The following is a 56,260-nucleotide window of genomic DNA, read 5'->3' on the forward strand; positions in this document are numbered from 1 at the left end:
AGGTGCAGCCACGGCCGGCGCAGCGTCACGGTCACCTGCATCGGGGTGCCGGCGTGCCGGACCACGTTGCCGACCAGCTCACTGAGCACCACCGAGGCCGGTTCGACCGCCGCCGGCAGGTCCCACCGCGCGCAGGCGTCGACCACCAGCTCCCGGGCGCGCCGGCAGGCCGCCGCGACCGGTTCGAGCCGGACCCGCATCCGAGCTACGGCCGAGGCGTCGGCCACCCGGGTCGCCTCGTCGCAGTCGTGGCGTACCGGCACCACCCGAGCGGCGGTGGAGGCGGCCAGCGACGTGGCCGGATCCGGATGCGGCGCGCAGATCACCATCGGCACCACCGGCCAGCCCTCGGCCCGGCGCGCTGCCGCGGTGAACACCGCCACGGCCAGCTGGTCGTGCACGGTCAGCCCGGTCAGGTCGACCACGAGCGCGTCGGGCTGGGTGGACAGGCAGCGCTCCAGCACGGCGTACACCTGGCGGGTGGTGGTCAGGTCGAGGCCGCCGGCGACGCGGACGACGGTGACCGGGGTCCCGTCATCCACATCGCAGGTGATCCGGCTCGTCATCTCCGCCCACTTCCACCGGTGTCGAGAGCTGCCAACTACCCGGCGTCCGGCCGGCCGAAACAGCCGCGCTGCCGGCCGGTCAGGCCGCGGCGACCCGGCGGCGCGGCAGCCGGTGTCGCAGTTCGGCCAGCGGAGGGCGTTCCTCGACGGTCACGTCACTGACCACGATCTCCCGGTCGAGGTTCGGCAGCGCCTCGGAGCCACCCCGGCGGAACTGGGTCAGCAGGGCGCTGGGCAGCACATCGGGGCTGGCCCAGCCCCGGCGCTGCAACCGCGACCAGACGGTGAGCATGATCTGGGCGGACATCCGGCCCAGCGCCGCGGTGTCCTGGTGCCGGTGCTTGCGCTCGCCCAGGTCGACCTGGGCCAGCGCGTCCAGGCCGACGAGTTCGAGCAGATCGATAAGCATGGCGGTCTCGACGCCGTAGCCGGAGACGAACGGCACCTGCGCCAGCACCTCACGGCGACCCGCGTACTCACCGGCGAGTGGCTGGACGAAACCGGCCAGTTCCGGCCAGAACAGGTTGAGCATGGGACGGGCCATCAGCTCCGTCACCCGGCCCCCACCGTCGGCCTCCACCCCGGTCGTGCCGATCAGCGGCCGATGGTAGAAGCCCTTCACGAAGTCGACCGACGGGTCGGTGAGCAGTGGGCCGAGCAGCCCGGTGACGAAGTGCGGGCGGAACTCCCGCAGGTCGGCGTCGACGAAGGCCACCACGTCGCCCTCGGCGGCGGCCAGGCCGGCCCACAGCGCGTCGCCCTTGCCGGTCAGCTGCGGCAGCCCGTGGGTCATCGCGTCCTGGCTGACCACCTCCGCGCCCGCGGCCCGGGCCACCTGCGCGGTCCGGTCGGTCGAACGGGAGTCCACCACGATCAACTCGTCCACCAGTGGGACCCGGTCCACCAGGTGCTCGCGGATGGTCGACACGATCGCCCCGACGGTGGCCTCCTCGTTGTGGGCCGGCAACACCACGCTGACCCGGCTGTCCCCCTTTGCCCGCAGCAGCCGTCGGGTCGGCCAGTCGGCGGCGGAGCTGGTCCGATAGGTGGCCCAGGCCTCGACCACCGGCGAGACCACAGATTCGGTGTTCCGCACAGGCACCCCCATCGCGCCGAAGACCGGGAGTGGGATTTCCCGGCACTCGGCTAGCTAACCGGATCGATCCCACCAGCTTGATCACGGCCCTGCGCCGGGCACGTTCCCGGTTGATGAACGTTTGATTGCGGTGCTGCCACCGCGAAGCTTCGGCCCTGTTCATCGAACCATCACGGCGGCCTCGGCAGCCGATCACGGCACCGGTCCGCGGTGCGGCGGAACGGCCCGGCGGACAGCGCGGAACGGAAGGCACGCCGGGGAGGGCGCGAAAGGGGCCGTCGGTCGCGTACCGTTGCCGCTCATGGGTGTGTCGCAACGGTTGAAGACCAGGTTCCGCCGGTTCCTCCAGCGCCCGGGAACCACGGTAGATCTGGCCCCGCTGGAGAAGCTGCTGCCGGCCATCGAGGCCCGCGAGGAGAAGGTTCAGGCCTTCGACGACGCGGAGCTGACCGAGGCGGCAGCCGTGGCATCGACCTACGAGGAGATCTGTGCGCTCGGCCGTGAGGCTGCCCGCCGCGGGCTCGACCAGCGGCCGTACGACGTGCAGCTGCTCGGCGCGATGTCGCTGCTGTCCGGCAAGGTCGCCGAGATGGCCACCGGTGAGGGCAAGACACTGACCGCGGCGATCGCCGCGTACGGGCACGTCCGGCTCGGCAACGGCCCGGTGCACGTGCTGACCGTCAACGACTACCTGGCCCGCCGCGACGCGCAGTGGATGGAGCCGGTGTACACCCTCCTCGGGCTCACCGTCGGCTGGGTCAACGAGGCGTCGACCCCGGCGGAGCGGCGGGCCGCGTACGCCTGCGACGTGACCTACGTGGCGGTCAGCGAGGCCGGTTTCGACTTCCTGCGCGACCAGCTCGTCACCGACGTGGCCGACCGGGTCCAGCCGGCGCTGCGCACCGCGATCGTCGACGAGGCGGACTCGATCCTGATCGACGAGGCCCGGGTGCCGATGGTCCTCGCCGGCTCGGTCGCCAGCGAGCAGGACCCGGTGCACGCCGCCGCCGCGCTGGTGCGCGGCCTGCGCAAGGGCAAGCACTACACGGTGGCCGAGGACGGCCGCAGCGTGGCCTTCACCTCCGCCGGCCTGGCCGCCGTCGAGGCCAAGCTCGGCATCGACCTGTACGACGAGGAGAACGTCGAGCAGCTCTCCGCGGTGAACGTGGCGTTGCACGCGCACGCCCTGCTGCACCGCGACGTCGACTACATCGTCCGCGACGGCACCGTCGAGCTGATCGACGAGATGCGCGGCCGGGTGGCCCAGCGCCGCCGCTGGCCCGACGGGCTGCAGGCGGCGGTCGAGGCCAAGGAAGGTCTGGACGCCACCGCCGAAGGTGAGGTGCTGGGCACCATCGCTGTGCAGGCGTACATCGGTCTCTACCCGACCGTGTGCGGGATGACCGCCACCGCCGTGCTGGTCGGCGACCAGCTGCGGGAGTTCTTCGGGCTGGAGGTCGCGGTGATCCCGCCGAACACCCCGTGTGTGCGGGTGGACGAGCCGGACCGCATCTACGCCACCCGGGCGGAGAAGGACGAGGCGCTTGTCGACGAGATCCAGCGCTGCCACGCCGCCGGGCGGCCGGTCCTGGTCGGCACCCTGGACGTCAAGGAATCCGAGCAGCTGGCCGCCGGGCTCAACGCCGTCGGCGTGCCCTGCGTGGTGCTCAACGCCAAGAACGACGACGAGGAGGCGGCGATCATCGCCGAGGCCGGCGCGTACGGCGCGGTGACCGTCTCCACCCAGATGGCCGGCCGGGGCGTGGACATCCGGCTCGGCGGCAGCGAGCAGATCGACCGGGAGCGGGTCGCCGAACTCGGCGGCCTCTACGTGATCGGCAGCGGCCGGCACGACAGCCGCCGGGTCGACGACCAGCTGCGCGGGCGGGCCGGCCGACAGGGCGACCCGGGCGGGTCGGTCTTCTTCGTCAGCCTGGAGGACGACCTGGTCGCCCGGCACGCCGGTGACACCGTCCCGCCGTCGCCCCGGATGAACGCCGACGGTCTGGTCACCGACCCGCAGGTCGACTACGCGGTGGAGCACGCCCAGCGGGTCGCCGAGGGCGTCAACCACGAGATCCACCGCAACACCTGGCGCTACAGCGTGGTGATCGAACAGCAGCGCAAGGCGCTCGCCGAACGCCGGGAACGGCTGCTGACCAGCGACGTCGCGGCGCTGATGCTGCTGGACAAGATGCCGGAGAAGGCCGGCGAGATGGACGAGGACCTGCTCGCCCGGGTGGCCCGGTCGATCGCCCTCTACCACCTCGACCGCCTCTGGGCCGACCACCTGGCCGAGCTGTCGGAGGTCCGCGAGGGCGTACACCTGCGCGCCCTGGGCCGACTCGACCCGCTCGACGAGTTCCACCGGGCGGCGGTGCCCGCGTTCACCGACCTGGTCCCGGAGATCGAGGCGCGCACGCTGGCCACCTTCGCCGAGACCGAGTTCGACGAGGACTGGGAGCCGGACGCGGCGGAGCTGGTGCGGCCGAGCGCCACCTGGACGTACCTGGTGCACGACAACCCGTTCGGCTCCGAGCTGGACCGGCTGATCGCCTCGGTCGGTCGGCGGCTCAGCGGGGGCGGCGGGCGCTGACGCGTACCCACTGATCCGGTCGCGGCCCCTCCCAGCGGTACCCGTACCCTGGGAGGGGCCCCGCTTTGCACCGTTTCGACCGTTGTTGCAGCGGGTAGTAGGGCGGGTCGTCACGTCAGGGCTGCCGTCGGAGCTGCCCTCGTGTCCGGTCGTAGCGAGGAGGAGACCGTGAGGACGCTGGCCAGGCGTACGGGGGCTCGGGCTCGGTGAACCTGGAAACGAGTCCACCGCTGGCGGAGACCCTCGGCGTGTTGGAGACGGCGGCCCTGTTGCGCGAACTGACCGCCGGGTTGATCGCCCTGGACGACTTCGACGAGGCACTGTCCGCCCTGGTCCGGATCACCAGGGACGCCATCGCCGGGGTCAACTGGTGCGGGTTCACCGCCCTGCGGGCCGGTGAGCCGGCCGGAGTGGCCGCCTCCGACGCGCCGATGAGCGGGCTGGACGACCTGCGCTACGGCGCGGACACCCCGGCGATGGACGCGATCCGGCTGCGGGAGATGGTCCGCGCGGAGAACCTCGCCACCGAACGTCGCTGGCCGGACTGGACGGCCCGGGCCGGCGAGCTCGGCGTACTCGGGGTGATCTCCGCACCGGTCGACGTCGACGAGCAGGTGATCGGGGCGATCAACCTCTACGCCGGCCGACCCGACGCGCTGACCACCGGCCACCAACTCACCGCCATGCTCCTGGCCGAACACGCCGGCCTGCTGCTCGCCGCCGTACGGGACCGCCAGCGCCGCAGCGCGCAGGCCGACGCCCAGGACGTCGCGTTGCTCGGTGACGGCGTGATCGGCCAGGCCATCGGCGTGATCATGACGCAGCGCGGCTGCCCGCCGGAGGACGCCCTCGAGGTGCTGCGCAGCGCGGCATCGTCGTTGTCGATCCCGCTGCGTCAGGTGGCCGAGCGGCTGGTCAGCACCGTCTCCCGACCACGGGACAACTGAGCACCGCTCTCGTTTCGCCGCGGTGGCACCCGGGTAGCACCCTGGACTGGTGAGCTGATTCCAATCCAGGGGGACCGATGCAGAGCCGACTGCGGGTGCAGGGGCACCCCATTCAACCGATGCTTGTGACGTTCCCGTACGGGCTCTTCGTCTGTGCGACCATCTTCGACTTCGCCCAGGTGGTCGGCGGCCCCGCGCTGTTCGGCGAGGTCGGCTACTGGACGGTGGTGGCCGCCCTGGTGGCGGCGGGGCTGACCACGATGGCCGGGATGGTCGACCTGTGGGACGTGCCGCCGGACCGGACCCGTCGCACCGCGATCAGCTTCAACCTCGTCAACGCCGGGATGGCCGGGCTGTTCCTGCTCTCCTGCCTGGTACGGGCGGACGCGCCGAACCGGGGCGCCACCGCCGTACTGCTGGTCGTCGAGCTGCTCGCGCTGGCCGTCGGCGGTCTCGGTGTGGCGCTGGGCGCGCGCCTGATGCGCCACTACGAGCCCGGACGGGCTGAACCGACCAGCTTCGACGCCCTCCGCGGCACCGGCACCCCGCGCAGCGCTGTCGCGCCGCGTGGTGCGGCCGTCCTGGGTGGCGTAGACGCCCGGACCGTCGAGATCGTCCGCCCTCGTCCGTAGCGGGCTCGGCCCGGGTCCTCAGGGGAAATCGCGTTGCCACGGTCGAGGCAGGTCGGACACGCTGAGTCCGTGTCAGGGGAAGCGAGCTTCGACGAGTTGGTCGCCGACGGTGCCGCCGCGCCGGTCGAGGGCTGGGCCTTCGACCGGCTCGCCGGGCGGGCCACCGAGGAGCGTCCACCCTGGGGGTACGCCCGCCTGATGGCGGCGCGGATGGCGACCGTCGACGCGGCGCTGGACATCGACACCGGCGGGGGAGAGGTGCTCGCCGAGGTGCCGCACCCGCCCCGGCTGCTGGTGGCGACCGAGGCGTGGCCGCCCAACGTGCCGGTGGCCCGGGCCAGGCTCCGCCCGATCGGGGCGACCGTGGTCGCGGTGAGCCCCGACGCCCCGCTGCCGTTGCGCAGCGCCACCTTCGACCTGGTGGTCAGCCGGCATCCGGTGCACACCGACTGGCCCGAGGTGGCGCGCGTACTGCGGCCCGGTGGCACGTTCCTGTCGCAGCAGATCGGGCCGGGCACCGTCCGTGAACTCAGTGAGGCGATCCTCGGGCCGCTGCCGCCACCGGCCCACCGGCACCCGGAGCAGGCGGTCGCCGCCGCCGAAGCGGCCGGGCTGACCGTCGTCGACCTGCGTACGGCCACCCTGCGCACCGTGTTCCACGACGTCGGCGCCGTGGTCTGGTTCCTGCGCAAGGTGGTCTGGACGGTGCCCGGCTTCACGGTTGCGGCGCACCGGCCGGCGCTGGCTCGCCTGCACGAGCGCATCCGCACCGAAGGCCCGTTCGTCGCCCACGCCCAGCGCTTCCTCATCGAGGCCCGCCGTTAGCCCGGCCCCGATCTGCGGGGTTCGATCCACGCTCGGAGTCGCCCGGTACCGATGGGCGGGGTCGATCTGGGCTCGGTGTCAGCCGGCGCTGACGGGCGGGTCGACAGGCCTTGGTGTCGGCCCGGCACCAGGGCCGGTCGCACTGGCGCGGGCGTCGGTCAGGCGGGACGCAGCAGGGTGAGCATCTCCGACAGGTCGAAGAACTGGGCGGTCTCCACCGCGGACGGGTTGCCGTGGTCGGGGTCCGCGCCGGCGGTGAGCAGGGCGCGTACCGTGTCACCGCTGCTGCGGAACACCGCCGCCGCCAAGGCGGTCTGGCCCCGGTCGTTGGTCCTGGTGTGGTCGGCGCCCCGATCGAGCAGCGCGGCCACCGTCGCCGGGTGGGCGTGGTACGCCGCCAGGATCAGGAGCGTGTCGCCCTTCTCGTTGGTCAGGTTGACCGGCAGCCCCGCATCGACGTACCCGGCCAGTTCGGTGGTCGCACCGTCGCGCGCCAGGTCGAACATCCGGTGCGCGAACTCCAGGGTCTCGGCGTCGAGTTCCTCACTCACCGGCTCAGGCTAGTCGGCGTCGCCACGCCGCTCATCCCGACCGGTCCGACAGCCCTGCCCCGGCACTCCTACCTGGGGCGTCGAGTCGATCGCCCTCGCCCCGGTGCTCGGGCCCTGGCCGCCCGTCACGCCACGAGGTGTCGAATGGGCGTCCAGGGTCGCCCGTAGGCGCAAGATCGCGCTCGAGATCGGATTGAGTGGCTCGGTCGCGCCACCGAGCCACTCGATCCGGGATCGAGCGCGATCATGAGGAAGATGTCCCAGAATGTGAGATTACCTACTAACCCTATAGGGTTTACCGCCTAGTCTAGGTGGAGACCACAGCCGTTGAACCTCGTGAGGAAGCCATGCCTGCTCTGCCTGTCTCCGAGCGGTCGGACCTGCTCGCCGTCGCCCGGCGCTGGGCCGGCGACCCCGGGAGTTGGCCGGTGCCGCTGCGCTTCGACCCGGCCAGCCGGTGGTACGCCCGGCTCGCCGCGGACGACGACCACGAGGTGTGGGCGTTGAGTTGGCTGCCCGGTCAGGGCACCGATCTGCACGACCACGGGGGCTCGTCCGGTGCCTTTCTGGTCTGCTCGGGGGTGCTCACCGAGGAGACGGTCAGCGGCGGGCGGCTGCGTCCGCATCTGCTCGACGCCGGCTCCGGCCGCCGCTTCGGCCCCCGGCACGTGCACGTGGTGACCAACCGGCACGCCGAACCGGCGGTCAGCGTGCACGTCTACCGTCCGGCCCTGCGTCGGATGACCCGCTACCACCTCGACGGGGGTCGGCTGAGGGCCGCCGAGGTGGCCGAGGCCGGCGTGGCATGGTGAACCCCCCTGGCACCAGCCGACACACCTGGAAGGAACGATGATGCCGCAGACCGACCCCGCCGCCCACTGTCAGGTACCGCCGCCGGGCTCCCGGGGGATCGACGAGATCCTCTCCGCCGCCCGGGCCCGGTTGGACCGCCTCGACCCGGAGCAGGCACATCTGGCGTACCGGGCGGGGGCGCTGCTGGTCGACATCCGGCCGGCCGCGCAACGGGCCGCGCACGGGACGGTGCCCGGCGCCCTCGCCGTCGAGCGCAACGTGCTCGAGTGGCGCTTCGATCCGCGTTGCCCGGCCCGGTTGCCGCAGGCGGTCGGTTACGACCTGCCCGTGGTGGTGCTCTGTCAGGAGGGCTACACCTCGTCCCTGGCCGCCGCGTCGTTGCAGGATCTCGGCCTGTTCCGGGCCACCGACGTGATCGGTGGCTTCGCCGCCTGGCGGATCGCCGGCCTGCCGGTGCTAGGCCCCACCCCACCGATCCGCCCGTCCACTCCCGCGCCCCCGGCGACCGCCGGTCGGGTGTCCCACTGATCAGCCACGCCCACCCGGCGTGGCGAAGTCCCCCAGGAGGCCGCCGTGTCCGTCGTCGCCATCAGCCCGCGCCAACACCCGTCCGGCCGTACCAGCCGCAGCCGCCTCGTCCGTCGGCGCGCCAACCCGACCCTGACCATCACCGTCGACCTTGCCGCCGCAGCGACGAGCCCGCGACTGAATCGGCTGCTGGAACTGCTCGGCGAACTGGCCGCCTCGGGCGAGGGAAGGCTGTCGCGCGACGCCGCCGATCACCCGCCGATCACGGCTGATCCGAGCGTCATCCGCATCCTCACCGGACCCCGCAGCGTCCAGCAGGGCGATCGGGTGGTCCCGCTGACCCGGATCGAGTACGACCTGCTGTTGTTCATGGCCGAGCGGCCCCGGCGGGTCTTCACCCGGCTCCAGTTGCTCAACCAGGTCTGGGGTTACGACCACGCGGTGGCGCGCACCGTCGACGTGCACGTCCGTCGGTTGCGCGCCAAGCTCGGTGTCGACACGCCGTTGCTGACCACCGTCCACGGTGTCGGCTACCGCCTGGCCGACGAGGCCCGGGTGAGCGTCGAACGCTGATTTCCGCCGCGGTGGGCTGTGCCACGCCGTCCCGCACGAAAGGTGAACTCCGGTGTCGACCCCCCGTATCGGGTCAAGTTGGCGACTCTGCTGTAATCATCTGGCCTCGTACGCAGAGCGAGCATCCGGCTCCGAAGTGTCGGTCAATTGTCACATTCACACAACGCAGCCGCCCCTTGACCCGCACACCGGCGCCGGGAAGCATCGATAGAGCGGCGTCCCGGGGCCGTGGGGAAAACCCGGACCAGCCTAGGAGGACCATGTCGGTCAGCCCCGCTTCGTCGCGCGCCGGATGGCATACGTCCCAACCAGCGGTCCCCGGTCGGCCACCGGGCGGCCAACGCCGTCCGACCAGCACAGCCGCCCCGGTCATCACCGTCACCCTGTCGATTCCGCTGGCCTGTGAGGAGTCTCTGACACCGGCCGCGCGTCAGCTGCTGGAAGCGGCCCGGGAGCTGCTGGAGCACGGCGAGGGCACGATCATCAGCGGTGGCCCGGTGGTGCCCGAGCGGCGCACCGAGGTCGTGCCGGCGGGGCGGACGCCGGCACGGCCGCTCGCGCCGACCATCCCCAGCCTGCACATTCTGGCCTCCTCACGGTCGGTGCTGCGCGACGGCGAGCCACTGCCGCTGACCCGGCTCGAATTCGACCTGCTGCTGCATCTGGTGGTGCATCCGCGCCGGGTGTTCACCCGGCTCCAGCTGCTCAACGCGGTCTGGGGTTACGAACACGCGGGGGTGCGTACGGTCGACGTGCACGTGCGTCGGCTGCGCGGCAAGGTCGGGGTGGACGTACCCCTGGTCACCACGGTCTACGGCGTCGGCTACCGGCTGGCCGACGAGGCCCGGGTCACCCTCGACCAGACCGGCTGAGCGCTCGCGTCGGGCGGTCGGCGGCGGTGACGGTCGGGCGCCGGGCACGATGGTCGGATGCGTGTGCGTCCCATCTCACCGCAGCGACTGGTCACCGAGCTGGCGCAGCGACTCGCCGACACCGGGTCGGCCGGGCGGCTGCGGGTCGCTGTGGACGGTCCCGCCGCCGCCCACCCCGACGAGTTGGCCGCCGCCCTGGTCGACCCGCTGCGGGCGTACGGCCGACCGGCCCGGCACATCCGCTCCGACGACTTCCTGCGCCCGGCGTCCGTACGCCTGGAACGTGGCCGGACCAACCCGGACGCCTACTACGAAGGCTGGGTCGACGAGGCCGGACTGCGTCGGGAGGTGCTCGACCCGGCGGGGCCGGCGGGTGACGGGCGGATCCTGCCCTCGCTCTGGGACGCTCGGACCGACCGGGCCAGCCGGGCGGCGTACGTCGAGGTGCCGCCCGGCGGGGTGGTCCTGATCAGTGGCGCCTTCCTGCTCGGCGGAGGACTGCCCTTCGACGTCACCGTGCATCTGGAGATGTCCGCCGCCGCGCTGAGTCGGCGTACCGCTGCCGAACTGGCCTGGACCCTGCCCGCGTACGCCCGGTACGCCGAGGAGGTCGCACCGGCCACCTTCGCCGATCTGGTGGTCCGGGTGGACGACCCGCGTCACCCGGCGATCGTGGAATCCGCCGACGACCCGGTTTGATCCCCGGGGTGCGGGGGTAATCGCGGGGCTCACAGCGCCCGGGTGATCACCCGCCTGGGCGGTATGACCGGGTGGGGTGGTCCCACCCGTGATGACGATGATGCCCAGGAAGGCAGGCAGCCATGCTCGTCCACGACACGGTCGGCACGGGCCGATCCCAGGCGGAGATCGACCAGATTCGACTCTCCCTTCAGGCCCGCTACGCCGAACTGTCCGAGGAGTACGAGCAGGCCGTGCAGCAGAGCCAGGTGCTCCGGCTGGTCGAGGTCGGCGACACCGCGGGCGACGACCAGGCCGACAGCGGCACCAAGACCGCCGAGCGGGACACCGCGCAGTCGCTGCTGCGCACCATCCTGGACCGGCGGGCGCAGTTCGAGCATGCGCTGACCCGGCTCGACGAGGGCACCTACGGCTTCTGCGAGGGCTGCTCGGCTCCCATTCCGGTGGAACGGCTGGAGATCTTCCCGTCGGCGACCACCTGTGTGGCGTGCAAGCAGACCCGGGAGCGTCGGGCCGCTTGAGCCACAGCTTGCCGGTCGGTCCGGGACGCGGTGCACTTCACCCATGGGCGAGATCAGAGTGGGTACCGCCTCCTGGACCGACCGTACGCTGCTCGACTCGGGGTGGTACCCGCAGACGGCGGACACGCCGGAGAAGCGGCTGGCCTACTACGCCCGGCAGTTCCCGCTTGTCGAGGTCGACGCCACCTACTACTCGCCGCCGGCCGAACGTACCGCCCGGCTCTGGGCCGAACGCACCCCGCCCGGCTTCACCTTCAACATCAAGGCGTTCAGCCTGCTCACCGGCCACCCGACCAAGGTCAGCGCGATCTACAAGGATCTGCGGCCGGCCACCGACAAACGCAACCTCTACCCGGACGACCTGCCGCCGCAGGCGTACGAGGAGGTCTGGACCCGCTTCCTCAGCGCCCTGGACCCGCTGGTCGAGACGGGCAAGCTCGGCGCGCTGCTGTTCCAGTTCCCGCCCTGGTTCACCATTCGCCGGAACAACAAGCAGTACCTGCTGGAGGTGACCCGGCGCTGTGCGCCGCTGCGTCCGGTCTTCGAGTTCCGGCACGCCTCCTGGTTCGACGGGGACAACGCCACCGAGACCCTCGACTTCCTGCGCGAGCACCAGTTGGCGTACGTCGGCGTGGACATGCCGCAGGGGCACCGCTCGTCCGTACCGCCGGTGCTGGCGGCCACCTCGGATCTCGCGGTGGTCCGCTTCCACGGCCACAGCGACAAGTGGACCAGTCGGGACATCCACGAGAAGTTCGGCTACCGCTACTCCAAGCGTGAACTGGCCGACTGGGCGCCCAGACTGCGCGAACTGGCCGACCAGACGCAGCAGACCCACGTCCTGATGAACAACTGTTACCGGGACTACGCCCAGGTCAACGCCCAGCAACTCCAGGCGCTGCTGACCGAGTCCGACTGAACCGTCCGCGCCGGCGCTGTCATCTCGTCCGCACAGGGTGAGGATGGGTCACCTTCGACCGGCGGAAGGTGGTGGTAGCGGAGATCGTCCGCGTGAGACGACCGGAGGTGAATGGCGATGACGGTGGTACCGCATCGACGGCGCGACGCCGTCCTGCGCGTCGTCGGGGACCGCGACCAGGCTCGGCGGGCACCACGCTTCGGGCGGGCCAGCCCGATCCGGCCACGGCCCGGTCCGGTGGGTCCGCCGCGACGTCACGACGATCGACGCTGGGAGACCGACCTACGGGGGTGGACAGATGGCTGAGCAGTTCCAGTCGGCAATTGAGTCCTCGGTGGACAAGACCAACCTGATCCTCAAGGACATCGAGCAGGCGTACGGCTGGCCGAAGGCACAGCGCAACCAGTCGTACGCGGCGCTGCGCACCGTGCTGCACCTGCTGCGCGACCGGATGCCGGTGCAGGAGAGCGTGGAGTTCTCCGCACAACTGCCGATGCTGGTGCGGGGCATCTACTTCGACGGCTGGCAGCCGGAGAACGTACCGATCAAGCTCAACCGGGACGACTTCCTCTACGAGGTCCGGCAGGGCTTCCCCTACGACGCGGAGGGCGGCCCGCAGCGGGTGGTCCAGGTGGTGCTGGAAACCCTGCGTCGGCACATCACCCAGGGCGAATGGGACGACGTGCGGGCCACGATGCCCGACGACCTCGTCCAGATCATGCCCTGACCGTCGCGGGTTCGCGGCGCGCCGTCCGGCTCATCCGGACGGCGCGCCCGGGCGTCCGCAGCTACCCGACCGATCGGTCGGGTAGCTGCGGCCCCGCCAGTCTCGGCACTGCCAGCCCCGAGGTGGGGCCGGCCCTACCAGAGGTCGAAGTGGAACACCTCGAACGAGGTGCCGTAGCGCACGCCCAGCCGGGTGCCGACCGGGCGGGCACCGCCCTCCAGGAACTCCTGCGCGTCGAAGCTGCCGTCACCCAGCCCGGTCAGGTACGCCTCGTGCGCCAGCAACGACGCCACGCCCTTGTCGAACGTCTCGGTGGTGTCGACCCCGTGCTTCGATCGGGGCGAGGAAGCCGCCCAGACCTGGCGTACGCCGTTCCACGGCTCGACGCCGTCGATCAGTTGCTCCGGGAAGATCCACCGGTTGCCGGCGTCGCGGACCGCGTCCAGGGTGGCCCGCCCGACCGCGATGTGGTCGGCCTGGTTGAGGGTGAGCCCGCCGTCCCAGGTCTCCCGGAAGTTGTTGGTGATCACGATGTCCGGACGGTGTCGACGGACGACCGCGGCCAACTCCCGGCGCAGGGCCACGCCGTACTCCAGAATCCCGTCGGGCAGGCCCAGGAAGTCGACCGTGTCCACGCCGACCAGCGCGGCGGAGTCGCGTTGCTCCTGCTCGCGTACCTGTCGGGCGCGTGCCGGTGGCATCCCGTCGATGCCCGCCTCGCCGCTGGTGACCAGACAGTAGACCACCTGTTTGCCCTGTCCGGTCCAGCGCGCGACGGCGGCTGCGGCACCGAATTCGAGGTCGTCGGGATGAGCCACGATCGCCAGGGCGCGCTGCCAGTCCTCGGTCACCGGCTCCAGCGGTTCCAGTGCTTCGGTCATCGCCACCTCCGTTTTGATCGGCTCGGTCCCATCTTGTCACCGGGTCAGGCCCGCAGCAGCCCAGCGGCCTGGTGGCGGGAGCCCACCGGGGTGGCATCGCCCGGTAGTGCCGAGCGCGGCGAAGCGGGCGTGTCGCGGGGCACCGGCGTCTACGGTGGGTTGCACTGGTTTAGAGAAGATCGCGCGCGGGGTACCACGCGCGGCACGGCACACCCCACCGATGGCGGGGTCGGGTTCATCCGAGGGAGCACGATGCCACTCAACGACGACGACATCCAGAGCACCAGCGGCGGCGGCCTGGAAGGCCCGGCCGACGGCGGCGCGACCCCCGGCCAGCACGACGGCGGCGCCGATGGCAGCGCCGAGGGTCCGGCCGATGGTGGTGCGACGCCGGGTCAGCACGACGGTGGTGCGGACGGCAGCGCCGAGGGTCCGGCCGATGGTGGTGCGACGCCGGGTCAGCACGACGGTGGCGCCGACGGTGCCGCCCGGTAGCCGAGCACGATGACGCAACTCGATCCGCCGGGCGGCATGGTCCGCCCGGCGGTGGCGTACCCGTCCGCGCTGGCGCGCTGTGTCAGCGTCGAGCCGGAGAAGTTCGCCGCCGCCCACTGGGGACAGACACCGCTGCTGTCCCGCGCCGCCGAGCTGCCCAATCCGGCCGGCTTCACCGACCTGCTCAGCCCGGACGACGCCGACGAACTGCTCAGCCGGCGTGGTCTGCGTACCCCGTTTTTGCGGGTTGCCAAGGACGGCCAGGTGCTGCCGGCGGCGCGCTACACCGGCGGCGGCGGGGCCGGCGCAGAGATCGGCGACCAGGTCCTCGACGAGAAGATCCTTCAGCTGTACGCCGGCGGCGCCACCCTGGTGCTTCAGGGTCTGCACCGCAACTGGCCACCACTTGTCGACTTCACCCGCGAGTTGAGCCTCGCGGTGGGGCAGCCGTTGCAGGTCAACGCTTACCTCACTCCGCCCGGCAGCCAGGGCTTCGCCACCCACTACGACACCCACGACGTGTTCGTGCTCCAGGTGGACGGGCGCAAACACTGGCGGATCCACCCGCCGGTGCTGCCCGACCCGCTGGAACGCCAACCGTGGGGCGGGCGGGCCGACGAGGTCACCGCCACCGCCCTGGGACCGGCCGCCCTGGACGTGGTGCTCGAACCGGGTGACGCGCTCTACCTGCCGCGCGGCTGGCTGCACAGCGCCCAAGCCCAGGAGTCCAGCTCGCTGCACCTCACCGTCGGCATCCGGGCACTGACCCGGTACGCCCTGGTCGAGGAGTTGCTCGCGCTGGCCCCCGAGGACCGCCGGCTGCGGGCCACCCTGCCCTTCGGCATCGACCTGGCCGACCCCGAGGCGATCGAGCCGGAACTCACCGAGACCGTCGAGGCGCTGCGCGACTGGTTGTCGCACGCCGACCCGGCTGCGGTGGCGGGCCGGCTGCGGCAGCGGGCCTGGTCGGCGTCGCGTCCCGCCCCGATCCGTCCCCTGGCGCAGGCCGCCGCGCTGGCCACGTTGACCGTCGACAGTCACGTCACCGTCCGGCCGGGCCTGCGCTGGCAGCTCACCGCCACCGGTGACCAGGCCACCCTGCGCCTGTTCGACCGCACCATCACCCTGCCCGCGTACTGCGAACCCGCCGTACGCGCCCTGCTCACCGGCGAGATCACCCGCGTGGGTGACCTCCCCGCCCTGGACGCCGACGCCGACCGCCTCACCCTCGCCCGCCGCCTCCTCCAGGAAGCCGCCCTGATCCCTGGCTAGGGTTCGGTGAGGGTGATCCGCCAATCGTTGCTGCGCATCAGGATGCCGCTGCCCGGCGGGTACTCGAAATCGCAGGGACCGAGGAGGGTGAAGCCGAGCCGGCGGCAGAGTGCGTTGGAGGCGGTGTTCTCGACCGACGGGAACGCGTGCAGGCTGTCGGGCGCGTCGTGGTGGCGGGCGGCCTCGCGCAGCATGCTGATCAGGGCGGTCCCGGCTGCGGAGGCGGCACCTCGGCCCTGCCAGGGCGGTAGGACGTTCCACCCGGTCTCGTAGATCTGCTCACCCTGCCAGTCACGCTTGTGGTACCCGATACTGCCGACCATCTCGTCGCCCAGCAGCACGACGAACATCTCACCGCGGCCAGTTGCCGGCATGGCAAGGTACCGCCGGTGCCGGGCAAGCATCTGCTCCTCCGACTCAGCCCCGCCGACATGCCGCCGCATGTCCGCGGTGTTGATCCGCCGCAACAGCCCGAGCGCAGCCCCCGACCAAGGCACAAGCCGAACCTCCACACCCCACCCTCCCACCCACCCTCCCCTCCCCTCCCCTCCCTCCCCTCCCCGGCACATCACACGCGATCTTGCAGTTTCGGTCGCCGACTTGCCCATGTCTGCCCCTATTGCGGCGACACAAAGTGCAAGATCGACGGGCGCTGCGGCGGGGCGGGGGTGGGGGTGGGGTGGGGGTGGGGGTGGGGTTAGAGGGTGAGGAGGAGGAGGGTGGTGGTCAGGCCGGCGGCTATGACCAGGAGGACGGGGCGGGGGGTGAGGGTGGCGTGGCGGCGGTCGGCGATCAGGCGGGCCGGAATCAGGCCCAGCACCGGGCCGAGGAGCGTGATCACCAGGGCCAGCACGGGTAGGCCGACGGCGAGTTCACCGTCGGTGCGGTCGCCGAGGGCGCGGGCGCCGGCCCCCAGGGCGTACGCCAGCACGGCGCCGCCCAGCCCGCACAGCAGCATCAGCGGGTTGACGTTGCCCGGCAGCTCGCCCCGCTGACGGGTACGGCGCAGCAGGTCGCGTGCCCCCTCCAGCAGCGGCAACGGGTCGCCGGTGGCGTCGGGTGTCGGTGCCGGGGGTGCGCCCGCCCGTCGTCCGCCACCGCCGAGCCGGGCGTTGAGTTCCTGCCACAGCACGGCGACCTCGGCGTCGACCCGCTCCTGCGTCTCCCGCGCTGCGGCCAACTCCCGCTCGGCCCGGTTGACCTCCTCGGCCGACTCGGCCACCGCCCGGTCGGCCGCCGCGCACTGCTGCTCGTACCAGGCGTGCGCCTCGTCCCGCTGTTGCTGCACCCGCGCGCTCAGTTCGGCGAGCCGCCGCAGCTGGGCCGCGTACGTCTGGCTGGTCACCGGTTCGTTCATCGGGACGGTCCATAAGGGATTATGGTCTGCCCGGTGCGGTGGACCGCCCGGTCGAAGAAGAGCCCGCGCCAGGGCCGGGGATACCAGTCCGGCCCCGTGCCGGGGTACAGCGAGCCCAACTCCCCGCCGTGGGTGTCCAGCGCCACCCAGGCCCCGATCTGGTCGACGCGGGCGGTCGGTCCGCCCAGGTCCGCGCGCATCCGGGCCACCCCCCGCCACCACGCCAGCACATGCGTACGCCGTTCGGGGCCGTCGTGCAGGATCCGGCGCAGGTGTGCCGCACCGGTCGCCCGTCCGGTGCGGGCGGCCAGCGCGCCGGCCGCCGCGTCGACGGCGAACAGCAGCAGGTAGTGCGGTGCGCTGCTGGATCCCGGCGCGCCCAGCCCGTCGGCGGTCTCGGCCAACAGTTCGGCCACGCTCTCCTCGTCGTACCAGGCGGCGTCGTCGAGGTCCTCGTACAGGGCTCGGGTCGCCGGGTCGGCGTCCTGGTCCAGGCAGGCGATGGAGAACCGGGCGGTACCGGGGCGGTGCTGTCGGGCCAGGGACCGGGCGGCGGCGTCCAGCACCGCGCACGCCTCGTCGACCCGGGTGCCGAGCACGGCCAGGTTCCGCCCGGGAGCGCGGGGCAGTCGCAGCGCCGCCGACCGCGCCTGTACGTCGATGATCTCGCCGAGCAACGCGACCGGGTTGCGGGGTGTGCCGACCTCCGGTGCCGTCAACGCCCGGAAGTCCGGCGCGTCGGCCAACCGGGGGATCGCGTCGCCGTCGAACAGCCGCGCCGGTGCCGCCTCGGCCGGCCGCATCCGCCACAGCCGGTGTTGAAGCTCGCTCCAGGTCTCCCAGTCGCTGGCCGACGGGATCCGGGCCACCTCGTTGCCGTCGGGCAGGCCCGACTCGGCGTTGACCACCGCGTGGAACTTCGGCAGCGACTGCGCGGCGTCGTTGGACTCGGCCAGGATCCGCAGCGCCTTGGGTAGCGCGATGCGCAGCGTGAACTGGGCGACCAACGCGGGGCGGCCCCACAACGCCTCGATGCCGCGTACGTCCTGGGAGGCCAGCACCAGGTGGATGCCCTGGGAACGACCGCGCCGGGCCAGGTCCTCCAGCAGGTCGGCGGCCTCCCGGGCCACCGCGTCCCGCCCGGCCAGCAGCATCTGGAACTCGTCCACCACCGCCACGATCCGGGGCCAGTGGCCGGTCGGGTCCACCGCACGCAGCTCGGCCAGCTTGGTGACCTCGTGCTTCTTCGCCGCGTCGGCGCGGCGGCGCAGCTCCTCGGCGAGGAACCGCAGCAGCGCCAGACCGAACTCCCGGTCGGTGTTGACGTTGATACCGACCAGCCGCATGTGCGGCAACCAGCTCGGGTCCCGCCGGCCCTGCGCGAACCGGGCGAAGGACACCCCCTCCTTGAAGTCGAGCAGGTAGAACTCCAACTCGGCGGGGGAGTAGCGGGCGGCGAGCGCGCCGATCCAGGCGAAGATCAGATTGGTCTTGCCGGTGCCGGACGGGCCGCCGATCAGCGCGTGCGGTGGATAGTCGCCGAGGGTGACCAGCACCGGCCGCCCGTGCGGCCCCTCGCCGATCGGCGCGGTCAGCCCGGTCGCCGAGTCCTCCTGCCACATCTGCTCCGGCGCGGGCAGCAGGTCGGTGAACGGGGTGGGGGCGGGACCGGCGCTGACCACTGTGGCGATCTGACGGCAGGTCTCGGTGACCAGGGTGGCAGGTGGGGGCGGGTCCAGGCGTACCGGCAGGGTGCCGATCCGGGCCTCTGCCCCGGTGACGCGCACCCGGGTGACCGTCGGATCCTCCGGCAGCGGCACCCCCCGCACGATCAGGTGTACGCCGCACGCGGCACCGGCCCGGACCACCCGGTCGAGTTGCCCGCGTTCGTGCCGGGACAGCTCCTCCCCGCCGAGCAGCACCGCCACCCGCCACGGCTCCGGTCGGCGACCGGTGGCGGCGGCCAACTCGCGCAGCGTGGCGTGCTCCCCGGCGAGCACCGTCTCGTTGATCCGGCGGATCTGCTCCACCAGGTCGTCCAGCAGCCGACCCAGTCCACCCGGCCCGACGAAGGTGAGCAGCCCGGCGGTGCCCAGCGGGGCGAATCCGGCCAGTCCGCCGCCCAGATGATCGGGGTCGTAGCCGACCACCCGCACGTCGCCGGGCGCGGCCCGGCCGAGGCTGCGCAGCAGCAGCGCGGACACCACGGCGGCACACCCCTCGGCGTCCCCGTCGAGGGCGACGTGGCCACCGTCGAGCAGCGCCACCAGCGCCGGTACCGGCTCGGCCTCGGGCAGCAGCACCGTACCGATGCGGGTCGCGCCCGGCGGTTCCCCCCGCCCGGCGGGGCTCCGTCGCCACTGCGTCCACGGGGCCGAACCCGCCCCGGGCGCCTCCCGGGTCGCGGCCTCGGCCGCCTGCCGGGCCAGGGCCGCGAGCCGCGACGTGTGCTGGGCGTCGATCTCGGCGAGCCGCCGGTCGCGTTCGGCACCCACCCGCTGCGGTACGCCCAACGCGGCCCGACGTACCCGCACCGCCCGCTCCCGGGCGGTCGCCACGGCGGTCTGTGCGGCGGCCGACCTGTTCCGGGACGCGCCGAGTGCGTCGGCGAGCAGTTCCCGGACCCGGGCGACCAGCTGGTTGCGCCGGTCAGCCATCGATCCCGTTCCCGGACCGGCCGGCCATCCCGTGCTCGGCGATGGGCCGTCTCGGCGGCCCATCCCACGGTGCCTCGCGCCTGGGCGGACGCTGGCCGGCGGGCCTGGTCGCGTCCGGTGTCGACGGGGTGCCGCCCGTGTTGGTTGTCGGCTGGGTGCTGCCTGCGTCCGGCAGGTCACGGCCGAGGCGGTCGAGCAGCACGCCGGTGAGCACACCGGCGGTGACTGCCGGGTCGGCGGCGTGCGGCTGGTCGTCGTTGCCGCGACGCGGCGGCGGCATTCGGCAGACCCGGGTCAGCAGGGTGTCCAGCACCGGAGGGGGCAGGCCGGGCAGCAGGTCACGGACCCGGCCGTCCAGCTCGCGGTGCAGCCGAGGCAGATCGTCGCCGCGCGGCGGGTGGCCGAGCAACTGCCCGGCGAGGTCGCGCAGCAGCGGCGGCGCCACCGCGGCCAGGCCCATGCCCACGTCCGCGTGGGCCCCGCGCAGCTCCCGGTGCAGCCGGTCGCGGTCGCCGGCGCGTACCCCACGCACCACCCGGCGCAGCAGTTCCTGGGAGTCGGTGACCCGGTCGTCGGGTTGCTCGGCCGGGCCCTCGCGTCCACCTGTCAGCTCCGCCACCCGTACCGCCCACCAGCGGCGCAGCCGCACGTCGCCGGCGGGCTCCGGCGCGGCGTCGGCCACCGGCCCGGCTGCCCGTGGATCGTCGTGCACGCCTCGACGCTCCGGCGCCCCGGCCGGCGGTGCGGCCCCGTCGGGTGCCAGTCCGATCGCCGCCAGGTACGCGGTCAGCTGCTCCTGGGCGACCCGCAGCGCGTAACCGGCCGTCTCGGCGTGCTCGGTGGCGGCGGACAGCTCCGGCACCCCCATCGGGTTGGCGGACTCCTGGCGTACCCAGCGCAGCCGCTCGGTGGCCAGCCCGAACTTCTCCAACGCCTGCGTCAGCAGTCCCAGGGGCAGTTCCTCGGCGGCGGCCCGGACCTGCGCGCCGACATCCTCGACGATGGACACGCCGGCCCCTACAGCGTCGCGACGTACTGCTGGGCCTGCTCGACCGCGACGAGCGTCGCGGCGAGGCACTCCTCAAGCTCCTGACTGGCCTGGGTCAGCGACGCCTGCGCCGCCTCGACGGTGGTGTGTCCACTGCCCTCCAACGCGCCGGCGAGCGTCTGCTGTGCCTCGGCCAGTTTCTCGCCGGCAGCCTGCACGGCGCTCTGGCCGTCACCGATCTGTTGGAGCGCTATGTCGATGGCTGCCTTGAGCTCGGCGACGCTCGCCACGCGGGAACCTCCTGGGGGCGGGGAGGACTCCATTAGAGCCTATGCCGGTTGGGAAACGAACATCCGCCCTGTCAGTGTTGCTGCCCAGCTGACCGGTTGTCGACCACGGGAGCCGTGAGTCCGATTCGTGGGACCCGGGGTCGGGAGATCACCAACAGTGATCGAGACACGGTCGGCAGCCAGTCCGGGCCGAAGCCACCGCAGGCCGGACTGGCGGGGCCGCAGTCGATGCGGGCCGGTCAGGGGCGGAGCCAGCGTGGGCCGTACACCTCGGCACCGAGCACGGTGACCCGGTCCCGCAACGCGCGGTCGGCGGTGACCACCAGACGACGGCGGTCGCCGGCTCCGGCAACCAACTCGACCACCGCGTCGTCGCCGGAGCCGACGGCGGAGACCACCCGCACCCCGTCGACCCCGGGTACCTCGCGGGCCGCACCCTCCACGACCAGCACCACTTCGACCGGCGGGGGTAGTTCCGGCGGTACGCCCTGCCCACCCAGCGGCACCAGGGTGTCGCGCAGTCGGGCGGTCGCCCCGGCGCGGTCTCGCCACCAGCCGTCCGGCCGGGATCCGACCACGTTGGCGGCGTCCACGATGAGCAGCGGAGTCGCGTTCATCGGCTCACCATGCCACCCGGCCGGTCGTCCCGCGCGAGCGCCGCGCCGAGCGGCCGTTGTGCGCCGACAGTTTCGGCGTAGTGGCGGTATCCCGCTGCCGTGGATACCGCCACTACGGCGAAACCGAGTCGATCATGCCCGCTGCCCTGCCCGCCGGCAGCGAGTCGATCAAGACTTCTGCCGGCGGCCTCGCTCGTGCCGGTGGTGCGGGCGGGCGGCGTTTGTCCGGCCGAGGGCCGGGTAGCCGGTGCCGACCCGTCTCGCGCCCGACCGCGGAGGACAGACATGATTGGACCCGGCGACTTCGGTTCGGACCCGTGGGACGAGTTCCTGGCCCGGTACTTCGGCCGGGGCGAGGGCGGGCGGCGGCCCGCGCACCGGGTCGACATCACCCGGCTGATGACCGCCGACGCCCGGGAGATGCTGGCCGACGCCGCACGCCGGGCGGCGCAGAAGAAGAGCAACGACCTGGACACCGACCACCTGCTCTGGGCCGCGCTGCAACGCGAACCGCTGCGGGACCTGGTACGCCGCGCCGGCGCGGACCCGGACACCCTGATCAACGCCCTGGGTGGGCGCGGTGACGGTGCCCCACAGGGTGAGGTGCCGCCGAACCTGTCGTTGACCCCGGCAGCCAAGCGGGCTCTGCTGGACGCCCACCAACTGTCCCGGGCGATGGGTGCGAACTACATCGGCCCCGAGCACATCCTGATGGCGCTGCCGCTGAATCCGGAGTCGCCGGCCGGGCGGATGCTCGCCGCGGGCCGGATCCAGCCGGAGTCGTTGCAGGCCGCCAACGCCGAGCGCGGCCCGATGACCAACCCGCGCCCGGATCGCGGCACCCCCACCCTCGACCAGTACGGCCAGGATCTCACCGAGTTGGCCCGTAACGACCAGATCGACCCGGTCATCGGGCGGGCCGCCGAGATCGAGCAGGCGGTGGAGATCCTGTCCCGGCGGACCAAGAACAACCCGGTGCTCATCGGTGAGGCCGGCGTCGGCAAGACCGCGATCGTGGAGGGCCTGGCCGAGCGGATCTGCGACGGTGACGTGCCGCAGACCCTGCTCGGCAAGCGGGTCATCCAACTCGACCTGGCCGGTCTCGTGGCCGGCACCCGCTACCGGGGCGACTTCGAGGAGCGGCTGAAGAAGGTGATCGACGAGATCCGGGCGCACCGGGAGGAGCTGATCATCTTCCTGGACGAGATCCACACCCTGGTCGGTGCGGGCGGCGCCGGCAGCGAGGGCGGCATGGACGCCTCGAACATGCTCAAACCGGCCCTGGCCCGGGGTGAGTTGCGGGTGATCGGCGCGACCACCCTCGACGAGTACCGGCGCAGCATCGAGAAGGACGCCGCGCTGGCCCGCCGCTTCCAGCCGGTGTTCGTACCCGAGCCCAGCGTCGAGGACACCGTGGCCATCCTGCGCGGCCTGCGCGACCGCTACGAGGCGCACCACCAGGTGCGGTTCACCGACGAGGCGCTGGTCGCCGCCGCCGAACTCTCCGACCGCTACATCACCGACCGGTACCTGCCGGACAAGGCGATCGACCTGATCGACCAGGCCGGCGCCCGGGTGCGGCTGCGCACCCGCACCCCCGCGGCCGACGTCCGCGACCTGGAACAGCAACTCGAAGAGGTACGCCGGGACAAGGAGCAGGCGGTCGCCGACGAGCAGTACGAGCGCGCCTCCGCCCTGCGTGACCGGGTCGCCGAGTTGGAGGAGCAGGTCGGCCGCGCCCGCGGCGACGAAGGCACCGGCAGCCAGGTGCCCGAGGTGGGGCCGGACGAGATCGCCGAGGTGGTCTCCCGGGCCACCGGCATCCCCGCCAGCCAGCTCACCGAGGAGGAACGGGACCGGCTGCTGCGCCTGGAGGGCCACCTGCACGAGAAGGTCATCGGGCAGGACGACGCGGTCAACGCGGTCGCCGAGGCGGTACGCAGGTCGCGTACCGGGTTGGCCGACCCGCACCGTCCGATGGGCAGCTTCCTGTTCCTCGGGCCCACCGGCGTGGGCAAGACCGAACTGGCCCGAGCGTTGGCCGAGGCGTTGTTCGGCGAGGCGGACCGGATGGTCCGGGTGGACATGAGCGAGTTCCAGGAACGCCACACGGTCAGCCGGCTCGTCGGCGCCCCACCCGGCTACGTCGGGTACGAGGAGGCCGGCCAGCTCACCGAGGCGGTGCGCCGCCGCCCGTACGCGGTGGTGCTGCTCGACGAGATCGAGAAGGCGCACCCCGACGTGTTCAACATCCTGTTGCAGGTGCTCGACGACGGGCGGCTCACCGACAGCCAGGGTCGGACGGTCAACTTCAAGAACACCGTCCTGATCATGACGAGCAACCTCGGCTCCGAGCTGATCACCGGTAGTCAGCGGGCCGTCGGCTTCGGCGCCGGCGCGCCCGGCAGCGACCAGGAGAGCGACGAGCTGCGGGACCGCCTGATGCGCCGGTTGCAGGAGAACTTCCGTCCGGAGTTCCTCAACCGCATCGACGAAGTGATCATCTTCCGGCGGTTGGAGGCCGCGCAGCTGCGCCAGATCACCGGGCTGCTGCTGGAGGAGACCCGCCGCCGGTTGCACGCCCAGGACATCGAGGTGGACTTCACCACCGCCGGTGTCGACTGGCTCGCCGAGCACGGCTACCAACCGGAGTTCGGCGCCCGGCCGTTGCGCCGGATCATCCAGCGCGAGGTGGACAACCAGCTGTCCCGGATGCTGCTGGAACAGCAACTCTCCCCGGGTCAGAAGGTCACCGTCGACGCCCAGGACGGTCAGCTCAGCTTCGACGTGTCGGCCGGGTCACGCGCCCACACGGCCGCCTCGACCACGCATCCGCGCTGACCGGAATGTCCCTGCACGGGGAGGGAACAGATGACCGAACCGGAGGAGATCCGCGACGACGACCGTGCCGACCCGATCGTGGCGCCGCCGACGGCCAACCCCGCCCGGGTGCAGGTGCCGGCGGAGGGGCCGGACGGGCGGATCGACAAAGGGCACCCGGAAACACCCGGGTTGCCGTCGGCAGAGGAGGGCTGATGGTACGCGAACAGCGACTCGACCCCGAGGTGGAAGTGCTCTGGGAAGACTTCCACGCCGAGGTCAACGTGCCGTCCGAACAGCTTCGGCAGTGGCTGCTGACCCGCGGCTCCGGCGAGGAGGCGTTCGGCCCGAACCCGGACCTGGACCTGCCCGAACCGGGCCGGCAGATCCTCGCCGTGCTGCGCAAACGCAAGGTCGACCTGACGCCGGAGGACATCGAGGTGATGCGCGAGGCGGTGGACCGCATCCGGGATCTGACCGCCGCCAGACCCAGCCGGGGCAACGCCGACGACGAGTGGCGGCACTCCCTGCTCGACCTCGGACACGACGTACTCGTCGAGCGGTAGGCCGACCCACGACGCCGCCGTCACGGCCCCGGTTCGGGCCGCGACGGCGGTGTCGGCGCTACTCGGTGCCCAGGCTGGGGAAGTCCAGCCCGGCCGCGTCCGCGGCGGCCTGCCGGTCGGCGCGGGCCTGCTCCTCACGGGTGATCAGGTTGGCGTACTCGGTCAGGTCGGCCGGGTCGGGCACCTCCGGCAACCGGCGGAGGAACGCTTCCACGTCCCGCACGGCGGTGGTGTGCCGCGCGGCCGCCTCGCGCAGGACCTCGCGGTCGTCGGCGGCGGGATAGAGGTCGGTCATGGCCGCCCTTTACCCACCATCAGGCCGTTCGCACCCGCGGGTCGACCACCACCGGCACCGTCGACCGCAAACCGAACGACGGGTTGCGCAACAACCAGGCCAGGTACGCCGGATGCGGGGCGAGCGAGTCGGTGTACGAGGTCAGCGCCGTCTCCAGCACCAGGTCGGCCATCCGGGCGGCGGGAGACTCGGGATGCCAGCCCAGCATCAGCCGCCAACGCAGCGGCGTACCGGCCAACCGCCGGGTCACCAACCCGGCCACCGGCCGGAACGTGGCCTGGCACAACGCCACCGCCTCACCGGCGTCCACCAGGTCGATGCAGCCGCGCACATCGGCCTCGTACACCTTGCGAGGGGTGAAGCCGGCGCGGGCGCAGGCAGCGGCGAAGCAGTCGCCGAAGCAGCCGTCGCCCGGCGCCGCCACCCACTGTTCGTGGCGCAGGTCGGCAAGCGCCACATCGTCCTGCTCGGCCTGCGGATGCGTCTCGGGCAGCAGCACCATGACCGGGTCGACGGCGACCTCCCGCCAGCTCAGCCCGTAGTCGGCCGACGGGGTGGAGTCGCCGCACACCCCGGTCAGCGCGTAGTCCAACCGCCCACCGGCGACCAGTTGGGCCAACTCGTCCACCGACCAGGACGCGTACGTGGTGATCTGGGCCTGTGGCTGCTCGGCGGCGAGCCGGTGCACCAGCCGTCCCAGGATCGGGCTGTTCACCCCGCCGAAGCGGTAGCGGCGCGGCGCGTCCCCCGCGCCGGCCAGCCGGGCCGCCTCGTCCTGCAGGCCCTTCATCGCCGGCAGCAGCACCCGGGCCCGGGCCAGCACCAGCTCGCCGAGCGCGGTGGGCCGGGCCCCTCGGCGGTCCCGTTCGAACAGCGGCCCGCCCAGGGTCCGCTCGATGCGCTGGAGCTGGGCGGTCAGCGCCGGTTGAGCCAGGCCGAGAGTCGAGGCCGCCTTGGTCACGCTCCCGGTCTCCGCGATCGCGCAGACCACCCGCAGGTGGCGCAACTCCAGATTCATAGCGTGACGGTAGGGCCACGGAGCAGTTGGCGGTAGTGCCTGGACGAATCAACGACCATGAACATGTCCTGGCTCACTCAGCGTGGTGGCAGATCCTTCAACTCGCTCAGCTGTGTGTGTCGACCGGTGACCGCGTCGCGGAGCTTGTCGACAAGCGCCACCGCCGGCTCGACGATGCGGTTCCACGGCGGGGTGTGCGGGACGCCGGGGTGCGGGCGGGTGGGCGCGGCCTCCTCGGCGATCTCCAGCCGGTTGCCGAGCCGGACCAGCTCCTCCTCGGTGGCGGCGTCACACAACCGCTGCACCAGCGCGTCGACCGCCGTCACGTGCGTCTCGACCAGTTGGGCGACCATCGCCAGCCGGTCGTCGGTCAGCCCTCGCAGCGCCATCAGCAGGGCGGTGTCACCGGCCAGCACCTCGGCGACCGGTTCGTCGGCGTCGGGCAGTGCCTGGCGGACGGCGGGCAGCAGGTACTGCTCCTCGGCCGACAGGTGCCGGGACAGGGCGGCGACGAGGATCTCCCGCCCGTGCGCGGGATCCGGGCCGGGCTCGACCAGCCGGTGGGTCAACGCCAGCAGCTGCTGGTGCTCCTCGGCGATGGTGGCGGCGATGCTACGCCCGGCGGGCTGGTAGCCGTCGCCGGGAGTGGGGGGTAGCGGCGGCAGGTGGACGGACACGGTCCCTCCTCGGCGGGCGGGTGGAGCGCCGATGATATTGCAACCTCGGCGCGGGGCAGTACCCGCACCCGTCCGCCCCGAAACGCCTCCCGCCGAGGGGGCGGGCTGGACCGGCGCTGCCTGGGCGTGACCTGCGGCTGGTATGAAGAGGCGATGACGAGTGACGCCCACCCCGCCCTTCCCGCGCCGACCGACGAGGTCGTCGACCTCTGCCGGGACCTGCTGCGTATCGACACCACGAACACGGGCGACAACGCCACCAGCACGGGCGAGCGGCTCGCCGCCGAGTACGTCGCGGAGAAGCTGGCGGAGGTCGGCGTCGAATCGGTGCTGCACGAGTCCGCGCCGGGTCGGGCCAACGTGATCGCCCGGATCCCCGGCACCGATCCCAGTCGGGGAGCGCTGCTCGTGCACGGCCACCTGGACGTCGTGCCGGCCGACCCCGACGAGTGGTCGGTGCACCCCTTCTCCGGCGAGCTGCGCGACGGCTACCTGTGGGGTCGGGGCGCCATCGACATGAAGGACTTCGACGCGATGGTCCTGGCGGTGGTACGCCACTGGCAGCGCACCGGCGTGCGCCCGCCCCGCGACATCGTGCTGGCGTACACCGCCGACGAGGAGGCGGGCAGCGACTACGGCGCGCACTTCCTCGCCAGCCGGCACCGCGAGCTGTTCGACGGCTGCACCGAGGCCATCGGCGAGGTCGGCGGCTTCTCGTACACGGTGGACGAGTCACGGCGGCTGTATCTGATCGAGACCGCCGAGAAGGGCATCGACTGGCTGCGCCTGCACGCCAAGGGGCGGCCCGGGCACGGCTCGATGGTGCACGACGACAACGCGGTCACCGCGCTGGCCGAGGCGGTGGCCCGGATCGGGCGGCACCGCTTCCCGGTGGTGGTCACCGACACCGTCCGGGCCTTCCTGGAAGAGGTGTCCGAGCTGCTCGGCATCGAGCTGGACCCGGAGGACCCGGAGACGGCGATCGCCAAGCTCGGCCCGATCGCCAACATCATCGGCGCGACCATCCGCAACACGGCCAACCCGACCCGGCTCGCCGCCGGGTACAAGGAGAACGTCATCCCCGGCAGCGCCAGCGCCACCATCGACTGCCGTAGCCTGCCCGGGCAGTCCGAGCTGCTGGAGCGGCAGCTGCGGGAGCTGATCGGCCCGGACATCGCGATCGAGTACATCCAACGTCAGCCGGCGCTGGAGACCACCTTCGACGGCGACCTGGTCGAGGCCATGTCGGCCGCGCTGCGCGCCGAGGATCCGGGTGCGCACCCGGTGCCGTACATGCTCTCCGGCGGCACCGATGCCAAGGCGTTCTCGCAACTGGGCATCCGCTGCTTCGGCTTCGCGCCGCTGCGACTGCCGGCCGACCTGAACTTCTCGGCGTTGTTCCATGGCATCGACGAGCGGGTTCCGGTGGACGGACTACAGTTCGGCGTGCGGGTTCTCGACCGGTTCCTGCGTACCTGCTGATGTCACGCCCGGTTGGGGCAGGACATCACGGAAACAGCCTGAAAGGGACGCCTCCTATGACCGACCAGCACGGTGAGCTGGATGCCGCTCTCGAGCGCGTTATCGAAGCGGCCCGTCACCACCTGGCCGCCGTCCGCGCCGCGCAGGGCCGGATCGACGATGACGACGTCTGGCGGGCGTACGTCGCGCTGAACAACGCGTCCTTCGCCTACGACGAGCAACTCATGGACGCCTTCGGTGAGGTCACCCCGTGGGATGTCGAGTCGATCGACCCGGACGAGGTCGACCAGCGCTTCGCCGGGGCCGACGGGGTCGAGCCCACCGACCCGCACCCCCAGGTGATCTCGGTACGGCAGCGGCGTGACTACCGGGTGCCGAGCGTCTCCGCGCTGATCCGCGTCGCCGAGGCGGCCCGGCGCGAGGGCATCCCCGCCGAGGAGGAGGTGCCGGCGGTGGAGGGCGTCGGCGAGGCGGTGCTGGAGCTGCTGCAGAGCGGCGACGGCTCGCTGTCCGCGCTGGACGTGCCCGAGCTGGAGCCGCTCGACGGCGTCGTCATGGTCAGCGAGGTCGGCACCCCGGTCGACCTGGAGTCGTTCGACGACGACGACCCGGTCGGCCCGTTCCAGCCGGCCGCCGACGACCGGCTCGTCGGGCGTCTCGACGAGCACCCGTTCCTCGACGACGAGGCCGAGCACGCGCACTGACACCGATACCGCCGAGCCGGCGTCGTCCGCGAGGACGGCGCCGGCTCGGCGTCGGTGCGGTGTCGCTCGTCTCAGGGCGTTCGCGACTGTCGCTTCAACAGCGCCAGGACGAGCATCACCACGATCAGCGCCCAGGCGATCACGTAGGTGACGATCGGGCGTGGTTCGCTGGCCGCGCCGACGTAACCGCCGATCGCGTAGCTCGCCAGACACAGCAGGCCGAGCCCGGCGATCCGTCGGGCACCGCTGGTGTCACCGCGCTCGAAGATCCAGTCGGCGAGACCCCTGGTGGTCCGCAGCACCGTACCGGTCTGGAACGACGTGGCGGTCTGCACCCCGAAGGTACGGGTGACCAGCCCACCGAGGATGCCGACGGGGAAGGCACACAGGGCGGTCAGGATCGTGCGTTCGGTCAACGAGTCCCGACCCGAGTCGAGCGACCGGTCGACCAGACCCCAGAGGACCAGCAGGGCCAGCAGGGCCAGCAGTTCCCACCCGGGTGGCCGCAGCGGACCGATCGAGGGGAACTTCCGCAACCCGGCACCGAGCAGACCGCCCAGGCCGAATGCGACGAGCGACGCCACCGCGGACGGCCACGCCGGAAGGTGCCCGGCCAGACCCATGCCGACGAAGGCCACATTGCCGGTCTGGATCCCGACGAACACCTTGTACCGCAGAAACGCGAAGGCGTCGACCACGCCAGCCAGGCCGGTGCCCAACATCAGGGCGAACAACGGAAACCGAAAGTCGAGTTGCGTGGTGTTCCATCGTTGCGGTGACGGCCGGCCTGATGGTCCGGTTCTGTTCTGGCGACTGGACATTGCGCACACTACCCGACCGGTAATCGCGTAAACGGCGTCGATTCGCCCACGCCCCGCAATGTTCTGCGCGCCAGGTCGCAATCGGCCGAATGGCGCGATCGCGTTATTCCGTATCGGTCGCCTCCGCGTCAGGATCGCAGTTGTGGGCGCTGGTTGGCGTGCCTTGACTCCCGGACGTCTGTCGTTTTCGGCGTTTTCTCCACGACGAAGGAGGTCCGCGATGGATGTGGTTTCCATGGCCGGACTGCGTGTCAAGTTCTATTCGTTCGCCGCTCTGGCCGCTGTCGGAGTCGTCATCGACGCGCCGATCTGGAGCATCGCGGCAGCCGCCTTCCTCTGTGCCGCGATCCCACTCGCGGTCGCGCTCCAGGGCACTGGGCGGGTCCGCGCGCTCTTCGTCCCATCCCGGGTCGCCAAGATGGCTGCCCCTCAACGAGAGGTTGTTCGCGATGCGCAAGTCCGATGAGTTCGGGATGCACTCGAACGGCAACGGGTCACTTGTCGGAACCCTTCCGCGTAACCCGGCAATCGACGACACCCATCCCGACCTGGTCACCCCGCCGTCGACCGACGACGGTCTGCTGCCCAACATGGTGTTCCCGTTCTCGCTGGCCCACACCCGGCGGGAAAGCGGCGGCTGGACCCGGGAGATCACCGACCGACTCCTGCCGATCGCGCACGACCTGGCGATCATCGACATGAAGCTCGACCCGGGGGCGTACCGGGAACTGCACTGGCACATCCAGTCCGAGTGGTCGATCATCCTCAAGGGCAGCGGCCGCATCGGCGCGGTGGACCAGGAGGGACGCAACTTCCTCGAAGACGTCAAGGAAGGCGACCTCTGGTACTTCCCGGCGGGCATCCCGCACTACATCCAGGCCTTCGAGGAGGGCATGGAGTTCCTCCTGGTCTTCGACGACGGGTGTTACTCCGAGGACGCCACCTTCCAGCTGACCGACTTCCTCGCGCACGTGCCCAGGTCGGTGATCGCGAAGAACTTCGGCTGGACCGAGGAACAGATGCGCAACCTGCCGGAACGCGAGAAGTACATGTTCCACGGGCAGGTGCCTCCGCCGCTGGCCGAGCAGCGGGTCTTCAGCCCCACCGGCGACGTGCCGCGGACCTTCAAGCACGCGTTCCTCGCCCAGACGCCGGAGCGGTTCGAGGGCGGCAGCGTACGCATCGCCGACTCGACCAACTTCGCCGCCGCGACCACCACGACGGTGGCGATGGTGGAGTTGGAGCCGGGCGCGATGCGGGAACTGCACTGGCACCCCAACGGCGCCGAGATGCAGTACGTCATCTCCGGCCAGGGCCGGATGGGGGTCTTCAGCGGCGGCTCCACGGCCCGGACGTTCAACCTGCAACGCGGTGACGTCGGCTACGTGCCGATCTCGCTGGGCCACTACATCGAGAACCTCGGCGACGAGCCGTTCGTCTACCTGGAACTGTTCCGCACCGCGAAGTTCGAGGACATGTCACTGGCACAGTGGCTGGCCAACGTGCCGCCGCAGGTCGTGGCCGACACCCTCAACATGCAGCGGCAGGTCATCGAGGTGCTGCCGAAGGTGAAGAACGCCGTGCAGCGGCACTGAGGACGAGCCGCGTACGCGGACACCACGACCAGCACGCCCGGTCGTGGTGTCCGCGTACGCGTCCGTCGGGGGTCAGGAGGGCGGGCGGGCGTCCCAGAGGCGGGCCAGCTGTACCCGACTCCGGATGCCGAGCTTGGTGTAGATCGCCCGTAGGTGGGTGTCCACGGTGTGGAACGAGATGAAGAGTTCGGCGGCGGCCTGCTGTTTCGTCGCGCCACCGGCGAGCAGTTCGGCGACCCGCGCCTCGGCGGGGGTCAGTGCGGCCGGCCCGTCGGGTCGGACCGCGTTGCGGGTGCGCGTACCGGCCCCGAGCTGCTGGCGGTGCTGCCGCGCCCGGTCGTGGTCGCCGGTGGCGCCGAGCCGCGCGTAGAGGGCGGCGCACTCGTCGAGGACGTCGATCGCCTCCTCCCGCGGTACGCGTGCCGACCGGCCCAGCTCGAACAGCGCATCGGCCAGCGCCGGACGTGCCGCCGTGGTACGCAGCCGGGCCACCGCCGTGGCCAGCGCCGCGGGATCACCGGTGATGATCCCGTCGGCATGATGGGCGATGCCCTGCCAGAGCCGGTTGTTCACCGTGCCGGCGACCCGTTTCAGGTGGCTGGCGAGGATCTGGGCGTGCTGCCGGTCGCCGAGCAGCAGGGCGGTGCGGACCAGTCGCGGGCCGTGGTGCGGCACCAGCAGCAGGGGAGCCGCCGACCGGTTCGACATCTCCAGGATCGCCCTGAGCAGGGGAGCGTGCCGTTCGGGTTCGGGGTCTGCGGCCGCGGCGGCGCCCAGGTGGAACCACTGGAGGCCGTCCGGCCAGGCCAATGCCGGCTTCTCCGGCGTCAGCAGGGCCCGGGCCATCGAGACCTCGCCGCGACGCAGCAGGTCCTCCACGACGGTGGCGAGCAGGGTGGCGCGGGCTTCGTCGGTCAGCGCGTCGGTCTGCGGCCCGTCGAGGGCCAGCCGGGCTCGTGCCCCGGCCTCGGCGAACTCGCCCACCGCCAGGCGAGCAACGCAGTCCAGCGCGGTGACCAGCGGTCGGGCCACGCCACCGAGCGTGTCGATCTCGTCGGTGACGGCATCGAGGGCGCTTCGTGCGTCGGTGTACCGGCCGAGGGAGAGCTGGTTGGCGATCCGGTCGACCCGCAGGAAGACCAGTTGGCTGCGGGCAGCTGGCGCGTCGGCGTCGACGCCCTGCAGGATCCGGCTGGCGCTGGGCAGGTCGGCGGCGGCCGTGGCCCGGGCCGCCCGCGCCAGGGCCAGCCGGATCTCGCCGTCGGCGGTGGGAACGGCACGATGTGCCTGCTGCGCCTCGGCCAGCAGATCACCGCTGTCGTCGTAGCCGAACCGGGCGGCCACCGACGCCCGCATGGCGAGCGTCCAGCTGCGCTGCGCGCCGTCCAGGTGTTGGTCCAGCGCCCGTTCCAGGTAGGTCATCGACAGCGAGGGACGCCGGGTGGCGTAGTAGGCGCCGAGCCGGCCCAGCAGCAGGGCGCGCTGGCGTGGGCCGTACCGGTCGACGGCCAGTTCGGTGCGCAGCAGGTGCATGGCCTCGGCGAGCCGCCCGGCGAGGAAGAGGTTGTCGGCGGTGGCGACGAGCCAGTCCAGGAGTCGATCGGCCGTGCCGGGTGGCCCGCCCGCGAGCAGCAGGTCCGCCGAGAGGGTCGGACCCACCGCCGGATCGGTCGCCAGTCGGGCGGCCAGTGCGCGGGCGCGCTGCGCCGTCGTCGGCATGGCCCGCAGCAGGTGGCGGGCGGCCTGGGCCGGGCGGCCGGCGTCGGCCAGCGCCTCGGCGGCGCTCTCTCGCAGTCCCCGCTGGGTCGACACCGGAGTCTCGGCCAGCACCGCGTCGCGCAGCCGCGGCGAGGCCAGTCGCAGGCCGGCCGGGCTGTCGACGAGCGTTCCCCGACAGAGCAGGTCTTCCAGCGTGGCGTCCAGCGTCGGCCAGGTCGGTACGCCCGCGTGGGCCAGCAGCCGGTCGAGGAACCAGAGTTCGCAGGGCGCGTCGGCGATGGCGACCACCCGCAGGACGTACCGCTCGATATCGCTTGTCGCCGGTGACCCGCCGGTGGACATCTTGGGACGTTGCACGGATGCCTCGGGCATCGCAATCACCTTTGGTCAGTGCCTCCCCGAATTCGACTCTCGGACCGCCACTGACAGTCGGGAGCCGTTATGGCGAGGCTAACCACACGAGGGTCGGATTCGGACCGGAAACCGAGATGCACGCGAGGAAAATTCGGCCGGTCCGCCGTTTTCGGTACCCCGGCTATTCGGTGGTATCCACCCATTCGGTAACCGTGGTTCGGTAAGTTGCGAAGTCATCGGCACCCGTCGCAACGACGCCGAACCCCACGGGACCGCCCGAACGGACAGCCAGGTGTGGAGAACCGATGTCACGTGCCGAACCGCCTGCTGAGGCGAATCGGTCCGGGCCGGACCTGGAGGACACGTACCGCGAGTTCCGCCATCCGACGGTGGTGCTGGGCGTGACCACGGTGGTCGCCGGTTTCCTGGACGCCTTCGCTTTCCTGCGTTACGGGGCCTTCGTGGGTAACCAGTCCAGCAACGTCCTGTTCCTGGGCGTCGGACCGGCCGGTGGGCATCCGGCCTGGCCGACGGCGGCCGCGTCGATGCTGGCGTTCATCGTCGGAACGGGCCTGACCAGCCGGCTACGCGCGGTGGACAGTCGATGGTCGCCGGTGTCCCGTGGGCTTGCCGTCGCCGTGGCCGCCGTCGCGCTGTGGACGGCGCTCAACGTGGTGTTCGAGTACGGCCGGGACAGCCCGCAGCTCCGGGCGCTGCTGGCGGCTGTCGGCGGGTTCGCGATGGGTGCCCTGGCCACGCTGTTCGTCCGCACCGCCGGGGTGGCCACCACCATCACCTACCAGTCGGGCACGGTGGCGAAGACCGGCGAACGGATCGTGGGCTGGCTGCTCGGCCCACCGACGGGTCGGACCAGGGCCAGGAAGGGCTTCCTGCTCGGTGTGTGGACGCTCGCCGGTTACGCGGTGGGTGGTGCGTTCGGGACTGTGGCACAGCACCGACCGCTGTGGGTGCCGGCCTGGGCGACCGTCGCCCTGCTGGCCGTGGCACCCCTGGTGCGGCACCGGTCGTGACCCACCCGTGGGCCGCGCCCACTCTCAGTACGACAGTCCCGGCTGTGGCTGGTTGACCCGGCGGCGGCGCAGTACCACCTGTCGGGTGCCGTCCCGGTACAGCCGTACCCGGGCCAACTCCCAGCCGGAGAATTCCGCCTGAATCGCCAACTGCGCCGCGGCGGTCAACCGGTCGACGTTCGGCGGCAGCCGCAGCGGCGCGTATTCGTAGTCCATGAGCCCTATGCTGCCCAGCCCGACCCCCATACCGCCACCCTGGGGCTGACCTCGCCTCGGACGTGCGGGTCAGCCGTCGCGCTCGGGGTAGCCGACCTCCACCGCCGAGACGTCGTCCAGCGCCGTGGTGATCTCCTCGGGCAGGGTCATCCGCTCCACCTGCAGCGCACCGAGCAGCTGCCCGCAGGTGCGGGCGCCGAGGATCGGCGCGGTCACCCCGGGCCGGTCCCGGATCCAGGCCAGCGCCACCTCCAACGGCGACACCCCCAGGCCCCCCGCCGCGGTCGCCACCGCCTCCACGATGCTGGAGCAGCGCGGCTCCAGATAGGTGGCGACGAACCGCTCGAAATGGGGCGAGACCGCCCGGGAGTCGGCCGGCCGACCGTGCCGGTACTTACCGGTCAGCACCCCTCGACCCAGCGGCGACCACGGCAGCACACCCAGCCCGAGCGCGTCGCAGGCCGGCAGCACCTCCCGCTCCACCCCCCGCTCCAGCAGCGAGTACTCCACCTGAGCGGCCACCACCGGCGCCCGCCCCGGCCAGGCCGCCTGCCAGGCCGCCGCCCGGGCCGTCTGCCAACCGGAGAAGTTCGACACGCCGACGTAGCGGACCCGACCGCTGGCCACCGCGTGGTCCAGCGCGGCCAGGGTCTCCTCCAGCGGGGTCTGCGGGTCGTAGCCGTGCACCTGGAACAGGTCGACGTAGTCGGTGCCCAGCCGCCGCAGCGAGGCGTCCAGCGTACGCAGCAGATGCCCCCGGGAACCGTCGCGGCGCCGGCTGCCGCCGGGACGCAGGCCGGCCTTGGTGGCGATGAGCAACTCCTCGCGCGGCACCAGACCGCCCAGCAGCGAGCCGATCACCGACTCGGCGTCACCGTCGCCGTACACGTCGGCGGTGTCGACGAGGTTTCCACCCGCGTCGAGGTAACTCTTCAGTTGGGCGGCCGCGTCGTCGGCGTCGGTGTCCCGACCCCAGGTCATGGTGCCGAGCGCGAGCCGGGAAACCGCCAGCCCGCTTCGGCCGAGCGGTCGCTGCTGCATGGTTGAACCTTATTTCGAACCGGGCCAGACCGATATCCTCGCTCCTGCCGAGTCTGCTCGCGATTCGGGGTGAGCCGGTGATCGTCCCTACCGCCACCATTGCGTAACCTGATGCGACTGCGGATAGGGGAGGACTCTGTGCGACTCGGGCTAAGCCTCGGATACCAGACAGCGTGGAGCACGCCGGCTGATCATCTGGCCCTGGCTCAGGAGGCGGACCGGCTCGGTTACTCCGTGGTGTGGGCGGCGGAGGCGTACGGCTCCGACTCGCCGAGCATGCTCGCCTGGATGGCCGGGCAGACCGAGCGGATCGACATCGGCAGCGCCGTGATGCAGATTCCCGCCCGGACACCGGCGATGACCGCGATGACCGCCGCCACCATCGACACCCTCTCCGGCGGCCGGTTCCGGCTCGGCCTGGGCGTCTCCGGGCCGCAGGTCTCCGAGGGCTGGCACGGCGTACGCTTCGGTAAGCCCCTGGCCCGCACCCGGGAGTACGTCGACATCGTCAAGCTGGCGGTGGCCCGCAAGGAAGTCAGCTACGACGGCCAGTTCTACACCCTGCCGCTGCCCGACGGGCCCGGCAAGGCGCTGCGGCTGGGCTTCCACCCGCCGCGCGAGCACATCCCGATCTACCTGGCCGCGGTCGGGCCGAAGAACCTGGAACTGGCCGGCGAGATCGCCGACGGCTGGCTGGCCATCTTCTATGCCCCCGAATACGCCCAGGAGCAACTCGCCTCGGTGGCCGCCGGTCGGGCCCGCGCCGGTAAGGAACTCGCCGGCTTCGACGTGGTGCCCTCCGTGCCGGTCGTGGTCGGCGACGACGTCGCCTCCTGCGCCGAACTGGTCCGCTGGTACGCCGCCCTGTACGTCGGCGGCATGGGCAGCCGGGAGCAGAACTTCTACAACCAGCTCGCCACCCGGATGGGCTACGGCGACGCCGCCCGCGAGGTCCAGGACCTCTACCTGGCCAAGCGGCAGCGCGACGCCGCCGCCGCGGTGCCGCTGGAGTTCATCGACCGTACGTCGCTGCTCGGGCCGAAGGAGCGCATCGCCGAGCGGATGCGCGAGTACGCCGAGGCCGGCGTGACCACCCTGTCGGTGACGCTCTTCGTGGCCGATCGGGACAGCGGGGTGCAGACGCTGCGTACCGTCGCCGAAGCCCTGGAGCTCTCGGGAGTCGGGGAGTGACCTGGATCGAAGCCATCGTCCTGGGCATCGTCCAGGGCCTGACCGAGTTCCTGCCGGTCAGCTCCTCGGGGCACCTGCGGATCACCTCGGCGATCTTCTTCGACCAGGACGCGGGCGCCTCCTTCACTGCGGTGACCCAGCTGGGCACCGAGGCGGCCGTCCTGCTCTACTTCGCCAAGGACATCTGGCGCATCGGCCGGACCTGGACGGTCGGGATCTGGGACTCGTCGGTCCGTTCCAGCCTCGACTACCGGATGGGCTGGTACGTGATCGTCGGCTCCATCCCGATCGGTCTGTTCGGCTTCCTGTTCAAGGATCAGATCCGGGAGACCGCCCGCAACCTGTGGGTGGTCGCCACCACCCTGATCGTGTTCGCCTTCATCCTGGCCTTCGCCGAGTACTGGGGCCGGCAGACCCGGACCCTGAAGAACTTCCGGATGCGCGACGGCGTCGTCATGGGTTTCGCCCAGGCGCTGGCGCTCATCCCCGGTGTGTCCCGCTCCGGCGCGACGCTGACCTTCGGCCTGTTCCTCAACCTGACCCGGGAGACGGCCGCCAGGTACTCGTTCCTGCTGGCCATTCCGGCAGTGGTGATGTCCGGGATCTTCAGCCTCGGTGACGTCTTCGAGCCCGCCGCCCCGGGTACCTCGGTGCCCAGCGTCGCGCAGATGGTCGTCGCCACGCTCATCGCGTTCGCGGTCGGCTACGCGGCCATCGCCTGGCTGTTGCGCTACGTCGCCCACCACACGTTGTACGTCTTCGTGCTCTACCGGGTGGCGGTCGGCACCTTGGTCCTGGCCCTCCTGATGACCGGGACGATCAGCGCCACCTGACCGGCTCGCGGGTGGTTTGGTGGGAGTGAAGATGCCGATGGCCGGCACCCGGGTGCGGGTGCCGGCCATCGGCGTCTTGTTCCCCCTGTGGAGGAAGGTCTTGGGGTCAGCTGTTCCAGTGTTCGGTGACGAGGTCGGCGGCCTGCTGTTCCCACTGGGCGTAGTGGAAGGGGTAGGCGGAGACCTGGACGGTCTGGGCGGCTTCGGTCAGCGGCATGTTCTGCCAACCGTCGACCTGCTGGAGGCCCTTCAGGAACGCGGTGGTGGAGTATTCGGGGTCGGTGATCTGCTCGACGGTGCCCCAGCCGCTGGACGGGCGCTGCTGGAACAGGCCTTGGGAGTCGTGGTCGTTGCGGTCGCCGAGGTGGCCGAGGTTTTCCAGCTTCGACTCCTGCAGGGCGGTGGCGATGGAGACGACGGCGGCGCGTTCGTCCATGCCGGTCTTCTTGGTGGCGGCGATGATGGCCTTGGTGTTGGCGATCTGTTCGTCGTTGAGGTCGATGTGGGACTGGTTGCCTTGGACGCCGTGGGGGATGAGCGTGGTGGTGTCGGGCTTGGTGGCCTGTGCGGTGGTGGTGGTGGTGTTCGTGGTGGTGTCGGTGGTGGTGTGGTTGAGCGGTCCGGCGGCGAGGCCACCGGCGACGGTGAGACCGGCGATGGCGAGGACGCTCTTACGCAGCATGGTGTTCATGATCAAAGCTCCATTCGGGGGTCGGGCGTCACCGACGGGGGATCGGCAAGGTGACACCAGCGCCGTGGCGCACAGAGCATGAGGGGAAAGACTTGGGAGTTTCCGGCGGCGGACCTGAGGTCTTCGCGGCACTGGACCAGGTATAACGACCTGCCGGGGCGGGTCATTCCCGCCGGCCGTGCCATCTGCGTCGGGGATCGTGGCGCGCTGCATGGGGGATCGTGGCGCGCACGGCCCTGCTCGGTCGGCCACCCGTTACAACGCCGGGCACCCGCTCGGCATTCCGTCGAGCCGACGTGGCTGAATCCGGCATAACGCTCAAACAGTCGGCACGGATCACAGCCAGGCGGATACGTCCTCCAACGGCATGGATGGTACGAACCGGGTGTCGGCGCCGCGAACGGTGTGCCGACCATCGGGGAGCGTCGGCGGCCTAGGGTGGGTACGTGGCCACACTTCTGCTCCTGCGGCACGGACGTACCACCGCGAACGCCGACGGCGGACTGGCCGGTCGACAACCGGTCGACCTCGACGAAACCGGTCAGGCCCAGGCCACGGCGGTGGGTGAGCGCCTACGCGGGCTGCCCCTGGCCGCCGTGGTGAGCAGCCCGCTGGTCCGCTGCCGGCGCACCCTCGAACTGGCGCTGCCGCAGGCGTCGCCGGTGCCCGACGACGGACTCATCGAGTGCGGATACGGCACCTGGGAAGGACAACCGCTGAAGAAGCTGGCCAAGGAGCCGCTCTGGCCCGTGGTGCAGCAGCATCCCAGCGCCGCAGTCTTCCCCGAGGGGGAGTCGATGGCACAGATGGCGGCCCGCGCCGTCGCCACGGTACGCGCCTGGGACGCCCGGGTGACCGCCGAGCACGGCCCCGAGGCGGTCTGGCTGGCCTGCAGCCACGGCGATGTGATCAAGGCGATCGTGGCGGACGCGCTCGGCGTACACCTTGATCTTTTTCAGCGGATCGTGGTGGACCCGGCGTCGGTGACCGCGATCCGCTACACCCCGCTGCGCCCGTTCCTGCTGCGCCTCAACGATGTCGGCGGTGACCTGGCCGGGCTGGTCCCGCCGCAGCGTAAGCGGCGTCGGCGGGCCAGCCGGCCCACCGACTCGGACGCCGCGGTGGGCGGTGGGGCCGGAGGGACCCGGTGAGCCGCCCGCCCCGGGCCGACGACAGGCCCCCGAACCGCACGAGCGCAAGGGCGGCGCGGCGGGCCGGGGAGCGTACCGGAAATCGGGTCGGTGGGGTGCGCGGTGCCCGGGGCCGCCGGATAGGGTCGTGGGTATGACGCACCAGGTGCACGCCTTCGAGCCGCCGGAGCGGTTCGTCGCCGGGACCGTCGGGCCGCCGGGGGAGCGCACGTTCTTCCTCCAGGCGCGCGGCGGTGGCCGACTGGTCAGCGTCGCGTTGGAGAAGGTCCAGGTCTCCCTGCTCGCCGAAAAGCTGGAGGAGCTGCTCACCGAGGCCCAGCGACGGTTCGGGGTGGAGTTGCCCGAGGCGCCGGCCTCGGTCGGCGACAACGAGCCGCTGGAGACGCCGGTCGACGAGGAGTTCCGGGTCGGCACACTGGGCCTGGCCTTCGACGCGGACACCGCGACCGTGGTGATCGAGGCGATCGCGGTCGGCGAAGTCGAGGCCGAGATGGAGTTGGGCGAGTCCGAGGAGGACGAGGCCGACGACGTCGAGCCGGACGAGGACCTCGACCGACTCCGGGTGCGGTTGACCCCCGAGGCGACCCGCGAGTTCATCGAACGGGCCCGGCGCGTGGTCAACGCCGGCCGTCCACCCTGCCCACTCTGCGGCCAGCCGCTCGACCCGGCGGGTCACCTCTGCCCCCGAAACAACGGCTATCACCGGTGACGGCGTCCGGCGTGACCCCCCGACAGGACGGTGTCGCCGCGATGCGCCTGCTGCGCGACGGTGAACTGACCGTGGAGGGTCGGCTGGTCGACGCGTCGAACACCACCCTGCGCGGCATTCTCACCCTCGACGGCACGACTGCCCGCTGCGTGTACAAGCCGGTGCGCGGTGAGCGTCCGTTGTGGGACTTCCCGGACGGGACCCTGGCGGGGCGGGAGGTCGCCGCCTACCTGGTGTCCGCGGCCACCGGCTGGGACCTGGTACCGCCGACCGTGCTGCGGGACGGGCCGTTCGGGCCGGGCTCGTGTCAGCTGTGGATCGACGAACCCGACGACGCCGAGCCGCTTGTCGGGTTCGTCCCGGCCGACGCCGTACCACCGCGCTGGTTCCCGATCGCCGCCGCCCGCGACGACGACGGCACACCGTACGCCCTGGCCCACGCCGACGACCCCCGGCTGGCCCGGCTCGCGGTGCTCGACGCGGTGATCAACAATGCGGACCGTAAGGGCGGCCACGTCCTGCTCGGCCCCGACGACCGGATCTACGGGGTCGACCACGGCGTCAGCTTCCACGTGGAGGAGAAGCTGCGTACGGTGCTCTGGGGCTGGGCCGGGCGGCCGTTGCCCACCGACGCCCTTGAGGTGCTCGACCGGCTCGCCGGTCAGGTTCGTGGCCCGCTCGGCACCGAACTCGCCGAGCATCTCACGCTCAGTGAGATAACCGAGTTGGCGGCGCGCATCGACCGGCTGTGCCGCCGCGGCCGTTTTCCCCAGCCGTCCCGGGACTGGCCGGCAGTGCCCTGGCCGCCCCTGTGAGCTGAGGCGTTGATCACCCCTGGCTGGCCATGGCCACGCCCTGCGGCTGGTTAGGCTGACGGTCATGGAGTCTTGGGTGGGGCACGAGGTGCCGCGTTTGCCGGGCAGGAGCAAGGCGCTGAGGTTGTACGACTCGGCACGGCAGGCTGTGCACCCGACCGATCCGCCCGGCACGGCGACCATGTACGTCTGCGGCATCACCCCGTACGACGCCACCCACCTCGGCCACGCCGCCACGATGATCACGTTCGACCTGGTGCAGCGGATGTGGCGCGACGCCGGCCACGAGGTGCGGTACGTGCAGAACGTCACCGACATCGACGACCCCCTGCTGGAACGCGCCGAGCGGGACGGCGAGGACTGGAAGGTCCTGGCCATGCGGGAGACCGCGCTGTTCCGGGAGGACATGGAGGCGCTGCGGATCATCCCGCCGGCGCACTACATCGGTGCCGTCGAGTCGATTCCGGAGATCGCCGAGAAGGTGCTGGTGCTGCTCAAGGACGACGCCGCGTACCGGCTGGACGACGGCACCGGCGACGTCTACTTCGACATCTCCGCCGCGCCCCGCTTCGGCTACGAGTCCAACCTGTCCCGCGCCGAGATGCTGGAACTCTTCCCCGAGCGCGGCGGCGACCCGGACCGGGCCGGCAAACGTGACCCGCTCGACCCGCTGCTGTGGCGGGGCGCCCGCGAGGGCGAACCCTCCTGGCCCGGCGGCGAACTGGGCCCGGGCCGGCCCGGCTGGCACATCGAGTGCACCGTCATCGCCCTGGCGCTGCTCGGCAACACCATCGACGTGCAGGGCGGCGGCAACGACCTGATCTTCCCGCACCACGAGTGTTCCGCCGCGCACGCCGAGCGGCTGACCGGCGCGGCACCCTTCGCCGGGCACTACGTGCACGCCGGGATGATCGGCCTGGACGGCGAGAAGATGTCCAAGTCGCTGGGCAACCTGGTCTTCGTCTCCCGGCTGCGCGCCGACAAGGTGGACCCGATGGCGGTACGCCTGGCGTTGCTCTCCGGCCACTACCGCGCCGACCGGTCGTGGACCGACGACCTGCTGGCCACCGCGCACCAGCGCCTGGACCGCTGGCGACGGGCCGCCGCCGCCCCCGCCGGCCCGTCCGGGGAGGCCTTCCTGGCAGCCGTACGCGACCGCCTCAGCGACGACCTCGACTCGCCCGGCGCCCTGCGCCTCGCCGACGAGTGGGCCGACCAGACCCTGACCCCCTCGCCGGACACCCCCACCGACCCCACCGCCCCGGCCCTCTTCTCCCGAACCCTCGACGCCCTCCTCGGCATCCGCCTCTAACAGTTCCCTTCCCTCCCGCCGTCCCTCGCCCCGTGCGCGCCCTCGCCCCGTGCGCGCCCTCGCCCCGTCGATCTTGCAGTTTTGGTCGAGGATACGAGGCTTTCGCGGCTTATGTGGCGACAGGAAGTGCAAGATCGACGGGGGAAGGGCGGGCGGGGGTTAGCCGAGGATGAGGCCTGGGTCGGGGTGGGGGTCTGGGGTGGGGGCGGGGATCTTGTATTCCTCGGTGAGGGTGGTGACCGGGCCGGGCCAGGTGGCCTGGGCGACCTCGATGGGCTTGCGGTGGGCGTCGTACGCCACGTGCAGCAGGTGCAGCACGGGAGTGTCGGGACGGATCTGGAGGGTTTCCGCCTCCTCCCGACTGGGCTGGCGGGCGGTGATCGTGTCGGTGGCCGTGGCGTACCGTCGGCCGGTGGCCTCCTCGGCCTCCTGGTAGAGCGGGCGGCCGAAGGCCTCGGCGCGTTCCAGGGTGGTGCCGGCGGTGTCGGCGGGCAGGAACCAGGAGGCGCCCACCTCGACCGGTGAGTCCTCGGTACGGACCAGATGCCGACGGCAGAGCAATTCGGTGCCGTCCGGTACGCCGAACGCGTCCGCCACCTCGGGTGGGGCGGGGGAGCGGCCCACGGAGACGAGTTGCTGCCGGTAGCGGGCGGCCAGATCGGTGTGGTAGCCGCGGAAGCCGCCGTAGCGCCCCCGGGACAGCCGGTTGAGCCGTCGCCGGGTGCCGCGGACGTACGTACCGGAGCCGGGTTTGGTGATCAGGACGCCCTCGACGCGCAGTTGGTCGACGGCGCGCTGCACGGTCTGCTTCGCCACGCCGAACATCTCGGCGATGGCCGGGATCGACGGCAGGCGCTCGCCCGGACCCCAGTCGCCGCGCCGGATCTGCGACTTGAGCTGCGCGGCGATCTGCCGGTGCGGGAACTCCGCCGCCCCCGGGTTGATCTGCATCCCGACCCCCTATCAGCTAGGTTCCTAGGATGCCCTACGCGTGGTGATCCGCGCCACCCCGACACTCCAGTGCATCAGGCGCCGGGGGAGAGGTGATCAGAAACAGGCCCCAGGCGATACCGCCTGGGGCCTGCGAAAATTTACGGGGGTGACTACCAGGAGCCGGCGGTGGGGCCGGCGGAGCCGCCTCGACGGCGGAGGTACTTCTCGAACTCCTGGGCGATCTCGTCCCCGGTCAACGGGGTGATGCCCGCGTCGCCGACCCGCTCCTCCAGCTCACGGACGTACTCGCCGAGTTCGGCGTCCTGCTCGGCGGCGCTGCGTACCCGCTGCTCCCACTCGGCGGCCTCCTCGGCCAGGTCGGCCATCGGCACCGGCAGGTCGACGACCTCCTCGACCCGGTGCAGCAGGGCCAGGGTCGCCTTCGGGCAGGGCGGGTTGTTGGCGTAGTGCGGCACGTGTACCCAGAACGAGACCGCGTCGACCTCGGCGCGGGTGCAGGCGTCGTGCAGGACACCGACGATGCCGGTCGGCCCGTCGTACCGGGTCGGGGTGAGCTGGTAACGCTTGGCGGCGTCGGCATCGGAGGCGCTGCCGCTGATCGGCAGCGGTCGGGTGTACGGCACATCGGCCAGCAGCGCGCCGAGCAGCACCACCCGCTCGACCTCGAGGCTGTGGCAGATCTCCAGCACCTGTTCGCAGAAGGTGCGCCACCGCATGCTCGGCTCGATGCCCCGGATCAGCACCACGTCCCGCTCGGTGCCGGACGGGCTGGCCACGGTGAACCGGGTGGTGGGCCATTCCACCCGCCGGGTGGCGCCGTCGGACATCGCGATGGTGGGCCGGCTGACCTGAAAGTCGTAGAAGTCCTCCGGGTCGAGCTCGGTGATCGGTCTGGCCTGCCACACCTGTTCCAGGTGTTCGACTGCGGCGGTCGAGGCGTCGGCGGCGTCGTTCCACCCCTCGAAGGCGGCTATGGCCACCGGAGACCGCAGCACCGGCAGCCCGTCGAATTCGGTCACGCCGTCACCTCACCCCGTGCCTCACCGGCGCGACCCAGGCTCGCCCCGGTCGTGCGCCCGTCGTGCATGGTGGTGTCGCTGTAGTCCCTCACATTGGTAGCCTACGTGCCTTGTCCGGACAGGGCCCGCCGGCCGCGCCGGATCGCCACCGACACGCCTCCGGATCGGTACGACACCCCGCCGGACGCCGGGCCGCTCGCTCCGTCCGATCTCCGGGTTGCCGGCACGGCGCAGCACAGTGGGGCAGCTGTCATCGATGGCACGATGTGGGATGGCACGCTGCGATGGCTCAGTTCGTGCCGGAGCGGACTAACCTGACAATGTGCGGACTTCGTTGCTCGATGCGTTGGCAGACCGGATCCTCATCACCGACGGGGCGATGGGGACGATGCTCCAGGCCGCCGACCTGAGCCTGGACGACTTCGATGGCCTTGAGGGCTGCAACGAGATCCTCAACGTCACCCGACCGGACGTGGTGCGCGGAGTCCACGAGGCGTACCTCGCGGCGGGCGCCGACTGCATCGAGACGAACACCTTCGGTGCCAACCTGCCCAACCTCGCCGAGTACGACATCGCCGACCGGATCTGGGAGCTGTCCGAGGCCGGCGCACGGCTGGCCCGGGAGGCCGCCGACGCGTACGAGACGCCGGAGCGCCCCCGCTGGGTGCTGGGTTCCATCGGACCGGGTACGAAGCTGCCCACCCTGGGGCACGCCTCCTACGCCAGCCTGCGCGACGCGTACCAGCAGAATGCCGGTGGTCTGATCGCCGGTGGGGCGGACGCCCTGATCATCGAGACCTGCCAGGACCTGCTCCAGGTGAAGGCCGCGGTGATCGGGTCGAAGCGGGCGATGGCCGAGGCGGGCCGGCAGGTGCCGATCATTTGCCACGTGGCTGTCGAAACCACCGGAACGATGCTGCTGGGCAGCGAGATCGGGGCGGCGCTCACCGCGATCGAGCCGCTCGGGGTCGACCTGATCGGCCTCAACTGCTCGACCGGCCCGGCCGAGATGGGTGAGCACCTGCGCTACCTGTCCCAGCACTCCACCGTGCCAGTGTCGGTGATGCCCAACGCCGGGCTGCCGGTGCTCACCTCCGACGGCGCGTACTTCCCACTCGGGCCCGAGGACATGGCCGAGGCGCTGGAACGCTTCGTCGTCGACTACGGCGTGGCGCTGGTCGGTGGTTGTTGCGGCACCACCCCCGAACACATCCGGGTGCTCGCCGAACGGCTGCGCGACGTCGCGCCGGTGGCCCGTGAGCCGCGTATCGACGCGGGTGTCTCCTCGATCTACCACCACGTGCCGTTCGCGCAGGACGCGAGTGTGCTGATGGTGGGGGAGCGGACCAACGCCAACGGCTCGAAGGCGTTCCGGGAGGCGATGCTCGCCGCTGACTGGCAGGCGTGCGTGGAGATCGCCCGCAGCCAGGCCCGCGACGGCTCGCACCTGCTGGATCTCTGCGTCGACTACGTCGGTCGCGACGGCACCGTCGACATGCGGGAGTTGGCCGGCCGGTTCGCCACCGCCTCCACCCTGCCGATCATGCTCGACTCGACCGAGCCGGCGGTGATCGAGGCCGGGCTGGAGATGCTCGGCGGCCGGTGCGTGGTCAACTCGGTCAACTTCGAGGACGGCGACGGCCCCGATTCCCGGTACGCGCGGGTGATGCCGGTGGTCGCCGAGCACGGCGCCGCCGTGGTCGCCCTGCTCATCGACGAGGAGGGCCAGGCGCGTACGGCGGAGTGGAAGGTCCGGGTCGCCGAGCGTCTGATCAATGACCTGACCGAGCGGTGGGGGCTGCGCCGCGCGGACATCCTCATCGACGCGCTGACCTTCCCGATCGCCACCGGGCAGGAAGAGACCCGACGCGACGGCATCGAGACCATCGAGGCGATCCGGGAGATCGCCCGCCGCTGGCCCGGGGTCAACTTCACCCTGGGCATCTCGAACGTCTCCTTCGGCCTCAACCCGGCCGCCCGGCAGGTGCTCAACTCGGTCTTCCTGCACGAGTGCGTACAGGCCGGGCTCACCTCGGCGATCGTGCACGCCAGCAAGATCCTGCCGATGGCGAAGATCCCCGAGCAGCAGCGGGAGATCGCCCTCGACCTGATCTACGACCGGCGTCGGGAGGGCTACGACCCGGTGCAGCGGTTCATCGAGGTCTTCGAGGGCGTCGACGCGGCGTCCGCGCGGGCCACCCGGGCCGAGGAACTGGCCGCCCTGCCGCTCAACGAGCGGCTCAAGCGGCGGATCATCGACGGTGAACGCAACGGCCTGGAGGCCGACCTGGACGCCGCGATGGCCGCCGGCACCGCGCCGCTGGCCATCATCAACGACATCCTGCTCGACGGCATGAAGGTCGTCGGTGAGCTGTTCGGCTCCGGGCAGATGCAGTTGCCGTTCGTGCTCCAGTCCGCCGAGGTGATGAAGACCGCGGTGGCGTACCTCGAACCGCACATGGAGAAGGCCGACGACGGTGGCAAGGGCCGCATCGTGCTTGCCACCGTCAAGGGCGACGTGCACGACATCGGCAAGAACCTGGTCGACATCATCCTGTCCAACAACGGCTACGAGGTGGTGAACATCGGCATCAAGCAGCCGATCTCCGCCATCCTCGACGCCGCCGAGCAGCACCGCGCCGACGCCATCGGCATGTCCGGCCTGCTGGTCAAGAGCACGGTCATCATGAAGGAGAACCTGGCCGAGATGGCGTCGCGCGGGGTCGCGGAGCGCTGGCCGGTCCTGCTCGGTGGCGCGGCGCTGACCCGGGCGTACGTCGAGGACGACCTGCGGTCGATGTTCCCCGGCCAGGTGCACTACGCCCGTGACGCCTTCGAGGGACTGTCCCTGATGGACCGGGTGATGACCGCCAAGCGTGGCGGCGCGCCGGTGATCGATCCCGAGCGGGAGGCGGCCCTGGCCGCCCGCCGGGCCCGCCGTGAACGCCAGCGCGCCGTGGTCGCCGAGTCGCTGCCGGAGTTGACGGACACCTCGGTCCGCTCCGACGTGGCCGCCGACGTGCCGGTGCCGACCGCCCCGTTCTACGGCACCCGGGTGGTCAAGGGGGTGCCGCTGGCCGACTATGCGGCGCTGCTGGACGAACGGGCCACCTTCATGGGCCAGTGGGGGCTGCGCGGTGCGCGCGGTGGCAAGGGCCCGTCGTACGTGGAACTGGTGGAGACCGAGGGTCGGCCCCGGCTGCGCTACTGGCTGGACCGCCTGATCGCCGACCAGGTGCTGGAGGCGGCCGTGGTGTACGGCTACTTCCCGGCGTACTCCGAGGGCAACGACTTGGTGGTGCTGGACGAGAACGGGCATGCCGAGCGGGCCCGGTTCACCTTCCCCCGGCAGCGGCAGGAGCGGCGGCTCTGCCTGGCCGACTTCTTCCGCCCCCGCGGCGAAGAACTGGACGTGGTCGCGCTGCAACTGGTCACCGTGGGTCAGCCGGTCAGCGAGTACGCGGCCAAGCTGTTCGCCCGCAACGAGTACCGCGACTACCTGGAGGTGCACGGCCTGTCCGTGCAGCTCACCGAGGCTCTCGCCGAGTACTGGCACAAGCGGGTACGCGCCGAGCTGACCCTGCCCGACGGTCGTACCGTCGCCGACGACGATCCGACCGACCTGGCTGGCCTGCTGCGCACCGACTACCGGGGCTGCCGGTACGCGTTCGGCTACCCGGCCTGCCCCGACCTGGAGGACCGGGCAAAGATCGTGGAACTGCTCGGCGCGGAGCGGATCGGCGTGCAACTGTCCGAGGAGTTCCAGCTCATGCCCGAGCAGGCCACCGACGCCATCGTCGTCCACCACCCCGAGGCCAGCTACTTCAACGCCAAGTGATGACCGCAGGTGCCGTGACCTGCACTTCCGGCACCTGCGGTAGGCGTTGAACCATGATCATGCCGTCCCCAGGCCGTCACTGGGTTCCGGACCGTCATCGTCGGCCTGGTCCTCACCGAACGCCTTGTCGATGGCGCGGCGGGTGCGGTCCTCACTGCTGGGCAGCAGATGGGTGTAGGTCCGCAGGGTGAATCCGGGGTCGGCGTGGCCCAGGTACGTCGACAGGGCCTTGATGCTCTCCCCGGCATCCAGGAGGACCGAGGCGTAGGTGTGCCGCAGGACGTGCATCCCGTTGCGCCGGTCGTCCGGGATGCCGGTGGCCCGGATCGCGTGCTTCCAGACGCCAGGGTTGAACTTCGAGCGGCTGAGCGGCAGGTCGTCCGCGTCGGTCAGGTAGAGCGTGACCGACACCGGGTCACCAGTCGGAGTTGCCCAGGGCAAGGCGACCTCTACCGGCGGGTACTGCTCGGCATGTTCGGCAAGGCGGCGCGACACCGAGGCGGGGAGAGGAACTTCCCGAGTCTTGCCGCCCTTGGGCGGGGCGAAGATCAGCGCCCCGCGTACGAGCTTCACCTGTCGGACCACTTGGAGAACGGGCCGTGTCGGGTCGAGGTCGGTGGGGCTCACGCCGAAGATCTCTCCCTGCCGCAGGCCGCAGCCCGCGCCCAAGTCGACACTGACCCGGTAGCGGTCCGGCATCTTCGCGCGAAACGCGGTGAGTTGGTCGACGGACCACGGCCGTCCCAGCAACTGTTTGACAGTGGGTTTAGTAGGCGTGTCCATGGCCGGGGCCAGTGGGCGAAGATGTCAACGCATGCAAGAGCCGTTGGTACTCGGCTGGTTCGCCGATCGCGGCCCTGTGCTGTGGGTGGTCGACGTAGTGGCGGATCGTGTCGGCGATGAACCAGGGGTGGATGTTGTCGATGCGCAGCCGCCGCCGGCCGTGCGGCAGTATGCCACGGCGGCGTACCAGGTCCGGTTGTGCGTAGGTCAGGGCCATGGTGGATGCCCTGACTGCGGGCTGGGAAGGGCGGCCGGGTGCCAGGGCCTCCCACGGCACCATCAAGGAGCCGGTGAAGTCGCGTTGACAGATACCGTCCGGTCGCAGCTCGACCGAAACACCACGCCAGCCGCCGGCAACGTGTACACCGACGCCGACCAGGAGCAGCAACGGCAACACCATGGACGGGTGGCCCCCGTAAATTTCGTCAAGGTCGCGAGCCCCCAGCGGCAGTGAGGCCAAGAACATGTACGCCACGGCTATATAGACCTGGAACGCGCTCGGTTCAGTGGCGAACGCCCGAACCTCGGGCTTGACCAGAAAGACCGCCTGCCGTGGCCGAAGCAGGGCGAGTATGGCCAGCGACAACGCCAGCATCCCGGCGAGGATGGTCGCGATGCCCAGGATCGAGCCCAACTGATCGGACAGCCGACGGCCCACGGCCAGGACCACGGCCAAAACAAGCGCAATGGTGAGGATCGGCCGCCGGTATCGGACCGTCACGGCGGAGAACGCGGCCAACATGCCAGGAGCGTAGTCGACCTTATCCACAGCTTTGGCCCCTCGATTCCCGGATCTCCCCAAGCATCTGGTGGGACGCCCCGTCAAGCATGTCCCGTGACGGGGCAGGAAGGGAGGCTTCGAGCGGGAGGCTTCGGGAGGCCACTTCGGGAGGCTTCGGGAGGCTTCGAGCGTGTGAGAACTTCTGTACGAGATCAAGGCGGCCCGCTTCGCAGGCCGCCCGCGCCGCCGAACCAGGGCCGGGCCTGCCGGCCCGCCGCGTTGCCTCTGGCCTTCGGCCGCCGGCACGCGGTTACCAGCCCGCCGCCGGCGCGACATACGACGAAGCCCCGGGCCGCCATGGGTGGTGGCAGATCCGGGGCTTCGTGTTGTTCAGTTCAAGGGCAGTGCCTCCGGCGGGGTCCTCAGGCACTCCAGGATGGCTGAAGGCAGCTGGGGTGTGGTGAGTGAAATCGGAGTCAGGACTGTTTAGCCGTCCGGCTCTTCCTCGGCGCCTTGGCGTTGAACCGTTTCGGCGTTTTCAGCTGCTGCCGTCGCTGCTGCCACTGCCGGATCGTCGGTGGACCACCATGCGGGCGGCCAGCCCGGCGTCGGCGGTGAGAGCAACTAGGGGCGGCAAGCTTTGGCAACTGCCGACAACTACCGCCCTGGCCAGGGCTTCGAAGGATCTGATTGATGATGTTCTTTCGACATGCTGGGTGTAAGGGGTTCAGACCCCCTCGAAGTCGGCGGTTTGCCTCACCAAGATCATGCCGTCGCCAGGCCGTGCGAGGTGAACCAGCGGCGACCAATGCTGACCGATGATGACTGCCCGCGTCCGAGGTGGCGCGGCGTGGCGTCCGCCTTTGATCGCCGATGCCTGCCAGCGAGATCAGTACAACGCCAAGTAGGGCGCAAGGGCGTCACGGCGCCCTGTCGAGCTGAGTGCCCAACCGCACCAGGCGGTGTGGTGGGGCGTGGTTGCTGCTGGGCTCCGGGACGTCCGCGCGTCGATCTGCCCCTTCACGCCGTTCGGGGGGTCTGGCACACTCACGCGCCGTGACGATCTTTCCTGCTCGTGTGGCGCTGACCGCGGTGGCCGGCGTTGTGCTTCCGGTTCTGTTGCTGGCGGGCTGCGCCAGCGACGGGGCGCCGGATGCGACGGCGTCGTCCGACGCGATTCGTGCCGTGCCGGAGGACTTATGCGACCGTGTCGATTACGCGCTCGCCACGTCGGCCTTCGACGGCGGGCCGATGCCGATTCCGCCGGCGGACGACGATCGTGGCCCCAACTTCCGGTGCCACAAGGGCTTCTTCGAGGGGGATGAGTTCCGCGGCGGGTTCGTGTTCTTGAAGGTGCAGAGCTTTGGTGGGGCGGGCGAGGCTCGTACCGGGTTCGAGCGTTCCGCCACCGTGACTTCGGCAGAGCCGTTCGAGGGCGGTTCGGAGATCGTCGCCGATGCAGTCCGCTATCAGCAGCTCCGGGACGATGTCAGGATCGAGATCCTGGACGCCAACGTGATCATGGAGGTCCGGCTGGCAGTGGTGAGTGCGGTGAGCGACGAGCAGGCGGCGGCGATGCGGCCGACAGCGGTCCGGCTGGCGGTGCACGCGCTGGATCTGATCCGTGCCGGCTGATCACCGCCGGGTTGTCTCGTCGAGGCCCGGCTGGCCTAGTCGCGGTGCAATGATCGACTCCGTTTCGGCGTAACGGTGGTATCGGGCGGGGGCGGTAGGCGCCGTTTCGGCGTAACGGTGGCACCGATTGTGCCGGTGGCCGGGCTGGCGCATGGCGCGCCCGCGCGGACGGGGGACTGGGGGAGGCTTCGCCGTTGATGATCATCATGGCTGGCAGGATGTAGATCATGCTCGCGTTGCGCCGCACCCTGACCACGTGGACTGTGTCCGTACCGATCGCTGCCCTTGTGGTGCTCGCGCTGACCTGGAACCAGAAGCTCGACGGCATCATGGTCGTGATCGTGGGCCTGTTCCTGGCCGGCGCGGTGCTGGCGGCGGTGCATCACGCCGAGGTGGTCGCGCACAAGGTCGGTGAGCCGTACGGGTCACTGGTGCTCGCGGTGGCGGTCACGGTGATCGAGGTGGCCCTGATCGTCACGCTGATGATCAGTGGTGGGGAGAAGACGCAGTCGCTGGCGCGGGACACGGTCTTCGCCGCCGTGATGATCACCTGCAACGGCATCCTCGGCTTGTCGTTGCTGATCGGTGCGCTGCGCCGCCGGTTGGCCGTGTTCAATCCGGAGGGTACGGGTGGCGCGTTGGCGACCGTGGCGACTCTCGCCACGCTCAGTCTGGTGGTGCCGACGTTCACCATAGGCCGCGCCGGTCCGCAGTTCAGCCCGGCCCAGTTGACCTTTGCGGCGGTGGTGTCGCTGGCCCTGTACGCCCTGTTCGTGATGGTGCAGACCGGCCGGCACCGGGACTATTTCCTGCCGGTGGGCAGTGAAGGGGAGACGCTGCCGGAGGAGGTGCACGCCGATCCGCCGTCGACCCGGCAGGCGCTGATCAGCCTCGGGCTGCTGCTTGTCGCGCTGGTGGCGGTGGTCGGTGACGCGAAGTCGGTGTCCCCGGCGATCGAGGCGGGTGTCGCGGCGGTGAACCTGCCGCCGGCGTTCGTCGGGGTGATAATCGCGCTGCTGGTGCTGCTGCCGGAGACCCTGGCGGCGGCCCGCGCCGCCCGCCGTGACCGGGTGCAGATCAGCCTCAACCTGTCGCTCGGTTCGGCGATGGCCAGCATCGGTCTGACCATCCCGGCCATCGCGATCGCCTCGATCTGGCTGGAAGGGCCGCTGCTGCTCGGCCTCGGCGGCACCCAGGTCACCCTGCTCGCGTTGACGGTGATAACCGGCGTGCTGACCGTGGTGCCGGGGCGGGCCACCCTGTTGCAGGGCGGGGTGCACCTGGTGCTGTTCGCCGCCTTCGTCTTCCTCGCCGCCAGCCCGTGACATCCCGCCGGCACCCGCCACACCGGCCCGCCGGCACCACGCCACGTCGGCACACCACGCCGGCACCACAGCGGCCCGCTAACACACGCCAGACCGGTCCCACAGTGAACCGGTGCGGGCGATACGGCGTACCAGACGGCGACGGGCATGCCGGTCGTACCGTGGGGGTATGGAAGCTGGCATCGCCGAGGCGGGAGGATGCGGTGGCGGCAGACGGGCGGGAGCGGCGTCGGGGCAGATTCGCCGGTCTGGTGGTGGCGCTGGTCGCGGCGACCGCGTGCATGGTCGACCCGGTGGGTCAGCCGGGTGAGCCGACCGAACAGCGGGAACCGGCGTCGCCGAGCGAAGAGGTGACCCGGGCCGACGGCACCGACACGGTCGAGGAGTTCCAGGAGGACGTGGAGGTCGCCCGGCGTACCGCCGAACGCTACTGGGCGGCGCAGTTCGAGGCGTCCGGGAGTTCGTTCCGGCCGATCCGGCAGGTGATCGCCTACCAGCGTGACGGTGAGGTGTCCTGCGGTGGGCAGGAGGTGCCGCGCAACAACGCCGTCTACTGCACGGTCAGCGACTTCATCGCGTACGACATCAACTGGTCGTTCGGGGCGTTCCGGCAGGTGGGGGACGCGTTCGTGTACTACCTGATCGGCCACGAGTACGCCCACGGGATCCAGACCCGCCTCGGGGTCCAGTACAACTTCACCATCCAGCAGGAGTTGCAGGCCGACTGCATGGCCGGGGCGTACCTGGGTGGGTCGGTGGAAGCCGGTTGGCTCACCCTCGACGAGGGTGACCTGGACGAGTTCCACGAAGGTCTGCTCGCCGTCGGCGACGACCCGGGCCAGCCGTGGTTCGCCGAGGGCTCGCACGGCACCCCGGAGCAGCGCGCCGAGGCGTTCTTCCGGGGCTACGAACGGTCGCTGTCGGCCTGCGGGCTCGGTTGAGAAAGGTCACCGACCCGGGCGTACGGCGGTGACGGGCTGACAGGATTCACCGGGTACCCGACGCGAGGAGGAACCGGTGACGAGTCACCCCGCCGCCGTGCTGTTCGACATGGACGGCACCCTGGTCGACAGCGAACGACTGTGGGACGTGGCGTTGGCCGAGCTCGCCGAGACGTACGGAGGCACGCTTTCCGCCGAGGCGCGGCGGGCGATCGTCGGCACCGGGATGGCCGACTCGATGCGGATTCTGCACGACGACCTGGGCCAGCCGCACCGCGATCCGGCGGCCAGCGCGGAGTGGATCAACAGGCGGATCCTCGAACTGTTCCGTACCGGGTTGCAGTGGCGTCCGGGCGCGTTGGCGTTGCTGGCGGCGGTGCGGGCGGCGCAGGTTCCGACGGCCCTGGTCACCTCCAGTGGCCGGGCGTTGGTCGAGATCGCCCTGGACACCTTGGGCCGGGACAGCTTCGACGTGGTGGTCTGCGGTGACGAGGTCGAGGCGACCAAGCCGCACCCGGAGCCGTACCTGACGGCTGCCCGGCTGCTCGGCGTACCGATCGACAGGTGTGTGGCGATCGAGGATTCGGCCACCGGGGTGGCCAGCGCGGTCGCCGCCGGAGCGGCGGTGCTGGCCGTGCCGGCGGAGGTGCCGGTCGCGCCGCGCGACGGCGTACACCAGGTGGAGAGCCTGCTCGCGGCGGACCTGGAGTTGTTGGCGGCGCTGCTCGCCCGCTCCGCCGCCTGACGTCTGCACCGACGCTGCCGACGCTTGTGTTAAAAAGGGCCCCCTGTACCGCGCTAGGCGTTAACAGGGGGCCCTTCCTTACAGGTCAGTCGTGGGCGATGGCGCCCAGGACGTTGATGCGGGCGGCGCGGATCGCGGGCAGGACCGCCGCGATCACGCCGATCAGCGCGGCCAGGCCGAGGAAGACCCCCATCTGACCCCACGGCAGCACCAGGTCGGTGATGCCCTCGTCGCGCAGGGCCTCCACCACGGCGGCGCCCAGGCCGGTGCCGACGACCACGCCGAGCAGCGCGCCGAACACCGAGATCACCACCGCCTCCACCGTGATCATGCCCATGGTCTGCGACCGCTTCAGGCCGATGGCGCGCAGCAGGCCCAGCTCGCGGGTCCGCTCCAGCACCGACAGGGCCAGGGTGTTGATGATGCCGAGTACGGCGATCACGATGGCCAGCGCCAGCAGGATGCGGATCATCGTGAGCAGGCTGTCGAGCTGACCGGCCTGCTGCTCGATGTACGCGTCGAGGCTGACCACGGACACCTCGGGGCTGTTGGCCAGCAGCGCCTCGACGCGCGGCTGCACCTGGTCGACCGCCGTGCCGGGCTCCAGCTGGACGAAACCCTGAATGGGCTGCGGGATGGTGAAGTCGGCGGCCGACTGGGTCGGCACCACCATCTGCACCCCGGTGAACAGCGGCGAGTCGTCGAAGATGCCGGTGACGGTGAAGGTCTGCGCCTCGCCGCGGGCGAACTGGATCGGCACGGTCGAGCCGACCGACAGACCCCGGTCCTTCGCGGTGTCCGTGCTGACCAGCAGCTCACCGGGTCCCAGCCGGTCGATGTTCCCGGCGGAGGCGGTCAGGCTGTAGACCTGGCGCAGGGCGGCCGGTTCGGTCACCGCTCCGGTGTAGGTGCGCTTGCCGTCGACCAGGGACATGTCGCCGTAGAGGCCGTCGACCAGCCGTACCCCGGGGATCGTCTTCGCCTCGTCCAGCACCGCTGGATCGAAGGTCGGCGGGCGGGGCCCGGACTGCGCACCGGCGATCACCAGTTCCGCCTTGACGGTGTCCTGGGCCAGACCGCTGATGCTGCTCTTGGCCGAGTCCAGGATGACGGTGATGCCGGTGACCAGGGCGATGCCGACCATCAGCGCGGCGGCGGTGATCGCGGTACGGCGCGGGTTGCGGCCGGAGTTGAGCCGGCCCAGCTTGCCCGGCACCCAGCCGGAGAAGATCGCGCCGAGGGCCGCCACCACCGGCTTGCTGATCAGCGGCGTCAGCAGGGCCACCCCGATGAAGGCGAACAGCACGCCACCGAGGATGGTGGCAAGCGTGTTGCTGTCGGCGTAGCCGCCCAGGCCGAGGAAGAGCAGGGTGGCGCCGATCGCGGTGACCACCGCCCCGGCGATGGTGATCTTCGTCAGGGGGCGGTCCGGCGTGGCGACGTCCTGCATCGCCGCGATCGGGGGGATCCGCGCGGCCCGTAGCGCCGGCAGCAGCGCCGCCAGCACGGTGATCACCAGGCCGACACCGAACGCACCGATCACCGCCGACGCGGGCACCGCGATCCCGGCCAGGGTCATCCCACCGGCGAGGTTGCTGAACAGGTACGCCAGCAGCGCGCCGATGCCGATGCCGGCGGCCAGGCCGAACACCGCGGCGATCAGGCCGATGGCGATCGCCTCCATCACCACCGAGCCGATGATCTGCTTGCCGCTGGCACCCACGGCCCGCAGCAACGCCAGTTCCCGGGTGCGCTGCGCCACGATGATCGAGAACGTGTTGAGGATCAGGAAGGTGCCGACCAGCAGCGCTACCGCGGCGAAGCCGAGCAGGATCC

Annotated in this window: 56 protein-coding genes (2 of these 56 running past the window's edge); 33 read left to right on the forward strand and 23 right to left on the reverse strand. The window is 71.3% G+C overall.

Annotation, left to right across the window (positions count from 1 at the left end; all coding sequences use genetic code 11):
- Positions 1–566, reverse strand: the 5' portion of a protein-coding gene (locus EG812_RS04230; RefSeq protein ID WP_013734386.1) for an ATP-binding protein. The gene continues 163 nt to the left of window position 1, outside the view; only the first 566 of its 729 coding nucleotides appear in the window; it begins with the start codon at positions 564–566; its stop codon lies beyond the left edge, outside the window.
- 79 nt (positions 567–645) lie between these two features.
- Entirely contained in the window at positions 646–1,572 is a 927-nt protein-coding gene (locus EG812_RS04235; protein WP_233579409.1) for a glucosyl-3-phosphoglycerate synthase, read from the reverse strand.
- Between the two features lie 391 nt (positions 1,573–1,963).
- On the opposite strand from EG812_RS04235, the gene secA2 reads away from it, so the two are divergent.
- From secA2 to EG812_RS04255, 4 genes are all read left to right on the forward strand, one after another.
- Positions 1,964–4,258 (forward strand): accessory Sec system translocase SecA2, encoded by a 2,295-nt coding sequence (secA2, locus tag EG812_RS04240; protein WP_013734384.1) that lies wholly within the window; start codon positions 1,964–1,966, stop codon positions 4,256–4,258.
- A 206-nt stretch (positions 4,259–4,464) separates the two neighbouring features.
- Entirely contained in the window at positions 4,465–5,205 is a 741-nt protein-coding gene (locus EG812_RS04245; RefSeq protein ID WP_013734383.1) for a GAF and ANTAR domain-containing protein, read from the forward strand.
- Positions 5,206–5,282: 77 nt separating this feature from the next.
- A complete protein-coding gene (locus tag EG812_RS04250) occupies positions 5,283–5,837 on the forward strand; it encodes a DUF2231 domain-containing protein (RefSeq protein WP_013734382.1) in 555 nt (184 codons plus the stop codon).
- A gap of 69 nt (positions 5,838–5,906) precedes the next feature.
- The gene (locus EG812_RS04255; RefSeq protein ID WP_126710793.1) at positions 5,907–6,662 is read left to right on the forward strand and encodes a class I SAM-dependent methyltransferase; all 756 of its coding nucleotides are present in this window, start codon (positions 5,907–5,909) and stop codon (positions 6,660–6,662) included.
- 158 nt (positions 6,663–6,820) lie between these two features.
- On the opposite strand, the gene EG812_RS04260 is transcribed toward EG812_RS04255, so the two are convergent.
- Complete coding sequence (locus EG812_RS04260; RefSeq protein WP_126710794.1) at positions 6,821–7,213, reverse strand: ankyrin repeat domain-containing protein; 393 nt, start codon at positions 7,211–7,213, stop codon at positions 6,821–6,823.
- Between the two features lie 347 nt (positions 7,214–7,560).
- On the opposite strand from EG812_RS04260, the gene EG812_RS04265 reads away from it, so the two are divergent.
- The 8 genes from EG812_RS04265 to EG812_RS04305 all read left to right on the forward strand — a co-directional run bounded on the left by EG812_RS04265 (position 7,561) and on the right by EG812_RS04305 (position 12,865).
- On the forward strand, positions 7,561–8,025 hold the full coding sequence (locus EG812_RS04265; protein WP_013734379.1) for a cysteine dioxygenase: 465 nt from the start codon (positions 7,561–7,563) through the stop codon (positions 8,023–8,025).
- Positions 8,026–8,062: 37 nt separating this feature from the next.
- Positions 8,063–8,554 carry a rhodanese-like domain-containing protein gene (locus EG812_RS04270; RefSeq protein WP_013734378.1) on the forward strand — a complete coding sequence of 164 codons (492 nt, stop codon included), beginning with the start codon at positions 8,063–8,065 and terminating at the stop codon, positions 8,552–8,554.
- Between the two features lie 45 nt (positions 8,555–8,599).
- Positions 8,600–9,127 (forward strand): winged helix-turn-helix domain-containing protein, encoded by a 528-nt coding sequence (locus EG812_RS04275; protein WP_126710795.1) that lies wholly within the window; start codon positions 8,600–8,602, stop codon positions 9,125–9,127.
- A gap of 260 nt (positions 9,128–9,387) precedes the next feature.
- Positions 9,388–9,999 (forward strand): winged helix-turn-helix domain-containing protein, encoded by a 612-nt coding sequence (locus EG812_RS04280; RefSeq protein WP_102660561.1) that lies wholly within the window; start codon positions 9,388–9,390, stop codon positions 9,997–9,999.
- Between the two features lie 57 nt (positions 10,000–10,056).
- On the forward strand, positions 10,057–10,698 hold the full coding sequence (locus EG812_RS04285) for a nucleoside/nucleotide kinase family protein (protein WP_126710796.1): 642 nt from the start codon (positions 10,057–10,059) through the stop codon (positions 10,696–10,698).
- 122 nt (positions 10,699–10,820) lie between these two features.
- A complete protein-coding gene (locus EG812_RS04290) occupies positions 10,821–11,219 on the forward strand; it encodes a TraR/DksA family transcriptional regulator (protein ID WP_013734374.1) in 399 nt (132 codons plus the stop codon).
- Positions 11,220–11,262: 43 nt separating this feature from the next.
- Positions 11,263–12,138 (forward strand): DUF72 domain-containing protein, encoded by an 876-nt coding sequence (locus EG812_RS04295; protein WP_043721204.1) that lies wholly within the window; start codon positions 11,263–11,265, stop codon positions 12,136–12,138.
- Positions 12,139–12,436: 298 nt separating this feature from the next.
- Positions 12,437–12,865: a DUF2267 domain-containing protein gene (locus EG812_RS04305; protein ID WP_013734372.1), complete on the forward strand. Its 429-nt coding sequence runs from the start codon at positions 12,437–12,439 to the stop codon at positions 12,863–12,865.
- Between the two features lie 134 nt (positions 12,866–12,999).
- On the opposite strand, the gene EG812_RS04310 is transcribed toward EG812_RS04305, so the two are convergent.
- Positions 13,000–13,746, reverse strand: coding sequence for a PIG-L deacetylase family protein (locus EG812_RS04310; protein ID WP_102660566.1), 747 nt, complete (start codon positions 13,744–13,746; stop codon positions 13,000–13,002).
- Between the two features lie 252 nt (positions 13,747–13,998).
- Between EG812_RS04310 and EG812_RS04315 the strand changes: the two genes are divergently transcribed.
- Together EG812_RS04315 and EG812_RS04320 are read left to right on the forward strand one after the other, a co-directional pair.
- Complete coding sequence (locus tag EG812_RS04315) at positions 13,999–14,241, forward strand: hypothetical protein (RefSeq protein WP_126710797.1); 243 nt, start codon at positions 13,999–14,001, stop codon at positions 14,239–14,241.
- Between the two features lie 9 nt (positions 14,242–14,250).
- Positions 14,251–15,513, forward strand: coding sequence for a cupin domain-containing protein (locus EG812_RS04320; protein WP_126710798.1), 1,263 nt, complete (start codon positions 14,251–14,253; stop codon positions 15,511–15,513).
- Here EG812_RS04320 and EG812_RS04325 read toward each other — a convergent pair.
- The 6 genes from EG812_RS04325 to EG812_RS04350 form a co-directional block, all read right to left on the reverse strand.
- Complete coding sequence (locus EG812_RS04325) at positions 15,510–16,010, reverse strand: GNAT family N-acetyltransferase (protein ID WP_233579373.1); 501 nt, start codon at positions 16,008–16,010, stop codon at positions 15,510–15,512. The two genes, EG812_RS04320 and EG812_RS04325, sit on opposite strands and share 4 nt — an antisense overlap.
- 200 nt (positions 16,011–16,210) lie before the next feature.
- Positions 16,211–16,870 carry a hypothetical protein gene (locus tag EG812_RS04330; RefSeq protein WP_126710800.1) on the reverse strand — a complete coding sequence of 220 codons (660 nt, stop codon included), beginning with the start codon at positions 16,868–16,870 and terminating at the stop codon, positions 16,211–16,213.
- Positions 16,867–19,527 carry an FtsK/SpoIIIE domain-containing protein gene (locus EG812_RS04335; RefSeq protein ID WP_126710801.1) on the reverse strand — a complete coding sequence of 887 codons (2,661 nt, stop codon included), beginning with the start codon at positions 19,525–19,527 and terminating at the stop codon, positions 16,867–16,869. The genes EG812_RS04330 and EG812_RS04335 overlap by 4 nt, the downstream gene beginning before the upstream one ends.
- Complete coding sequence (locus EG812_RS04340) at positions 19,520–20,536, reverse strand: hypothetical protein (protein WP_013734365.1); 1,017 nt, start codon at positions 20,534–20,536, stop codon at positions 19,520–19,522. Before EG812_RS04340 ends, EG812_RS04335 begins: the two co-directional genes overlap by 8 nt.
- Positions 20,537–20,544: 8 nt before the next feature.
- Positions 20,545–20,805, reverse strand: a complete 261-nt coding sequence (locus EG812_RS04345) for a hypothetical protein (RefSeq protein ID WP_013734364.1) — start codon at positions 20,803–20,805, stop codon at positions 20,545–20,547.
- A 239-nt stretch (positions 20,806–21,044) separates the two neighbouring features.
- The gene (locus tag EG812_RS04350) at positions 21,045–21,422 is read right to left on the reverse strand and encodes a hypothetical protein (RefSeq protein ID WP_126710802.1); all 378 of its coding nucleotides are present in this window, start codon (positions 21,420–21,422) and stop codon (positions 21,045–21,047) included.
- A 285-nt stretch (positions 21,423–21,707) separates the two neighbouring features.
- On the opposite strand from EG812_RS04350, the gene EG812_RS04355 reads away from it, so the two are divergent.
- From EG812_RS04355 to EG812_RS04360, 3 genes are read left to right on the forward strand one after another with little or no spacing between them, the layout of a single operon-like run.
- Positions 21,708–24,263, forward strand: coding sequence for an ATP-dependent Clp protease ATP-binding subunit (locus EG812_RS04355; protein WP_126710803.1), 2,556 nt, complete (start codon positions 21,708–21,710; stop codon positions 24,261–24,263).
- Between the two features lie 30 nt (positions 24,264–24,293).
- A complete protein-coding gene (locus EG812_RS29225) occupies positions 24,294–24,458 on the forward strand; it encodes a hypothetical protein (RefSeq protein ID WP_013734361.1) in 165 nt (54 codons plus the stop codon).
- On the forward strand, positions 24,458–24,808 hold the full coding sequence (locus EG812_RS04360; RefSeq protein WP_013734360.1) for a DUF3140 domain-containing protein: 351 nt from the start codon (positions 24,458–24,460) through the stop codon (positions 24,806–24,808). Before EG812_RS29225 ends, EG812_RS04360 begins: the two co-directional genes overlap by 1 nt.
- A 58-nt stretch (positions 24,809–24,866) precedes the next feature.
- On the opposite strand, the gene EG812_RS04365 is transcribed toward EG812_RS04360, so the two are convergent.
- From EG812_RS04365 to EG812_RS04375, 3 genes are all read right to left on the reverse strand, one after another.
- Positions 24,867–25,103: a hypothetical protein gene (locus EG812_RS04365; protein ID WP_013734359.1), complete on the reverse strand. Its 237-nt coding sequence runs from the start codon at positions 25,101–25,103 to the stop codon at positions 24,867–24,869.
- A 19-nt stretch (positions 25,104–25,122) separates the two neighbouring features.
- Positions 25,123–26,121: a LysR family transcriptional regulator gene (locus EG812_RS04370; protein WP_013734358.1), complete on the reverse strand. Its 999-nt coding sequence runs from the start codon at positions 26,119–26,121 to the stop codon at positions 25,123–25,125.
- Positions 26,122–26,198: 77 nt separating this feature from the next.
- Positions 26,199–26,798 (reverse strand): hemerythrin domain-containing protein, encoded by a 600-nt coding sequence (locus tag EG812_RS04375; RefSeq protein WP_013734357.1) that lies wholly within the window; start codon positions 26,796–26,798, stop codon positions 26,199–26,201.
- A gap of 153 nt (positions 26,799–26,951) precedes the next feature.
- On the opposite strand from EG812_RS04375, the gene EG812_RS04380 reads away from it, so the two are divergent.
- Both EG812_RS04380 and EG812_RS04385 read left to right on the forward strand, forming a co-directional pair.
- Entirely contained in the window at positions 26,952–28,280 is a 1,329-nt protein-coding gene (locus EG812_RS04380) for a M20/M25/M40 family metallo-hydrolase (protein WP_013734356.1), read from the forward strand.
- A gap of 56 nt (positions 28,281–28,336) precedes the next feature.
- Positions 28,337–28,984 (forward strand): hypothetical protein, encoded by a 648-nt coding sequence (locus EG812_RS04385; RefSeq protein WP_126710804.1) that lies wholly within the window; start codon positions 28,337–28,339, stop codon positions 28,982–28,984.
- A 71-nt stretch (positions 28,985–29,055) separates the two neighbouring features.
- On the opposite strand, the gene EG812_RS04390 is transcribed toward EG812_RS04385, so the two are convergent.
- The gene (locus EG812_RS04390; RefSeq protein WP_233579374.1) at positions 29,056–29,706 is read right to left on the reverse strand and encodes a DUF1275 family protein; all 651 of its coding nucleotides are present in this window, start codon (positions 29,704–29,706) and stop codon (positions 29,056–29,058) included.
- 319 nt (positions 29,707–30,025) lie between these two features.
- Here EG812_RS04390 and EG812_RS04395 point away from each other — a divergent pair, with 319 nt between their 5' ends.
- Both EG812_RS04395 and EG812_RS04400 read left to right on the forward strand, forming a co-directional pair.
- A complete protein-coding gene (locus tag EG812_RS04395; RefSeq protein WP_013734353.1) occupies positions 30,026–30,271 on the forward strand; it encodes a hypothetical protein in 246 nt (81 codons plus the stop codon).
- A complete protein-coding gene (locus EG812_RS04400; RefSeq protein WP_199743801.1) occupies positions 30,255–31,400 on the forward strand; it encodes a cupin domain-containing protein in 1,146 nt (381 codons plus the stop codon). Before EG812_RS04395 ends, EG812_RS04400 begins: the two co-directional genes overlap by 17 nt.
- Positions 31,401–31,472: 72 nt before the next feature.
- Here EG812_RS04400 and EG812_RS04405 read toward each other — a convergent pair whose 3' ends face one another.
- The gene (locus tag EG812_RS04405) at positions 31,473–33,491 is read right to left on the reverse strand and encodes a LuxR C-terminal-related transcriptional regulator (protein WP_199743802.1); all 2,019 of its coding nucleotides are present in this window, start codon (positions 33,489–33,491) and stop codon (positions 31,473–31,475) included.
- Positions 33,492–33,778: 287 nt separating this feature from the next.
- Between EG812_RS04405 and EG812_RS04410 the strand changes: the two genes are divergently transcribed.
- Positions 33,779–34,504, forward strand: coding sequence for a YoaK family protein (locus tag EG812_RS04410; RefSeq protein ID WP_126710807.1), 726 nt, complete (start codon positions 33,779–33,781; stop codon positions 34,502–34,504).
- 24 nt (positions 34,505–34,528) lie between these two features.
- Here EG812_RS04410 and EG812_RS04415 read toward each other — a convergent pair whose 3' ends face one another.
- Entirely contained in the window at positions 34,529–34,720 is a 192-nt protein-coding gene (locus tag EG812_RS04415; protein WP_013734349.1) for a DUF5703 family protein, read from the reverse strand.
- A gap of 69 nt (positions 34,721–34,789) precedes the next feature.
- Positions 34,790–35,761: an aldo/keto reductase gene (locus EG812_RS04420; RefSeq protein WP_013734348.1), complete on the reverse strand. Its 972-nt coding sequence runs from the start codon at positions 35,759–35,761 to the stop codon at positions 34,790–34,792.
- A gap of 138 nt (positions 35,762–35,899) precedes the next feature.
- Here EG812_RS04420 and EG812_RS04425 point away from each other — a divergent pair, with 138 nt between their 5' ends.
- Both EG812_RS04425 and EG812_RS04430 read left to right on the forward strand, forming a co-directional pair.
- Entirely contained in the window at positions 35,900–36,952 is a 1,053-nt protein-coding gene (locus EG812_RS04425) for an LLM class F420-dependent oxidoreductase (protein ID WP_126710808.1), read from the forward strand.
- Entirely contained in the window at positions 36,949–37,785 is an 837-nt protein-coding gene (locus EG812_RS04430) for an undecaprenyl-diphosphate phosphatase (RefSeq protein ID WP_102659176.1), read from the forward strand. The genes EG812_RS04425 and EG812_RS04430 overlap by 4 nt, the downstream gene beginning before the upstream one ends.
- A gap of 106 nt (positions 37,786–37,891) precedes the next feature.
- Here EG812_RS04430 and EG812_RS04435 read toward each other — a convergent pair whose 3' ends face one another.
- The gene (locus EG812_RS04435; protein WP_126710809.1) at positions 37,892–38,476 is read right to left on the reverse strand and encodes a hypothetical protein; all 585 of its coding nucleotides are present in this window, start codon (positions 38,474–38,476) and stop codon (positions 37,892–37,894) included.
- A gap of 446 nt (positions 38,477–38,922) precedes the next feature.
- On the opposite strand from EG812_RS04435, the gene EG812_RS04440 reads away from it, so the two are divergent.
- From EG812_RS04440 to mshC, 4 genes are all read left to right on the forward strand, one after another.
- Positions 38,923–39,627: a histidine phosphatase family protein gene (locus tag EG812_RS04440; RefSeq protein ID WP_126710810.1), complete on the forward strand. Its 705-nt coding sequence runs from the start codon at positions 38,923–38,925 to the stop codon at positions 39,625–39,627.
- A 133-nt stretch (positions 39,628–39,760) separates the two neighbouring features.
- Positions 39,761–40,336, forward strand: coding sequence for a DUF3090 domain-containing protein (locus tag EG812_RS04445; protein ID WP_013734343.1), 576 nt, complete (start codon positions 39,761–39,763; stop codon positions 40,334–40,336).
- A gap of 41 nt (positions 40,337–40,377) precedes the next feature.
- Complete coding sequence (locus tag EG812_RS04450; RefSeq protein ID WP_081476286.1) at positions 40,378–41,151, forward strand: SCO1664 family protein; 774 nt, start codon at positions 40,378–40,380, stop codon at positions 41,149–41,151.
- Between the two features lie 64 nt (positions 41,152–41,215).
- Positions 41,216–42,463, forward strand: coding sequence for a cysteine--1-D-myo-inosityl 2-amino-2-deoxy-alpha-D-glucopyranoside ligase (gene mshC / locus EG812_RS04455; RefSeq protein ID WP_043721196.1), 1,248 nt, complete (start codon positions 41,216–41,218; stop codon positions 42,461–42,463).
- Between the two features lie 159 nt (positions 42,464–42,622).
- Here mshC and EG812_RS04460 read toward each other — a convergent pair whose 3' ends face one another.
- Both EG812_RS04460 and EG812_RS04465 read right to left on the reverse strand, forming a co-directional pair.
- Positions 42,623–43,414, reverse strand: a complete 792-nt coding sequence (locus EG812_RS04460; RefSeq protein ID WP_013734340.1) for a GntR family transcriptional regulator — start codon at positions 43,412–43,414, stop codon at positions 42,623–42,625.
- Positions 43,415–43,566: 152 nt separating this feature from the next.
- On the reverse strand, positions 43,567–44,436 hold the full coding sequence (locus EG812_RS04465; RefSeq protein WP_013734339.1) for a PAC2 family protein: 870 nt from the start codon (positions 44,434–44,436) through the stop codon (positions 43,567–43,569).
- A gap of 322 nt (positions 44,437–44,758) precedes the next feature.
- Here EG812_RS04465 and metH point away from each other — a divergent pair, with 322 nt between their 5' ends.
- A complete protein-coding gene (metH, locus tag EG812_RS04470) occupies positions 44,759–48,274 on the forward strand; it encodes a methionine synthase (RefSeq protein ID WP_193386260.1) in 3,516 nt (1,171 codons plus the stop codon).
- 57 nt (positions 48,275–48,331) lie between these two features.
- Here metH and EG812_RS04475 read toward each other — a convergent pair whose 3' ends face one another.
- Positions 48,332–49,024 (reverse strand): tyrosine-type recombinase/integrase, encoded by a 693-nt coding sequence (locus EG812_RS04475; RefSeq protein WP_013734337.1) that lies wholly within the window; start codon positions 49,022–49,024, stop codon positions 48,332–48,334.
- 16 nt (positions 49,025–49,040) lie between these two features.
- Positions 49,041–49,799, reverse strand: a complete 759-nt coding sequence (locus EG812_RS04480) for a hypothetical protein (RefSeq protein WP_013734336.1) — start codon at positions 49,797–49,799, stop codon at positions 49,041–49,043.
- Positions 49,800–50,834: 1,035 nt separating this feature from the next.
- Here EG812_RS04480 and EG812_RS04485 point away from each other — a divergent pair.
- The 4 genes from EG812_RS04485 (at position 50,835) to EG812_RS04500 (ending at position 54,424) form a co-directional block, all read left to right on the forward strand.
- The gene (locus EG812_RS04485) at positions 50,835–51,413 is read left to right on the forward strand and encodes a hypothetical protein (RefSeq protein WP_126710811.1); all 579 of its coding nucleotides are present in this window, start codon (positions 50,835–50,837) and stop codon (positions 51,411–51,413) included.
- 227 nt (positions 51,414–51,640) lie between these two features.
- The gene (locus tag EG812_RS04490) at positions 51,641–52,738 is read left to right on the forward strand and encodes a calcium:cation antiporter (RefSeq protein ID WP_013734334.1); all 1,098 of its coding nucleotides are present in this window, start codon (positions 51,641–51,643) and stop codon (positions 52,736–52,738) included.
- Between the two features lie 203 nt (positions 52,739–52,941).
- Positions 52,942–53,679: a neutral zinc metallopeptidase gene (locus tag EG812_RS04495; protein WP_126710812.1), complete on the forward strand. Its 738-nt coding sequence runs from the start codon at positions 52,942–52,944 to the stop codon at positions 53,677–53,679.
- Between the two features lie 97 nt (positions 53,680–53,776).
- Positions 53,777–54,424, forward strand: coding sequence for an HAD family hydrolase (locus EG812_RS04500; protein WP_126711111.1), 648 nt, complete (start codon positions 53,777–53,779; stop codon positions 54,422–54,424).
- A gap of 85 nt (positions 54,425–54,509) precedes the next feature.
- Here EG812_RS04500 and EG812_RS04505 read toward each other — a convergent pair whose 3' ends face one another.
- Positions 54,510–56,260, reverse strand: partial view of an ABC transporter permease gene (locus tag EG812_RS04505; RefSeq protein WP_013734331.1) — the 3' portion only. 805 nt of this gene lie beyond the right edge of the window; the window shows 1,751 of its 2,556 coding nt (coding positions 806–2,556); its start codon lies off the right edge, out of view; it ends in the stop codon at positions 54,510–54,512.

Origin of the sequence: Verrucosispora sp. FIM060022 (genome assembly GCF_003977705.1) — a bacterium.
GTDB lineage: Bacteria > Actinomycetota > Actinomycetes > Mycobacteriales > Micromonosporaceae > Micromonospora > Micromonospora gifhornensis.

What these genes read in the sequence shown, in the direction of transcription:
- secA2 (WP_013734384.1), top strand. Translation starts at nt 1,964, where the DNA reads ATGGGTGTGTCGCAACGGTTGAAGACCAGGTTCCGCCGGTTCCTCCAG.
- EG812_RS04250 (WP_013734382.1), top strand. Translation starts at nt 5,283, where the DNA reads ATGCAGAGCCGACTGCGGGTGCAGGGGCACCCCATTCAACCGATGCTT.
- EG812_RS04265 (WP_013734379.1), top strand. Translation starts at nt 7,561, where the DNA reads ATGCCTGCTCTGCCTGTCTCCGAGCGGTCGGACCTGCTCGCCGTCGCC.
- EG812_RS04270 (WP_013734378.1), top strand. Translation starts at nt 8,063, where the DNA reads ATGATGCCGCAGACCGACCCCGCCGCCCACTGTCAGGTACCGCCGCCG.
- EG812_RS04280 (WP_102660561.1), top strand. Translation starts at nt 9,388, where the DNA reads ATGTCGGTCAGCCCCGCTTCGTCGCGCGCCGGATGGCATACGTCCCAA.
- EG812_RS04285 (WP_126710796.1), top strand. Translation starts at nt 10,057, where the DNA reads ATGCGTGTGCGTCCCATCTCACCGCAGCGACTGGTCACCGAGCTGGCG.
- EG812_RS04290 (WP_013734374.1), top strand. Translation starts at nt 10,821, where the DNA reads ATGCTCGTCCACGACACGGTCGGCACGGGCCGATCCCAGGCGGAGATC.
- EG812_RS04295 (WP_043721204.1), top strand. Translation starts at nt 11,263, where the DNA reads ATGGGCGAGATCAGAGTGGGTACCGCCTCCTGGACCGACCGTACGCTG.
- EG812_RS04305 (WP_013734372.1), top strand. Translation starts at nt 12,437, where the DNA reads ATGGCTGAGCAGTTCCAGTCGGCAATTGAGTCCTCGGTGGACAAGACC.
- EG812_RS04310 (WP_102660566.1), bottom strand. Translation starts at nt 13,746, where the DNA reads ATGACCGAAGCACTGGAACCGCTGGAGCCGGTGACCGAGGACTGGCAG.
- EG812_RS04315 (WP_126710797.1), top strand. Translation starts at nt 13,999, where the DNA reads ATGCCACTCAACGACGACGACATCCAGAGCACCAGCGGCGGCGGCCTG.
- EG812_RS04320 (WP_126710798.1), top strand. Translation starts at nt 14,251, where the DNA reads ATGACGCAACTCGATCCGCCGGGCGGCATGGTCCGCCCGGCGGTGGCG.
- EG812_RS04330 (WP_126710800.1), bottom strand. Translation starts at nt 16,870, where the DNA reads ATGAACGAACCGGTGACCAGCCAGACGTACGCGGCCCAGCTGCGGCGG.
- EG812_RS04335 (WP_126710801.1), bottom strand. Translation starts at nt 19,527, where the DNA reads ATGGCTGACCGGCGCAACCAGCTGGTCGCCCGGGTCCGGGAACTGCTC.
- EG812_RS04350 (WP_126710802.1), bottom strand. Translation starts at nt 21,422, where the DNA reads ATGAACGCGACTCCGCTGCTCATCGTGGACGCCGCCAACGTGGTCGGA.
- EG812_RS04355 (WP_126710803.1), top strand. Translation starts at nt 21,708, where the DNA reads ATGATTGGACCCGGCGACTTCGGTTCGGACCCGTGGGACGAGTTCCTG.
- EG812_RS29225 (WP_013734361.1), top strand. Translation starts at nt 24,294, where the DNA reads ATGACCGAACCGGAGGAGATCCGCGACGACGACCGTGCCGACCCGATC.
- EG812_RS04360 (WP_013734360.1), top strand. Translation starts at nt 24,458, where the DNA reads ATGGTACGCGAACAGCGACTCGACCCCGAGGTGGAAGTGCTCTGGGAA.
- EG812_RS04365 (WP_013734359.1), bottom strand. Translation starts at nt 25,103, where the DNA reads ATGACCGACCTCTATCCCGCCGCCGACGACCGCGAGGTCCTGCGCGAG.
- EG812_RS04370 (WP_013734358.1), bottom strand. Translation starts at nt 26,121, where the DNA reads ATGAATCTGGAGTTGCGCCACCTGCGGGTGGTCTGCGCGATCGCGGAG.
- EG812_RS04380 (WP_013734356.1), top strand. Translation starts at nt 26,952, where the DNA reads ATGACGAGTGACGCCCACCCCGCCCTTCCCGCGCCGACCGACGAGGTC.
- EG812_RS04385 (WP_126710804.1), top strand. Translation starts at nt 28,337, where the DNA reads ATGACCGACCAGCACGGTGAGCTGGATGCCGCTCTCGAGCGCGTTATC.
- EG812_RS04390 (WP_233579374.1), bottom strand. Translation starts at nt 29,706, where the DNA reads ATGTTGGGCACCGGCCTGGCTGGCGTGGTCGACGCCTTCGCGTTTCTG.
- EG812_RS04395 (WP_013734353.1), top strand. Translation starts at nt 30,026, where the DNA reads ATGGATGTGGTTTCCATGGCCGGACTGCGTGTCAAGTTCTATTCGTTC.
- EG812_RS04400 (WP_199743801.1), top strand. Translation starts at nt 30,255, where the DNA reads ATGCGCAAGTCCGATGAGTTCGGGATGCACTCGAACGGCAACGGGTCA.
- EG812_RS04405 (WP_199743802.1), bottom strand. Translation starts at nt 33,491, where the DNA reads ATGCCCGAGGCATCCGTGCAACGTCCCAAGATGTCCACCGGCGGGTCA.
- EG812_RS04410 (WP_126710807.1), top strand. Translation starts at nt 33,779, where the DNA reads ATGTCACGTGCCGAACCGCCTGCTGAGGCGAATCGGTCCGGGCCGGAC.
- EG812_RS04415 (WP_013734349.1), bottom strand. Translation starts at nt 34,720, where the DNA reads ATGGACTACGAATACGCGCCGCTGCGGCTGCCGCCGAACGTCGACCGG.
- EG812_RS04420 (WP_013734348.1), bottom strand. Translation starts at nt 35,761, where the DNA reads ATGCAGCAGCGACCGCTCGGCCGAAGCGGGCTGGCGGTTTCCCGGCTC.
- EG812_RS04435 (WP_126710809.1), bottom strand. Translation starts at nt 38,476, where the DNA reads ATGAACACCATGCTGCGTAAGAGCGTCCTCGCCATCGCCGGTCTCACC.
- EG812_RS04445 (WP_013734343.1), top strand. Translation starts at nt 39,761, where the DNA reads ATGACGCACCAGGTGCACGCCTTCGAGCCGCCGGAGCGGTTCGTCGCC.
- EG812_RS04450 (WP_081476286.1), top strand. Translation starts at nt 40,378, where the DNA reads ATGCGCCTGCTGCGCGACGGTGAACTGACCGTGGAGGGTCGGCTGGTC.
- mshC (WP_043721196.1), top strand. Translation starts at nt 41,216, where the DNA reads ATGGAGTCTTGGGTGGGGCACGAGGTGCCGCGTTTGCCGGGCAGGAGC.
- EG812_RS04460 (WP_013734340.1), bottom strand. Translation starts at nt 43,414, where the DNA reads ATGCAGATCAACCCGGGGGCGGCGGAGTTCCCGCACCGGCAGATCGCC.
- EG812_RS04480 (WP_013734336.1), bottom strand. Translation starts at nt 49,799, where the DNA reads ATGTTGGCCGCGTTCTCCGCCGTGACGGTCCGATACCGGCGGCCGATC.
- EG812_RS04490 (WP_013734334.1), top strand. Translation starts at nt 51,641, where the DNA reads ATGCTCGCGTTGCGCCGCACCCTGACCACGTGGACTGTGTCCGTACCG.